A 57,671-nucleotide genomic window follows, 5' to 3' on the forward strand; every position below is an offset into this window, starting at 1 on the left:
GCCGGACTCCACCTCGCCGCCATCTTCATCTGGTCGGCGAGGTGATCCGAAGGAAACGGCCTAGGCCCGGGCGGAGATCACGGGCGGAGCCGCAGTCGGGGCCGCAGCCGCGGTCCAGTCGGAGTTGGCGGTACTGGGGGAGACACACCCGCGCGACCGTGACTGCTTCTACTACCGCCCCCGCCGACATCGGCGAGGGCCGGCAGGAGGAAATCCGGGGCGGCGCTTGAAAGGGCCGGGCGTGCGGCCAGCGGGCGGGCACCGATCCTGACTGCCGCGCAACCCACCGATTCCTCCGGCTGCCGGGCGGGTTGACGGACACCTGCACGCGATCGTCCACAGGGCCGTGGTCGGCCTGAGGTGACGTAGCGGCCCCCGTTGTCGCGTCAGAACCGTGCGCGCAGCGGCGGCCCTTGTGCGTCAGCGGTGGCGGTCGTCCACGGGTTCACCGCCGAGGAGCGCGGGAAGCCCCGTCGGGGCAGGGTGACCGCATGAGTCCCCTGCCCCTACGGGGCTCGGTCGGCCGGGCGGCGGGTTACCGGACGCCCGGCCGAGGTCGTGCCGTGTGCGGCGCTCCCCGGCTCAGCCGAAGTTCACGTCGCTGCACCACATGTAGGCCTGGTCGAGGTGCGAGGCCTGCCAGATCACGAACAGGATGTGATGTCCGCTGTAGCCGGAGGTCTGGACGGGGAACGTGATGTCCTGCGCCGGGGCGAAGCGGCCGGTCTGCGTGATGAAGTCGAGGTTGCCCCAGCCCAGGGTCTGGGTCTTGGGGTCGAAGCCCTGCTTGCTCACGTAGACCTTGAAGTAGTCGGCACCGTGGGACGCCTGGTCGTACAGGTGGACCGAGAAGTTGTTGCCGACGGTGGTGGTCTTCCACGGCCCGGGCTTGTTCAGGCTGGCGTTCCGCGCGATGTTGTTGCTGCAGAGCGTCCCGTCGGGGGTCCGCGCCTGGAACTGGCCACCGAGGCCGTCGCGGAGTGCGCTCATCCAGTTCCACATGGTGTCGGGGTTGGCCTGGAACGCCTGCCAGCACATGGGGTCCTGGGTCTGCATGGCCGGGTTCGTGTGGTTGCTGCCCCACGTCTTCCAGCACTGGTACGCGCGGGAGGCGGGGTCGACGATGGTGCCGTGAGCCTGGGCGGGGGCCGACCAGGTCAGTGCGCCGACAACCACGGCGAACAGCATGGCGAGCGCCTGGAGAGGCCGGCGCAGGGACGACCGCGAACGCCCGCTTAACGGACTCTGTTTGCGCATGTGGGGGGAACTCCTTCCAGTTGCAAGGCTGTTATGGGAGCGCTCCCAACGGTAGGACTCCTGAGTGAAATGTCAATGAAACGAACAGAGTTGATCACAGGATTGGGTGGTGAGCAGCGAATCTGCCGTGAGCCGGGAGGGGGAGCGACGCTGCGGTGGAGGGCGATCAGGGGGGCCGGGCCTGCCGCGACCCCGCAGGACGCCCCTGCCACGCGCCACGGCCGCCGCGGCCGCGACCAGCCCCGACCCTGGCCCCACCCCACTCCGACCCCACCCCCGCCCCCACCCTGATCCCGGCCCCAGCCCTGACCCCGACCCCGGCCAGCGGCCACCAGTCACCAGCCACCGTCCCCCCGCCTCGCGACTCGCCATGAGTGCCGTTCATGAATCCGGCGTGCCGCTTGTTGGACTCTCGCCTCTGGAGGGTCGCACCATCGCACCATTCGGCGAGAGGGAAACGCCCGACGTCTAGGTGAGGAGTGGACTTGGAGCAGAAAGCGGAAAAGGCCGCGGAACCGAAGGCCCCGGCCCCGGCCCGATGGATGCCGGGGTTCCTGGCCCTGTCGCTCATCTGGGGGGCCAGCTTCGCTTTGATCAAAGTGGCCGTCAACGCGGACGTCCCGCCCATCTGGGTGGCGCTGTGGCGGTGTCTGTTCGGGGCGCTGGCCCTGGCGGCCATCTTGGTTGCGCAGCGTGCCGCCCTGCCGCGCGACCGGGCGACCTGGGGCCACGCCCTGGTGGTGGCGCTCTTCCTGAACTCGCTGCCGTTCGCGTTGCTCGCCTACGGTGAAACCCATGTGAGCTCGCTGCTGGCCGGCGTGATCAACGCGACGACACCCCTTACCACCCTGTTCTTCGTGCTGCTGCTGGTCCCACAGGAACAGCTGACGTCGCGCCGGCTGGTCGGCCTGTTCACCGGCTTTTGCGGGGTGCTGGTGGTGCTGGGCATCTGGAACGGGCTGGGCGACGCGACACTGACGGGTGCCGCCGCCTGTCTGGGGTCGACGCTGTGTTACGGGGTCGGGTTCGCCTACACCCGGCGGTTCTTCTCGGGTCGTCAGGGCTCCGCGGCCGCGCTGTCGACCACCCAGCTGGTGTGTGCCACGGCGCAGCTGGTCGTGGCCGCTCCGGTGATGGCCGGCGCGCCCGAATGGCCCGGCTGGCGCGCCGCGGTCAGCCTGCTGGCCCTCGGTGCCCTGGGCACCGGGGTGGCCTACATCCTCAACTTCCGGGTCATCCGGGAGGCCGGGCCGACCATCGCCTCCACGGTCACCTACGTGGTCCCCGTGTGGTCCACCCTGTTCGGCACCCTGCTGCTGTCGGAGCTGCTGAACTGGAACACCGTGGCCGGTGCCGTCCTGGTGGTCGCGGGCGTCCTGCTGACCCGGGGGCCGGGCCGCCGCCGCACGCCGGCGGCCGGGGCACCTGCCGCTGCCGCCGCGGAGCCCGGGCGGAAACTCAGCCGGTGACCGGGACGCCGCGGTGGCCGTCGGCGTCGGCGGCGGCCACCGCCGGCGCACGGGCCTCGGCCAGCCGCCGGACGGCGAGTTCGGCGAGCAGGGCGGCCCCGTCGGAGAGCACCGACTCGTCGAACGCCGCCTGCGGGGAGTGGTTGTAGGGCGCGGTCACCGGATCGCGGTCCGGTGGGCAGGCGCCGAGCAGCAGGTAGGCACTGGGCACCCGTTCGGCGACGTAGGAGAAGTCCTCGGAGCTGGACACCGGCCGCGGCAGTTCGGCGAACCGGTCCGCGCCCAGCAGCCCGCGGGCCACCGAGGCGGCGAAGGCCGTCTCCGCCGGGTCGTTGCGGGTGGCGGGATACCCTTCCGCCCATTCGACCTCGGCCCCGAGACCGTGCGCCTCGGCCACGCTGCGGATGGTCCGTACGGCGGCCTCGCGCAGGCGCCGTCGTGCCGCCGGGGTGAAGGAGCGCGCCGTGGCCTCGAAAGTGACCGTCTCGGGGATGACGTTGCCGGTCCGGCCGGCGTGGATGCTGCCGACGGTCACTACGACCGGGTCGAAGATGTCGAACTGCCTGGTCACCATGGACTGCAGGGCGAGGACGGTCTCACAGGCGACCGGTACGGGATCCTGCGCGCCGTGCGGGACGGAACCGTGCCCGCCGCGCCCTCGCACCGTCGCCCTGATGGTGTCGGAGGACGCCATCAGGGTCCCGGGGCGGGTGGCGATCACGCCGGAGGACAGTGACGCCGCGGCCACGTGCAGCGCGTAGGCGGCCACCGGCTGCTCCCCCGTGGTGTCGAGCACCCCTTCTTCGATCATCAGCCGCGCCCCGGCGCCTTCCTCCTCGCCCGGCTGGAACATCAGGACTACCGAGCCGTGCACCCGGTCCCGTCGGCGGTGGAGTTCATGAGCGGCGCCGACCAGCATCGCGGTGTGCAGGTCGTGCCCGCAGGCGTGCATGTGCGCACCGGTGGCCGCGGCGGGTGCCCCGCCCGGCTCCGCGATGGGCAGGGCGTCCATGTCGGCGCGCAGCAGCACCGTGGGACCCGGGTGCGCGCCCTCCAGCACGGCGGTCACCGAGCTGAGCCGGCGGCCGGTGGTGACGGCCAGCCCGAGCCCGGAGAGTGCCTCGAGCACCAGTGCCTGGGTGCGCGGCAGATGGAGCCCCGTCTCCGGCACTTGGTGCAGCGCCCGCCGCAGCCGGACCAGCCGGTGCTGCGCGGCCTTTGACCCGCGGCGGGCAGCGGCCGGGTCCGGCTCCGCCTTCGGTACGGGGCCTGGCCGGCGGCCGCCCGTCGTCGTCGCCGTCGCCGCTGCCTTCCCGGGAAGCGGGGTACGGTCCGATTCCGTCATCGGTCCGCCCGGGGCGGGCCGGTCCTGCCGAGGAATCCGGCGATGGCCTGCCTGACCTCGCCCGGCTTCTCCTCCTGGGGGAAGTCCCCGCATCCCGGCAGGACCACCAGTGTCGCGTCGGCGAGCAGGGACGCGAAGCGCCGCCCCGTGGACACGGGTACGAGCCGGTCCTCCTGCCCGAAGATCAGCAGCGTCGGCACGCGCAGGCCGCCGATCGGCCCGGCCAGCGCGTCGAAGGACTCCCCGTAGCTCAGCCGCAGATCGAGTCCCACCCGCGCCATCCGAGCCCCCTGACGCCGCAGTTGCCGGAAGTAGCGGTCCACCACGCCGGGCGCGGGCCGGTATCCCGGACCGTGCGCCGCCAGCCACCGCTGCTCGAAGACGCGGCGGGGGAAGATACGGGCGACCGCCGCCCCCAGCCACCGGTGGGCCAGCAACCGGTAGAGCGTCAGGTTGGCCTCGGCCTCGCCCAGCGCACCGGCAGCCATGAGTACCAGACGGTCGACGCGTTCGCCGCGCAGGGCGGCGAACCAGGCGGCGAGCGAGCCTCCCATCTGGCTGCCGACCAGCACGGCCTTGTCGATGTGCAGTTCGTCGAACAGCTCGTCGACGAGCCGGACACAGCGCTCGGCGTTCCACCCGGTGACCCGCGGGGCCGGCGACGCGCCGCTGCCGGGCAGGTCGAGGAGGATCACCCGGTACTCGTCGGTGAACTCCCGGTAGATGTCACGCCAGGTGAAGGCCGAGGTCAGGAAGCCGTGCAGGAAGACGAGCGGCGGCCCGTCACGCCGACCGGCCTCGTAGACGCACACCTGGGCGTCCGTCAGGTCCAGGAGGCGGCCGGCCCCCAGCTCCTGCGCTGTCGCCGTCACCGGTCGGCTCCGAAGAACTCGGTGACGATCTTGTTGAACGGCAGCGGCGCCTCCACCGGGGGTACGTGGGCGGCCGGCAGGAACTCCAGCGACGAGCCCGGGATGGCCGCGGCGAGCGCCTCGGTCACCGCGGGCGGGAACAGCATGTCCTCCGCTCCGCCGATCACCAGCGTGGGCACGCGCACGGTGCCGAGCGCACTCTGCAGGTCGTGCTCGCGGGCCTGACCGTAGATGCTTCGCAGTGCGGCGGTGGTGTACTGGTCGAACATGGCGCTGCGCAGCGGCCCCTCCATGCGTGTCATCCGGTCCCAGCCGGAGGCGGAGAACAGGAAGCTCTTCAGCACTTCCCAGAAGTTCGGCAGGTCCTCGCGTTCCAGGAAGCCGTAGAGCATTTTCAGGAAGATGCCCGTGGAGTTCCCGGGCCGGCCGAAGGTGGCGGCCAGTCCCAGCCGGCTGACCCGCTGCGGGTGGCGCAGGACGAAATGCTGGGCCACGAGGCCACCGTGGGAGAGCCCGAGCACCGAGGCCTCGGGCAGGTCCAGGATGTCCAGCAGGCGGGCCAGGTCGTCGGCGTGCTCGGCGTTGGACGGGAAGCCGTCCTGCGCGGACGGCGAGTCGCCGAAGCCGCGCATGTCGTAGGTCAGCACGGTGAAGTGCTTCGACAGCTCGGAGGACTGGCGCATCCAGGTACCGGCCAGGGTCGACAGCAGGACGAGCGGCCGGCCCTCTCCCTGGAGTCGGTAGCTGATCCGGCCGTTTCGGAGATCCGCGGTCTGTCGTGCCATGGTCATCCCCTCACGCTGAGCCACTGGGCCCGGTTGCCGTACATCTCCTCGATCTTGTGGCGGCGGGGCTTGGCCGTCTCCGTCATGCAGCCGTCCTCGACGGACGGCATGCGGTCCACCACCGAGAAGGAATGGATGCGTTCCCATGGATGCAGGTGCTGGTTCACCGCGCTGAGCATGGTGCGGCACTCCTCCTCGATCCTGACGCCCTCGGCGGCGGCGGGATCGAAGAAGAGCAGGGCCCCCAGGTGTGAGGCGTCGGTCTTCATGACGGTGCACAGTCCGGCGCCGGTGGCGGCCGCCGCGGCTTCCTCCAGCGGCCGCACGAAGACCTTCTCCCCGTTGGCCAGGGCCACGAAGTCCCGCATGCGCCCGTACACGGTCAGGTAGCCGTCCGCGTCGAGGACTCCGGCGTCTCCGGTGGGCCACCAGGCGTCGCGGTCGCGGACCACGGGGATGATGCGGGAGCCCAGCAGCTCCCCGTAGCGGAACGGGGTGGGGGTGCGGACGAGGATCTCACCGGTCGCCGGGTCGGTCCGCACCTCACCCCACGGGATGGGGCGTCCGACCGTGCCGGTCCGGGTCGCACCGGGAACGTTGAGGCCGATCATGCCGAGCTCGGTGGTGCCGTAGACCTCGTAGACGGGCACTCCTGCGGACCGCAGATCCGTCAGCAGCGCCGGATCCGTCGGCGCGCTGCCCACGAAGACCGCTTTGAGCGCCGGGCCGAAGACCGAGGCGTAGGCCTTCGTCATACCGCCGTCGCTGTCCGCAACGCCCTGCCTGCGTGCGATCTCCCGGGCCCGTTTGTGCAGGTGCTGCAGCGACCGCGGGACGGCGACGTGGAGCGTGGGGGACAGCTCGCCGCTGTCCGCCGCGATGTGCGCCGGATCGGTGAGGACGAAGTCCATGCCCGCGCCGAGGCCCCAGTACAGCATCATGCGCTGCGGCAGGTGGGACAGCGGCAGATAGAGCAGCAGCCGGTCCCCGCCCCCGAAGTCGTAGAGCTCGGCGAAGCGGTCCATGGTGTACAGCAGAGGAGCGGAGTGGACCGCGAAGAGCTTCGGTTCGGACAGGGTGCCGCTGGTCGAGACGATGGTGAAGGGACCGTCGCCGCGGTCCGCGATCTCGAACGCCGCGCGGCCGCCGGAGGCCGCACCGAGCAGCTCCGCGACCGACGGCGCGCTGCCGTCGCCGTCGGCCAGATACACCACGTCCAGCCCTGCGGCGCGGAATTCCGCGGCGCAGTCCGCACGGTCGGTGAGCACCATCCGGCAGCCGGCTTCACGGGCCACGGACACCGCCCGGTCCTTGGGGGCGCTGGGATACAGCGCCACCGACACCGCCCCGGTGACCAGGACGGCGAGATCGGCCAGGACCCACTCGTACGACGTCGTCCCGTGGATCGCCACCCGGTCGCCGGGGGAGACGCCCCGCTGCCGCAGAGCGGAAGCGAGCAGCAGGGCGTCACGGTGACAGTCCGGGTAGGAGACCGGCGTCAGGGTCCCACCGCGCCGGCACAGCAGGGTACTGGACCGCTTCTGCGGCATGGCGGCGACGATCTCGGTGAGGGAGCAGTGTGTGTTGTCCGCCGGTCCCATGCTCAGCCGATCCGCGGGGCCGCCGCGGCCAGGTCGGAGGATCCCCGCTCCAGTGCGTCGGTGAACAGCTGGGCGTAGGCACGCAGGGTGTACTTCCAGGCGGCGACCATCACGGTGTAGGCCTCGGAGTCCTCGGCGCAGCGCAGGAACCCCTTGCGCACCGTCTCGATGTGCTCCTGGTCCTCCGTGGAGTGCACCTTGAGGAAGGACAGGGCGTCCTTGGCGAACTCGTACTGCCGCATCGCTGCGGCGACCTTGGGCGCGAGCGCGGCACCGAGCCCTTCCGTCGCGGCGGCGAACCCGATGATGCCGACCGGATTGCCGGCGCGGGCCAGGTAGTGGTTCTGGCCCACCATGGTCCAGGTGCCGAGCCCCGGGATGGTGCCGAGGTACGTGTCGGGGTCGTAACCCATCTTCTTCAGGTCGCGCACGCACAGGCGGTTGTGGTGGCGCTCGTCCCGGGCCAGGTCGAGGAACCAGTCCTGCAGCCATTCCTCGTCGCTGTGTGCCGCGGCGGCCGACAGGAAGTACGGCGTCTGGGTGACCAGGTGGTAGGTCTCGCGCAGATAGGCCGCGTAGACGGCGGGAGTCAGGGTCCCCTTCATGATGCTTTCGACGAACGGGTGCTGCTCGATGTAGTCCGCCTGAACCCGCGCGGCTTCAGCGACCGCCCGCTGGTACGGATCCGCCGCCATGTCACACCTCCAGAAGGCCGAGCTTGGACATCGTCTCGTTGAACCGTTCACGGGTGCGCGGGATGTAGTCGTCCTGGACGAATCCCTGGTCGATCGCCCACGAGATCGTCTGGGACAGCTCACCGCCGAGGTAGTTGTCGAGGTGCTCCTGGTACCACTTGCAGTACTCGATGCCGCGGCGCCTGGTCTCCTCGCTCTCGTCGAGCAGCCGCTTGGCCACGGACACACCGAAGCCCATGTGGCGCCGCTCCTCGCGCTCGATCCTGCTGAACTCCGGGAAGTACTCCGGCTTGTTCCGGCCGAGCTGGTGGAGCTCCTCCATGGCCAGCACGCCTTCGGCGTAGAGGTTCAGGCCGATGAGGACCTCGATCTCGTCCTCGCTCTCGTACAGCTTGCGGAAGCGCCGGTCGATGTCGTCGATGCGGTACTTGCCGTGGTCGAACCCGTCCCACGGCATGCCCAACCGCTCGACACCCTCCCTGAACAGCCGCGCGTGCACGATCTCGTCGGACGCGTGGTGCAGCAGGTACTGCTTCTCGCGCAGGTCGTCCCGCCGCGGTATCCAGCGGGCGCAGAGATCGATGATCTCCAGCTCCGAATAGTAGAAGTTCACGTAGACCGTCAGCACCAGGTCCCAGGCGTTCTTGCCGTGCTTCTCGATGATCTCGTCCCTCAAGGTGGGCGTGCTCATGGCGCTGTCTCCTTCACTCGGTGCGGGGCGGCACCTCGGCGAAGACGTCTTCCACGTCAATCGACAGGGCCTTGAGGAACCGGCTGGTGAGGTTGTACGTGCCGATGGCGAGCACGATGTTGACGATCTCGCTCTCGCTGAAGGTGCTCCGCAGGCGCTCCCGGAGCTCGTCGGTCGTGCCGTCGGGGTCCTTGGTCAGGGCGTCGGCCAGCTCAAGGATGAGTGACTCCCGGGGGTCGAACATCCGCTGCTGGGCGACCGAGTCACCGATGGCCCGGATCTCGTTCTCGTCCATCCCGGCCCGGCGTGCCGAAGCGCTCATGTGCGCGATGCAGTAGGTGCACTCCTGGGCCTTCGCGGTGCCGAGCGCCGCCAGGGCCCGCAGCCGGGAGCCGATCACGGGGGAACTGTAGACCTGGGCCCAGAAGGGCACGAAGGCCTGCAGAAGGTCGGGGCAGTGCGCCATCGCCCGCAGGATGTTGGGGACGAAACCGTACTCCTTCTCCACGGCGGCGAAGACGGAGCGTACCTCGGGGGAGGCGTCGCCGTCCTGCTGGAGGGCAACCAGTGCCATGTGTCGCTCCTTGTCGATCGACGGTGCGGTCAGTCGCCGGCGGACGTCTTCGGGGCGAGCACGCCGAAGGCGATGGCTTCGTGCACCAGTGCCCTGGCCCGGTCGGCCTGCTCAAGTTCCTTCTCCACCAGCAGGTTGACGAGTTCCTCGGCGGACCGGGTACCGTCCGCGAGGTTCATCAGGGCGGACACCGCGGGAGTGACGGGCATGCCGGAGCCGGCGGGCGGACGCAGCACGGGCGCGGGCCGCAGATGCGCTCCGTCCACCGCGAGGTCCTCCACGACGCCGGTCCCGTCGGCCAGGGTGACCGGCAGCTGCCAGTCGACGTTCACGCCGGCGGACTTGCCCTCGAAGATGCCCTCGATGGTGGTGCGCAGCTCGTCGGGCACGTCCAACTGCGCCAGATACCTCCGGTACCACGAACGGTGCTGGAAGGCCCCGGCGATCAGGGAGATGAAAGCTTTCTCCGGCTCGATGCCGGGTACGTCGAACTGGCTTCGCGCGTGCCAGAAGTAGGACTCCTTCGACCCTCCGTGCCCGGCGTAGAGGAAGTAGACCTGGGCGCGCAGCCGCTCGAATTCCTTGCGGTACGCCTCCTCGTAGAAGTCCAGCACCCTGTCCCGGCCGATCTCCGGCTTGTCCAGGATGGTGTTCACCGACACCGCGGCCAGGTAGCCGCTGAGCATCGACAGGTGCACACCGGTCGAGAAGAGCGGGTCGATGAAGCAGGCCGCGTCACCGACGGCGATATAGCCGTTCCCGCTGAACCGGTCGTAGATGTACGACCAGTCGCGCTGGGCGCGGACCTTCTCCCTCTGCTCGGCGTTCTTCAGCCTCCTGGCCAGCTCCGGCGTCCGCAACAGGCAGTCGTGGTAGAAGAGTTCGAGGCCGGAGTCCTTGTGCTTCAGGTAGGCCTGACGGTCGACGACGACTCCCACGCTCGTGATGTCGTCGCGCAGCGGGATGAACCACCACCAGCCCTCGTCGAAGGTGGGCAGGAAGGTGTTGCCGGCGTCCAGGCCCTCGGGACGCTCGGCGCCGCGCCAGTAGGTCCACAGTGCCATGTTCTTCAGGTAGGGATCCCACTCCTGCTGGTGCAGGCGCCTGGTCACCAGACCGCCCTGGCCCGAGGCGTCGACGATCCAGCGCGCGGTCACCGATCCCTTGCCGCCGCCTGCCTCGTCGGTGTAGTCGACTCGGGTGGTGCCGTCGTCACCGATGGCGAAGTCCGTGACCCGGTGCTGCTCACGGGCGTCGACGCCGTGCTCACGGGCGTTCTCCAGGAGGAGCTGGTCGAAGGCACCCCGTTCGACCTGGTACCCGTAGTCGTACGGCATCGCGAGGGCGTCCTTGAAGTAGACCGTCCAGGGCTCGCGCCGCTCGCCCCACACCCACTCGACGCCGTACTTCTTGATGTACCCGCCCGACTCCAGCTTCTCCAGAACACCGATCTTCTTGAGCAGGTCGGCGGTCCCCGACAGCAGTGACTCCCCGATGTGGTAACGCGGGAATTTTGCCGACTCGAACAGAATGACGCGCTTTCCGGACTGGGCGAGCAGGGTACTCGCCATGGAGCCTCCGGGCCCGCCACCGATGACCACGACGTCGTATTCGGCTGTGTCGTCCCTCATTTTTCCGCCCTTAATTGCTCAGTGGTGCACGTTGATGACTTCGTCGTACTCCATGAGATAGCGGTAGAACGGTGCCTCGGTTCGGAACGGCCGCGAGAAGAGTTCCGCAACGCGCAGCAGGAGAGCGATACTCCGCCCGGAACCCTCCAGTTCCGTGTCGATGAACTCCTTTCCGGTCTCCTCGAAACCGAGCGCGACGAGCGGCCCGATGGGGGTCGTGGTGGTCTCGGTGAACAGGTCGGCCACGATGTGGGTGACGTCGTGGACGACGCACCAGTGGATGCACCCCTTGACCAGGGCGGCGAGCACCCCGTACGGCATCTGCTCGTACCGCCGGTTGCGGAACTCCGGCAGGATCATCAGACGCTGGCACTCCATGAGCCGTCGTCGGGGGGCCCGCAGCTCGTCGATGGCGACGAACTGCTCGATGGGCAGGCCCCCGGTCCCGTCCTCGACGAGTCGCATGGTGCCGACCACGGTGCCTTCGACGCGGGCGAGGAGGTAGGTGGACCGGTCGTCGTAGCGGTCCTTGTGGCGGGGTCCGTCCGCCGGGGGGAGCCAGCCGCACTCGTCGCCGTACACCGCTTCCCACAGCGAATCCACGGCTTCGAAGTCCGCCTCGCTGGAGGCTGTATAGAGGAAGAACGGCTGATTCGGATCCTTGGGTTTTCGTGGAATTCCCAGCCCGATGGAACCTTGGCTGATCTGCCTTTATCCGCTGGTCGGTTCGAGCGCGCGGAACGTGCGGAAACGCCTGATTCCGAGTTGCTTTCCATGATCACCACACACGTGTCGTCCGGGGCACTTGAAATGACCTTGGTGACGCTGCGGCAGGATGAGCGATCTCGCGCTTGATTGGAATTCCAGGAGACTAACGGCCTGCTGCGCGGATCAGCAAGGGAAGGCGAGCGGGCATGGTGTGGCATTCGGCCAACCCCGTGCCGCGCCATGCAGCGGACACCTGGTGGAAGCGGCAGCCCAGGCTTGTGGCAGAAGAACAGGACAGCACAGGCGTGTGGCAGAAGAACAGGGCAGCACGGTTCGACCGATCAGGGTAGACGCGCTACCGGCCGTCACGCACGAGGGCCCGGCGGCACGGTGTCCGGCCAGGCCGGTGCCGCCCCCGGCCGCTGCCATCGGCGACACGGAGACCGGCCCGGCTGCCACCGGCACGGATCGACGCCATGTCCTTGACGCGGTGTCGCGGATACGAGCAGACTGCCAGAACCCTCCCGAACGGCATGCTCCCCCTCAACGCCCGACCGCCCGGGCCGCACTGCGCCGCCACACGCCGGGACCTTTCGGACGCGCTCGTCGAGGAGACGGGCGCTGCTGCACAACCGCCGACCACAGCCGACCACCCGGCCCATGTCTTCCGCCCGACGCGTCAACGTGTGCGACCACCGTGTCCGGCGGCGCGGCAGCAGACGGACCACGGCCACCGGCCAGGACGTGCTCGCCGCAAGGCATGACCGCTGCTCACCAAGCCGGTCACGATCGTTCGTATGCCGCGGTCGGGATCGCGTCCCGTCACACCGTCGGCGCCTGCGAGACCCCGGACACCACCAGCCGCTCCGTTCGCGCGCAGGCGGCGGACCGAGAGGCGACCGGCCGGGTCCGCACAGGCAGTGCCCCGCCCGCCGGGATCGCCGCGGAAATCGCGCCGGTGTCCTGGCCGGTCACCAGGTGCTGTCGGCACCAGCTCGCGAGGATCTCGGCCAGCGGGTGCCAGGGACGGTCCAGCGGACCGGTCAGGGTGAGGCTGCGGGTGACGGTCTGGGCCAGCGGCACCATGACCAGCTGGTGGTCCAGCATCGTCGCCGTCAGGCCGGGCACGACCGACACGCCGATTCCGCTGCGGACCATGCTGAGCAAGGTCCCCATGTCCCGTACCCGGTGGCCCTCGGGCAGGGGCCTGCGTGCCAGTCGGTACGCCTGCCGGACGTACTTCTCGCAGCCCCCGGTCGACACGATCAGGGGGTCGTCGTCGAGATCGGCGACATCGATCCGCGACTCGGCGGCGAGCGGGTGGTCCCGTCGCAACAGCGCCTGGAAGGTGTCGGTGGACAGCAGTACGCCCTGCTTGGACGGTCGGCCGACGAGGACCGACAGCTCGACGGCGCCGCACCGCAGCCACTCCTCGACCTCGCTGTCGTCGCCTTCCAGGAGCACCACGTTCAGCCGCGGGAACGCTTCCTGCCAGCGCGCCAGGAGGGTCGGCAGGATGCCCTGGCAGGCCGTTGGCGGGGCGGCCATCCGTACCGTCCCGGACGGTTGCCGGTTGCGCCGGGCCGTCAGTTCGCAGATGGCCGCGTGCGCGGCCACGGCCTGCCGGGCCGGAGCGAGGATCTGCTCACCGAACGCCGTGGGGCGGGGCCGACCGGTGCGGACCAGTACGGACGTGCCTAGGGAACGCTCCAGCGCGGCCACCGAGTGCGACACCGCCGACTGGCTGATACCGAGCTCGTCCGCCGCACCGCTGAAGCTGCCGCTGTCGAGGACGGCGAGAAAAGCGCGTAAGTGCGTGATGCCGACGTTCATGAAAGCCTCTCAGCTGGCCCGGCAGATCATTCAAAACCCTCATGATGCTGCAGGCCAGAACGGGTCGCAACCACGGCCGGGGAGGGCACGCCCGAGCCCGCGAACCTCCGGCCGCGCGCTGCCGGGGCCGCTCACCGCCGGCGCGGGCGGCGGCCCGAGTCGACAGAAGACACGAGTGAGGTGGCAGTGAATGACCAGCAGCCCGGTTCGGTCACTCCTCGTCGATCCGGCACCGCACTGCTCCACTGCTCCAGTTGCCGGCCCGTGGGCTGAGCCGCCTGGCTGCCTGGCCGCATGGGCCAGGCAGCCACGGGGCGTGGCGAGATCCTGGAGGAGGGCGGGCGTCCGATGGTCCGGGTGGACGCGTCGATGACTGGGCCGGCGTGCCGCCGACGGTGATCCGGTGGCCGGAGTGCCGCCGACGGTGAGCCGGTGACCGGCGTACCGCGCAGGTGTCAGTGGTCCGCCGGGTGGCGACGGTGCCCGGTGCGGCGCGGGCCGTGGCGGCAGGCCGCGCTTCGAGGTCAGCCGGCGGTCAGCGTGGTCCACTTCTGGTTGGTGCCGCCGGTGCAGTCCCACAGCTGGAGCTGCGTGCCGTTGGCGGTGGAGAAGCCCGGAACGTCGAGGCAGCGGCCGGAGGCGGCATTGCGGTAGCCGCCGTTGTAGGGCTGCCAGACCTGGTTGGCGCCGCCGTGGCAGGACCAGATCTGCACCTTGGTGCCGTTGGCCGTGCCCCCGCCGGCGGCGTCGAGGCACTTGCCCATGGAGCGGAGGGTGCCGTCGGTGTAGGCGGACCACACCTGGTTGGCGCCGTTGCCGCAGCTCCAGGTCTGGACGGCGGTCCCGTCGGCGCTGTTGGCGCCGTTGACGTCCAGGCACTTGCCGGCGATGCCGGACTGCACGCGCGTCGGGGCGGGGGCGGGGTTCTTCAGCCATCCGGCGTTGTCCGCCGACTGGATGCCGCGGTAGAAGGCGTCGGCCATCTTCTGGTAGCCGGCGTCGTTGGGATGCAGAGGGTCGGCGAGGTCGGCCGTGGTCAGGCTGCTCATGTCCACGTACGCGACGTGCTTGCCCGCGGCCCGCGCGTCATCGACGATGCGGGAGGCGGCCTGGTTGTACGCGCCCCGGAACCGCTCCTCCGAGGCACTGGTGGACACGACCAGGGAGGCGACGAGGACGGTCGCGTCGGGGACGTCGGCGGTGACCTGACCGACCAGCGACCTCAGCCGGGCGATGGCGGTGTCGGCTTCGGAGGCCCCCTGGAGGTCGTTGGTTCCGATGTGCAGCGTCACGACGTTGGGCCGGTAGCGGGTCAGCGAGGCGTCGGCGAGTGCGGCGATCTGGTCGATCCGGTATCCGGAGTGGCCTTCGTTGTCGGGGTCCGGCATCGAACCGTTCCGCAACGTGCCTACGAAGTCCAGCGGATGGCCGTCCGCCGCGAGCTTGTTCCACAACGGCCCCCGATAGCCGTTGCCCGTGCTGCCTCCCACGCCCCAGGTTATGGAGTCGCCCAACGGCATGAGACGCAGGGGTGTGTTCGAGGCGGCGGAGGCAGGTGGCGTACCGGCCGCCAGGACTCCGAGCGCGGCAGCGACAAGGGTGACCAGGGTGAGAATCCAGGTCTTTCTCATGCAGACGTCCTCTTCTGACTCTTCTGGGAGCGATGGCTGAGGCGACGGGGGCTGTACGCCGTTCATGCAGGCGGCTCGGCCGTAGCGCTGTCCCGTCGGCGTTGCACGGTGGCCCGGTCAGCCGGTCGGCGGGTCGGGGCTGCTCCGGGTTGGCATATCCGTGTGCCGTTCTCCTTGCGTGGGCCGTCGGTTGCTGTTGCTCGCTTCGTGTGTGCGGAATGACCGGGTCGGCTCATAAGTTCGTGATATCGAACACCGGTTGACCTATCGAGCAACCTGGATGATAGGCGGTCGAGGGAACTCGTCAATCCTTCCTGCATCATTCGTCTCTCGATTCGAAACATTCGCGGTGGGCTACGCCTCCACTTCTATGGGCGCAATGGGGTAAAGCCCGAGTTCGGCGCCCATATGCGACCCTGGTGGGCTGGGTGGTGAAGTCCGGAGGGTGGGCGGTGTTGACATGTTCGGAGGTCTCTCTAGCATCCATGAGGATCCAACTTTCCGAATGCCGTTCGAAATTGCGAACCTCGCTTCAGTTCGATGTCATGAGCCTGACATCCCAGCCACCACCCCCTGCACCACCACCGCCCCGCACCACTCCGCCCACCACCCCACGCGTCACCCGCCGCCGCTCACGGCGTGACGTTCCCACGGGAAAGGAGCCCCTGATGCCCAGACGATCAGGCGGACGACTGCTCCGCCTCCTCGCGACCGCCGTGCTGACGGTCACCGCGTCCCTCACGGCCGCCTCGCATTCCACCGCCTCGGCCGCGCCGGGCAGCCCGGCCCTCACCCCGCCGCTGGGGTGGAACAGCTGGAACAGCTTCGGGTGCGGGATCACCGAGGCCCAGGTCCGCCAGGCCGCCGACGCGATGGTGTCCTCCGGTATGCGGGACGCCGGCTACCGGTATGTGGTGGTCGACGACTGCTGGTTCGACCCGCAGCGTGACGCGCAGGGCAACCTGCGGGCGAATCCCACCAAGTTCCCCAGCGGGATGAAGGCGCTCGGGGACTACATCCACGGCAAGGGCCTGAAGTTCGGCATCTACCAGGTGCCGGGCGAGCGGACCTGCGCGCAGGCCACGGGCTCCTATCCGGGGTCGACCGGCAGCAAGGGCCACGAGGCCCAGGACGCCGCCACGTTCGCCTCGTGGGGCGTGGACTACCTCAAGTACGACTGGTGTTCCTCCAGCGGCACCCGTGAGGAGCAGGTCGCGCGGTTCACGCTCATGCGCGACGCCCTGCGCGCCACCGGCCGTCCGATCGTCTACAGCATCAACCCCAACAGCCTGCACGCCATCACCGGCGCCACCTACGACTGGGGCCAGGTCGCCGACCTGTGGCGGACGACCGAGGACCTGCTCGACATCTGGCAGAACGGCAACACCAACAGCTACCCGATGGGCGTCGGCAACGTCCTCGACGTCACCGCGCCGCTGGCGGCGCAGTCGGGCCCGGGGCACTTCAACGACCCGGACATGCTGGTCGTCGGCCGCCCCGGCCTGTCGCTGACCGAGTCCCGGTCCCACTTCGCCCTGTGGGCCCTGCTGGGAGCCCCGCTCATGGCCGGCAGCGACATCCGCACCATGTCCGCCGACGTGAGTGCCGTCCTGCGCAATCCGCGTCTGCTGGCGGTGAACCAGGACCCGCTGGGCGCGGGCGGGCGCAGGGTGCGCGACGACGGAGCCACCGAGGTGTTCGCCAAGCCCCTGTCGGACGGTTCGGTCGCGGTGGGACTGTTCAACCGGACAGCGGGCGCCGCGACCGTCACCGCTTCGGCCGCGCAAGTAGGCCTGACCGGCGGCCCGTTCACCCTCACCGACCTGTGGACCGGCGCTACGTCCAACACGTCCGGGCCCATCTCGGCGAACGTCCCCGCGCACGGCGTGGCCGTGTTCCGGGTGACCGGGGGCAGCCCGCTGGCGGCCACCACCTCGCGTCTGCGGGGCGGCGCGTCCGGCCGCTGCGCCGACGTGGACAACGCTTCCACGGCCGCCGGCGCCACGGTGCTGCTCTGGGACTGCCACACGGCCGCGAACCAGTTGTGGACCACGTGGGCGGGCGGCGAGATCCGGGTCTACGGCGACAAGTGCCTGGACGCCTACGACCAGGGAACGACCAACGGCACCCGGGTCATCACCTGGCCCTGCAACGGCCAGGCCAACCAGAAGTGGACCCTCGCCCCCGACGGCACGATCCGCAACGTCCACGCCGGCCTGTGCCTCGACACCACCGGCGCGGGCACCGCCAACGGCACCCCGCTGGCCCTGTGGGCCTGCGACGGCCGGACCTCCCAGAAGTGGTCCCGCCCATGAGCGACCCCGCCTACCGGCCGACAGCTCGGCCGTCCGTCAACGTCCCGAGGAGGCCACGATGACGATCCCGGTTCGGCTGTCGTCCGCCGCCGGCACGAGACTCAGCCGGGCAGTCGCCTGGACCATGGGTCTTCTGCTGGCGTTCGCCGTCGTCCCCGCCGCGCTGCGGCCCACGCCGGCCAGGGCCGACAACCCGATCGTGCAGCACGTCTACACCGCGGATCCGGCCCCGCTGGTCCATGACGGACGGGTCTACCTCTACACCGGGCACGACGAGGACGGCTCCACCTACTTCACCATGAAGGACTGGCGTGTGTGGTCCTCCGCCGACATGGTCAACTGGACCGACCACGGCTCACCGCTCAGCCTGGCCACCTTCAGCTGGGCGTCCGCCGACGCCTGGGCGGGCCAGGCCGTGCAGCGCAACGGCCGGTTCTACTGGTACGTGCCGGTGAAGAACCGGGCCACCGGCCGGATGGCCATCGGCGTGGCCGTGTCGAACAGCCCCACCGGCCCCTTCCGGGACGCCCTCGGCCATCCCCTGGTGGAGAACGGCGAGATCGACCCGACCGTCTTCATCGACGACGACGGCCAGGCCTACCTGTACTGGGGCAACCCGAACCTGTGGTACGTCAAGCTGAACGCCGACATGACCTCCTACTCGGGCGGCCCCACCAAGATCCCGCTCACCACCGCGGGGTTCGGCACCCGCACCGGCGACCCCAACCGCCCCACCCTGTACGAGGAGGGACCCTGGGTCTACAAGCGGAACGGCCTGTACTACCTGGTGTTCGCGGCCAAGTGCTGCTCGGAGTTCATCGCCTACTCCACGGCGCCCGGTCCGACCGGGCCCTGGACCTACCGCGGCACGGTCATGCCCACCCAGGGCGGCAGCTTCACCAACCACCCCGGGATCGTTGACTTCAAGGGCAATTCGTACTTCTTCTACCACAACGGTGCGCTGCCGGGCGGCGGCGGCTTCACCCGCTCGGTCGCGGTGGAGCGGTTCTCCTACAACGCCGACGGCACGATCCCGACCATCGGCATGACCAACGCCGGCGCGCCGCAGATCGGCACGCTCAACCCGTACGTACGCCAGGAGGCCGAGACGATCGCCTGGGGATCCGGGATCGAGACCGAACCGGCCGGCGAAGGCGGAATGGACGTCGGCTGGATCGACAACGGCGACTACATCAAGGTCAAGGGCGTGGCCTTCGGACCGGGCGCGTCCTCCTTCACGGCGCGCGTGGCCTCGGGCAGCGGCGGCGGCACCGTCGAACTGCGGCTGGGTTCCCCGGGCGGGACGCTCGTGGGCCGGTGCGGTGTGCCGCACACCGGTGGCTGGCAGACCTGGACGTCGGTGACCTGCCCGGTCGGCGGCGCCACCGGAACCCAGGACCTCTACCTGCGGTTCACCGGCGGCAGCGGCTACCTGCTCAACGTCGACTGGTGGCAGTTCACCCCCGCCACGTCCTGACCTGACACAGGGCGATGCCCCGACAGAAGGGAGCCGCACGATGACAAGGACGAGATCCCTCTCATGGACCGCCCTGCTCGTGGTGCTGACGGTCCTCGGCATGGCCGGCACGGCCCTGGGCGCAGCCGCTGCCGCACCCCTCGGCGCCGCTGCCGCGAGCCCCGGATGCGGCAAGGCCCCGACCCTGACGAGCGGTACGTACACGATCCAGAGCAGCGGCAAGAACCGGAGCTTCATCCTGAAGATGCCCGACGGCTACGACCCCGGCCGCGCCTACCGGCTGGTGTTCGGGTTCCACTGGCTGGGCGGCACCTCCACCGACGTCGCCACCGGCCGCACCGTGGACACGGGCACCTGGGCCTACTACGGGCTCCAGCGACTGGCGGACAACAGCGCCGTCTTCGTCGCCCCCCAGGGTCTCAACAACGGCTGGGCCAACACCGGAGGGGAGGACATCACCTTCGTCGACGACATGATCCGGCGGATCGAGGCGGACCTGTGCGTCGACCAGACACAGCGCTTCGCCCTGGGGTTCAGCTACGGCGCCGCCATGTCGTACTCGCTCGCGTGTTCCCGCGCGACGGTCTTCCGCGCGGTCGCGGTCCAGAGCGGCGGGGTGCTCAGCGGATGCGGCGACGGCACCCGGCCCATCGCCTACCTCGGAGTGCACGGCCTCAGGGACAGCGTCCTCGGCATCTCCGGCGGACGGGCGATGCGGGACCGGTTCGTCAGGAACAACGGCTGCACCCCGCAGAACCCGCCCGGGCCGGCCCAGGGCAGCCTGACCCACCGGGTCACCGCCTACTCGGGCTGCTCGGCCGGGCACCCGGTCGTCTGGGCCGCGTTCGACGAAGGGCACATCGCCGCTCCGCAGGACGGGGCCCCGGGCGACAGCGGCTCCAGGACCTGGCTGCCGCAAGAGATATGGACGTTCTTCACACAGTTCCAGACGTCCACCCCGCCCCCGGGTACGACGGCCTGCCAGGTCGCCGGCACCGTGAACGCGTGGAACACCGGCCTGACCGCGAGCCTCACCGTCACCAACACCGGCACGACCGCGATCGACGGCTGGTCTCTCGCCTTCACCCTGCCCGAGGGCCAGACCATCACCTCCGGCTGGAACGCGGACTACTCGCCCGCCTCCGGCCGGGTGACGGCCAGGAACGTCTCTCACAACGCCACCATCGCTCCCGGCGCGTCGGTCGCCATCGGCTTCCAGGCCACCCACAGCGGCAACACTGCCGCCCCGGGCTCCTACGCCCTCAACGGCGCGGCCTGCGCGACCACGGGGAGCACGCCGCAATGACCGGAGGCCACTGAGCGATAACCGGTGCACGCCCGCCGCGCACCGGTTCCTCCTGGGCCCTACCGCGCACTCCGACAGGAGGCCGCTTCGCCGGACTTGTCGCAGCGAACAAGCCATTCACCTGGCGAGTCGACACCGTATTTTGGGATCGCCGGCCGAGCACGGCCGACGAGCAGCTAGGATCACGGCATGGTTACGGCTCGGTCGTCCTGGCGCGTGGTCAGGGCCCGCTCTGCTGCGGGTCCGCTGCCGCACGTGGTGGCCCTGGCCGTGCTCCTGTTCGGCATCCTGATGGCACACGGGGTGCACGTGGACGGTGACAGGGACCACCTCCCCATCAGCACAACGGCCAACGCGGCCCTGCCGGCAGACGGCCCTCGCGCCGCGATCCTGGAGCCCGTGTCGTCCTTCGCGACGGAACACGAGTGCCGTCATGGCGGCCACGAGCCCTGGCATCCCGGTGAACAGTGCTTCCCGGGGCAGCCCCAGCAAGGTTCCGCCCTGGCATCGCCCTGTTGTGCGGCGCCGGTGCGCGCATCGACGAGTGCCGACCCCGCCTCGACGCTTCGAGGCCCGGCCGCAGGCAGGACCATAGACCAGGCGTACCCCCCGGCTCCAAGAGCAGCCTCCGTGGTGCGCCAGGTCTAGGAGTACGAAGTCCGCCAGCCGGTCTGCCGGTTGTCACCGGTCCGGGCCGACTGTTTCCGCGCGACGAGCGTCGTATCCCGTGCTCAGGACGGGCGTCCCGTTCGTCGAACCGTCCTGCCCCCACCCCATGTTCGCGCCTCGCTCCGTCCTTCCCCGCCGGAGACGTGGCAGCAACACGGAGGACCTGTGCCGACACATCTCTGCCCGCCCGCACCCGCCTCACCGGCCCGCGGCGGCTCGGTCCGGCGGCGCCGGCCCGACCCGGTGATCCGCGGCATCCTCGTGGTGGCGCTCATGCTGTGCGCCGTCATTCATCACCTGCCGCAGGAAACACCCCGGGCGGTGGCCGTACCCGCCGCCGCATCCTCGATGGCCGTCAACGGCGACCCTCATGGGCCGCACGTCCCCCACGAGGCGGAAGACTGCGCGGCTGCCGTGATCGTCCGTACGGTGGGCCAGCCGACGGTGGGATTGTCCCCCGCTGCCACGGTCCTGATCGTGCTCGTCGCCGTGCCCCCGGCGAGGGGAAGCCCCCTCCTACGGCATGTGTCTCGCAGACGTCGCCGCACGCGAACCGGCCGCCTGGCGCTGGTCCGTACGTCCCGGTGGCGGATCTAGACCACTCGCTCGCAGCCGGCCGACCACCCCGGCTGCCGCGCACCCATGACCCCGGCCGCGGACCCACGGCCCGCCCGTCGCCATGGGACGCGAGATGAACCGCATCGTGCATTCACCGAGCGAGAGTGACACCACAAACATGCATGCATTGACCAAGGCCGCGGCCACCTCGGGCCAGTCCGCACTGTCCGGCCTGGTGGGCGACACCCCGCTGCTGTGGGTGTCGGAGCCGCTGGCCCCGGCCGGGCGCGGCTTCTGGGCGAAACTCGAAGGTTTCAACCCCGGCGGCATCAAGGACCGGCCGGCCCTGCACATGGTCGAGCGGGCCCGGACCCGTGGCGACCTGCGGCCCGGCGGACGGATCATCGAATCCACCAGCGGGACCCTGGGCCTGGGGCTGGCACTGGCCGGGATGGCCTACGGCCACCCGGTCACCCTGGTCACCGACCCGGGACTGGAACTGCCCATGACCCGCCTGCTGACCGCCTACGGTGCCCAGGTCAACGTCGTCTCCGAGCCCCATCCCACGGGCGGCTGGCAGCAGGCCCGCCGCGAACGCGTGCAGCGGCTGCTCGAACAGCATCCCGGCTCCTGGTGCCCGGACCAGTACAACAACCCGGACAACGTCGCCGCCTACACCCCGCTGGCCCTCGAACTCGCCGTCGAGCTGGGCCACATCGACGTGCTGGTATGCAGTGTCGGCACCGGCGGCCACTCGGCGGGCATCTCCCGCGTCCTGCGGCAGCTCTGCCCGGAGCTGACCGTCGTCGGCGTCGACACCACCGGCTCGACGATCTTCGGGCAGCCCGCACGCCCCCGCCTGATGCGCGGGCTCGGATCCAGCATCTACCCCCGCAACGTCGCCTACGAGCAGTTCTCCGAAGTGCACTGGGTCACCCCGCACGAGGCCGTGTGGACCTGCCGCCAACTGGCCGCCTCGCACTACGCCACCGGCGGGTGGAGTGTCGGCGCGGTCGCGCTGGTGGCGGGCTGGCTGGCCCGGACGATGCAGGCGGGCGCGCGGATCGCCGCCGTCTTTCCCGACGGACCGCAGCGATACCTCGGGACGGTCTACGACGACGACTACTGCGCCGCCCACGGCCTGCTGGACTGCCCACCGGCGCCCGAACCGGAGGTGATCGGCCGCCCGGACGAGAAGGAGGCCACCAGCTGGACCCGGTGCACCACCGTGCTCGACCCCCTCACCGCGCGGGGCGCGGGGCGCGGGGCCGCCGGGGACCCTGCGGGCGCCGAGTCCGCCCCGTTGGAGGAGGGCCGGTGAAGGGACTGCTCACCCAGGTCCGGTCCTACGAACGCGGCGCCAGGCTGTTGATGGTGAACCAGTTCACCATCAACCTCGGGTTCTACATGCTGATGCCCTACCTGGCCGCCCACCTGTCCGGAACGCTGGGACTGGCCGGCTGGACCGTGGGACTCGTCCTCGGGGTGCGCAATTTCAGTCAGCAGGGCATGTTCCTGGTCGGCGGGACGCTCGCGGACCGGCTCGGCTACAAGCCGATGATCGTCGCCGGGTGTGTGCTGCGCACCCTCGGCTTCGCGACCCTCGGGCTGGTGGATTCGCTGCCCGCGCTGCTCGCCGCCTCCGCGGCCACCGGACTGGCCGGGGCGCTGTTCAATCCGGCGGTACGGGCCTATCTCGCGGCAGACGCGGGGGAGCGCAGGGTGGAGGCGTTCGCTCTGTTCAACGTCTTCTACCAGGCCGGGATCCTGCTCGGCCCGCTGGTGGGCATGGTGCTCACCGGGGCGGATTTCCGCGTCACCTGCCTGGTGGCGGCGGGGATCTTCGCCCTGCTCAGCGTCGTGCAACTGCGCGCCCTGCCTGCCCGGCGGGCTGACGACGCCAGGCACCAGCGGAGCGACGGCGCTCCGGGCGTACTCGCCCAGTGGCGGGGCATTCTCGCCAACCGGCCGTTCCTGCTCTTCTCCGTCGCCATGATCGGCTCCTACGTCCTGTCCTTCCAGGTGTATCTCGCGCTGCCGTTGGAGGTGCGCCGGCTCGGCGGCGACGGGGAGTTCGGCACGGCGGCGGTGGCGGCCCTCTTCGCCGTCTCCGGGCTGAGCACGATCCTCGGCCAGACACGGGTGACGGCGTGGTGCAAGGCGCGGTACGAACCCGGGCAGGCGCTCGTGCGCGGGCTGACGGCCATGGGCCTGGCCTTCGTCCCGCTGCTGTCGGCGACCGCCGTGCCCGTGCCGGAGTCCGGGATCGGACTGTGGCTGCTCGCGGCGGTGCCGCCGACGGTCGCCGCGCTGCTGCTGGCAGCAGGCACGATGATCGCCTATCCCTTCGAGATGGACACCATCGTCCGTCTCTGCGGTGACCGCCTCGTCGCCACCCACTACGGGCTGTACAACACGATCTGCGGCATCGGCATCACCCTGGGGAACCTGGGCACGGGCGCCGCCCTCGACGCCGCCCGCACGGCCGGGATGGCCGCACTGCCGTGGATCACCCTGTCCGCGCTCGGCCTGACCTGCGCAGCCGCCCTGTACGGTCTGCACCGTACCGGGCGACTGGCGGCGCGGCCCGCGTCCGGGCCGGTGCCCGCCACCGCCTGACCCACCGGCCCTCCGGCCCGGGGCGGGCATCCCAGGGTGCCCGCCCCCACTGCTCCCTCTCCGGGGGCCGCCCCGTCGCGACGCCGGCTCCGCAGGACGCGGCGAAGGCGGTAACCCCCGGGCCCCCGGCGAGCGGGCATCCGGGAGTGCGGAAGGTTCGTTCAGGCGGAGGGGCGGGGCTTGCGGCGGCGCAGTGCGAAGACGGTGCCGCCACCGGCGGCGATCAGCACGGCGGACGCGCCGACGACCGTCGCGGTGCCGTCGGTCGTGCCGGTCTCGGCGAGGTCGGAGCCCCTGGCCGCAACCGATGGCGCGCTGTTGGTCCGCATGGTCTTGTCGATCCAGCCCGCGTAAGCGGGCGCGCTGGTGTAGAGGCCGGGGCCCTGGGAGCACGGCACCTTCGGGGCGCCGGGCCCCGAGGTGACGCCGACCAGCTCCCAGCGACCGTCCCGTCCCTTGTGGACCTGCGGTCCGCCCGAGTCCCCGAAGCACGCCATCGCCTTGGGCACGGTGGTGACCGTGCACAGCCGGGTCCGGTCCGCGTAGCCGGGTGCGCACTCGGACTCGGCGCCCCTGCGGGTGCTCAGCTCCTGCAGCCGGTCGGGGAACTCGAACCCGGTGTCGACGGTGGTGCCGAAGCCCAGGATCCGGGTCGGTGTGCCGGGCGGCCCCACCTGCTCGGCGATCTCGATCGGTTGCCGGGCGACCGCGCGGTCCAGGCGTATGAGCGCGATGTCGTTCTTGTTGGCGGCCTTGTCGTCACCGTTCACATAGCCGGGGTGGACGAAGGTCCGGTCGATCTTCCGTACGGTGCCGCCGGACGTGCGGTGTTCGCTGCCGATCCGCACGATGCCGGCCAGTTCGAGACCTTCGCCCCGTACGCAGTGAGCCGCCGTCAGCACCCATTGCCGATCGATCAGCGATGCCCCACAGTTGCCGTCGTGCAGGCCCTGGTCCGGGGCGGACGCCGGGATGACCGCCATGAACGGATAACTCCCGGTGGAGTCGGTCCCGTTGACGATGGCTCCGGCGCTGCCGGACAGGACGGTGACACAGGCCGCGGCGGCGAGGGCGCCGACTGCGGCGGTGCGGGCGGTACGGTGGCGCGGCGGCGCGAAGCTGAACACAGAGGGTTCCCTTTGTTGCTCGGTGGGTCCGTAGGCGTCCAGCCTGGCCGGGCGAGGTCTGCCGCGCCATCCGGGCAACGGGCCTGGCGAGGGTGTGGCCAGCCCCCCTTCCGCACGGGGGGAGAACCCGGGGGGCCGGCGCGCGACCGGGCCGCGCGGACCGTACCCGGCCCGCCGGGGGAGCGGTGCTCAGGCCGGGGGAACCGGGTCACATGAGCTTCCGGCGGCCGGTCTCCTTCTTGAGGCCCCCCACGTTGATCGGCTGGAGGATGACGGTGATGGCGCCGACCGAGAAGTGCTGAACCGGGCCGCCGGTGTTCCGCCCGTGGAAGCTGTGCGGCAGCGCCTGTCCGTTGGTCGGGTCCGTGCCCGACGTATACATGTCGACGATGCCCTCGTACCCCTGACGGGCACGTGCGTCGTTGCCGTCCGCTGCCTGCTCCACGGTGATGCGGTCGTCGCCGTCCTGGGCGACCACGGCCGCCACATGGTACGGCCACCCGCTGGTGTTGGCGGGGGTCTCGAAGTCCCCGTGCCAGGCGGTCTCCACGATGGCGAACGCCTGACCGGGGGCCGGACGCTCCTCGCCGTTGGCGTGGGGACCGCCGGGCCTGGCATTCGCGTAGGCCACGGCGCCCTCGGCATTCTCCCGGTCGCCCAGGCCGAACTGGTTGCCCCCCAGGGCGAATTCGCTGGCGTCCTGTCCCAGCGCCAGCCGCTGCTGGTGCATGATCTCCTCGGCGGTGTGGGCACAGTCCGCGAGGAAGGACGTCTGCGGTTCGTACTCCGCGTACACGCGCCCCGCGATCTCCCCGCTCTGCCCGGTCGGCGTGCAGTACCGGGGTGCCGGGGCGCCCTCCGCGACCCAGATGACCGTGGTGTCCGCCCCGGGGGTGACGGTCATGAGGTAGAGGCCGTTCTGCGAGACCCGCACGGGCCCCAACTCCACGGTGGTGACCTCGGAAAAGCGTTGCAGGGTCGTCGCGTCGGTGCCGTGTGCCGCGGAACGGGTCAGGGTGTCGGCTTCCCGCTGTACGGGGGCGCCTTGCGGGCCGGGGCCGTGCTGGACATCGTGCTCGGGCGTCCGCCGCATCACCCGGACCGCGTTGGCCTCGGCCTCGCGCTCGAAGCGGTCACCGGGGTCGGAGACTCTCAGCCCCGACCCGTTGTCCGTACCGGCCACCGGACCCTGGCGCTGCTGGATGACGTGCGTCAGCTCGTGAGCGAGGGTGTGCTTGTCGCCGCCGCCGTCGCCGATGACGATGTGGCTGCCGGAGGTGTAGGCACGGGCACCCACCTCGGCGGCGGAGGCGCGAGCCGCCGAGCCGGTGTGCAGGCGGACGTCGGAGAAGTCGGCGCCGAGGCGGGCTTCCATTTCCCGGCGCAGCGGTTCGGCCAGCACGGCGCCCGGCGCGCGCAGCACCTCGTGCACGGCGGACCGCTGCACCGGGTGCTCCGTGGGCCGTTGGTGGCCGCAGTCCGGACCGTGCTGGTGCCGGTCCTGCTGGAGCATACGGACGACGGCGGCATTGCCGGCGGTGCGCTGCAACCCCACAAGCGCACCGGGCACCCGCCCTTCCGGCCGCGCGGCCACGCCCTGGGCGGGGCGCGGCGGCTGCTTTTCGCTCTTCCTTGGCTCTTGCGCGTGCATGGACTTCCCGTTCGTAGGGCCGGCAGGTGGCTGTGTCCTCCTGCATACCTGGTGCAGCCGGTCGCGGGTGAGGGCTGTACGGGCACGATGCGGTGTCCGTAGGGGCAGTGTTCCGGCGCGGACCTGTTACAGCCGGTTCCCCACGAAGAGTGAGCCCGGGGCCGTACGACGAGCGAGGACCGCGTGCGCGTACGGGAGAACCGGGTCAGGGGTCATCGGGCGGGAACGGGCGCGGTCTTCTTCCGGGCGCGGTAGGCGGCGGCCTTGATCTTGTTGCCGCAGGACTCCATGCCGCACCACTGCCGTCGCATGCCCCGGGAGCGGTCGATGTAGACCCGCGTGCACTCGGGATTGCCGCACTCCTTCATCAGCGGGACGTCCGGGCCGCTGAGCAGCTCGACGGCCTGACGGGCGACGGTCGCCAGGGCCTGCGCCGGGGTCGCCTCGTTGTGCCGGCCCGCCATGGTGAGCTGTGGCGTCACCGGAGTCTTGCGTGCCGCGCTGTTGACCACGGCGAGTGCCTGGCGGTCGAACTCCTCACCGAGGCGCCGGTTGGTCACGAGGCGGTAGACGGCCTCGCGCACGGTGATCGCCTCCCGGACGTCCTCCTCGTCGCCGGGCGTGATCGTGTCCACGAGTCCGGACTCCAGGTACCAGGCGTTGAGCCGGTCCGGCGTCACGAACATCTCGAACCGGGTCGAGCGCCGGGCACGCAAGGTGGCAGCGAAGTCGAGGGCCGGGTGTCCGCATACGAAAACATGGTCAAGGTTCACATCACCATCTTGACAGGTGACTGATGTGGAGGGCAAGAACCCGTCACCGCTCCGGGTGGTGCCACGCCAGGGGGCACCACCACCTGCGGCGCCTCCGGCTCAGGCCCCCGGCCGGCCGTGGCCGGGTTTCGCCCGCCGTCCGCCTCCTGCGGTCAGCCGGCCCCGCCTGGCTCCAGCCGGAGCTCCCGGCCCTGCCACCGCCGCCGCAGCCAGCGGTCGTGGCTGGCGACGACGATGGCGCCGGGACCGGGGCCCAGGGCCTCCTGCAGTTCGTCGCACAGCCGAGGGGAGAGATGGTTGGTCGGTTCGTCGAGGAGCAGCAGCTGGGGCGGACGGGCCACCAGCAGCGCCAGCGCGAGCCGCCGTCGCTGTCCGGCGGACAGCTGCCCCACGGGCTTGTCCAGGTCCGCCTCGTGCAGAAGTCCGAGCGAGGTCAGTGGCACCTGCTCGGCCCTGGCCGCGCCCAGCGACAGTTCATAGGTGTCGCGGACCGTGCGTCCGGGCCGGTCGAACACGGTGTCCTGGGTGAGCAGCCCCACCGTCAGCCGGCGCCGCCTGCGCACCTCGCCCTCGGCCGCCCGCCGCCCGGCGAGTACGGCGAGCAGCGTGGACTTGCCCGCCCCGTTGCCGCCGGTGACCAGCAGCCGGTCGGTCGCGGAGATCTCCAGCGCGTCCAGCGCGAGCCGGCCGGGCACCCGGACGTCCCGCAGGGCCACCAGCGGCTGCGGTCCCTCCTCGACCCGTGCGGCCGGCTCCCCGGCCGTGAACCGCAGCGGGCGCGGCGGCTCGGCGACCTGGGCGCGCTCCAGCTCCTCCAGCCGCCGGGTGGCGTCGCGCACCCGGCGGGAGATCTGGTTCTGCACCCGGCCGGCCCGGTGGCCGTAGCCCATCTTCTCGTTGTCGGTACGGCCCCGGTCCGGGGCGACCCGGTGCGCGGTCACGCCCGCCGCCTGCCGCAGCTCGGCCAGCTCCTGCTGCTCCTCGGCGTACCGCCGCTCCCAGCGTCCCCGCTCGGCGCGCTTCTCGCCGAGGTAGGCGGTGTAGTTGCCGCCGTAGCGGACCGGGCCGTCCACCGCCGGGTCGAGGTCGACGAGGTCCGTGCAGACGGCGTCGAGGAACGCCCGGTCGTGGCTGGCGACCACGACCGCTGCGGGCAGGTCGCGGATCCGCGCCTCCAGGAAGGTCGCGGCGTCGTCGTCGAGGTGGTTGGTCGGCTCGTCGAGCAGCAGCGCGGACGGGCGTCGTACGAGCAGCGCGGCCAGGGCGAGCCGCCCGCGCTGCCCGCCGGACAGCGAGCCCAGCGCGCGGTCGTGGCCGACCGCGCCGAGTCCCAGCCCGTCCAGTACGAGGGCCGCGCGGCGGTCGGCGTCCCAGGACTCCCGGTGCTGGGCCTGCTCCAGCCGCCTGCCGTAGGCGTCGAGGAGTTCCCGGTGGCGGGGGTCGTGCTGCGGGACGCGGGCGAGTTCCTCGCCGAGCCGTTCCAGTTCGGCGAGGTCCTCGCGGGCCTCGCGCAGCGCCTCGTCCAGCACCGCGGCGACGGTGGCGTCCGCGTCGTAGGGCATCTCCTGGTGGAGGAAACCCAAATCCGCGGGGCGTGAGACGCTTCCCGCGTCGGGTTCGTCGACGCCGGCGAGTACCCGCAGCAGGGTGGACTTGCCGACACCGTTCTCCCCGATCAGGCCGATGCGGTGGCCGGGGGAGGCGGTCAGGGAGATGGTGTCGAGAACGCGCCGGCCGCCCAGGGTGCGGACGAGGTCGCGGGCGAGCAGAGCGGGCTGGGGCATGGGGAACCGTCCAACGTGTCGGGTGGTCGGCCCGCCGGGCGCGGAGCCTCGGACGCGGGCCACGTCGCACGCCGGAGCTCACCCCACAGGGGCTCCCGTCTCCTTCAGCACGCCGTCGGCCAGCCGCAGCCAGCGGTTCACGCCGATCGCGGCCAGGAACCGTTCGTCGTGGCTGACCACCAGAAAGGCACCCTGGTAGGAGTCGAGCGCGCTCTCCAGCTGGCCCGCGCTGACCAGGTCGAGGTTGTTGGTCGGCTCGTCGAGGAGGAGCAGCTGGGGGGCCGGCTCGGCGCACAGGACGCAGGCCAGGGTGGCGCGCAGCCGTTCGCCGCCGGAGAGGACGCCGACGGGCAGGTGGGCGCGGGCCCCCCGGAAGAGGAAGCGGGCGAGCAGGTTCATCCGCTCCGCCTCGGGTCGCTCGGGGGCGAAGGCGGAGAAGTTCTCCGCCACGGTGCGGTCCAGGTCGAGCAGGTCCAGGCGCTGCGAAAGGTAGGCGATCCGGCCGTCGTTGCGCTTGATCTGCCCGCTGTCCGGGGCGAGGTCCCCGGTGATGAGCCGTAGCAGGGTGGTCTTGCCGGCGCCGTTGGGTCCGGTGAGCGCGATGCGCTCGGGGCCGCGGACGGTCAGGTCGACGCCGCCGTCGGCGAAGACGGCGCGGCCGGCGTGGTGGACCTGCATGCCCTCGCCGAGGAAGAGGTTGCGGCCGGCGGGCACGTTGGTGTCGGGCAGTTCCAGGGTGAGGCGCTGTTCGTCGCGCAGCGCGCGTCCGGCCTCGTCGAGGCGGGCCTTCGCCTCGCTGACGCGGGAAGCGTGCATCTGGCCGGACTTGCCGGCCGCTTCCTGCGCCCCGCGTTTCATGTTGCCGGCGAAGATCCTGGGCAGGCCGGCGTTCTTGAGGTTCCGGGAGGCGTTGCTCATACGGCGCTCGGCGCGTTCGCGGGCCTGCTGCATCTCCCGTTTCTCGCGCTTGAGTTCCTGCTCGGCGTTGCGGACGTTCTTCTCGGCGGCCTCCTGCTCGGCGCGGACGGCCTCCTCGTACGCGGTGAAGTTGCCTCCGTGGAGACGGAGTTCCCCGCTGCCGAGTTCGGCGATGCGTTCCATGCGGTCGAGCAGGGCGCGGTCGTGGCTGACCAGCAGCAGGCAGCCGGTGAAGTCCGAGAGGGCGTCGTAGAGCTTGTGGCGGGCCTCGGCGTCGAGGTTGTTGGTCGGCTCGTCGAGCAGAAGGACGTCGGGGCGCTTGAGCAATTGGGCGGCCAGGCCGAGGGAGACGACCTGGCCGCCGCTGAGGGTGCTCAGGGCGCGGTCCAGGGCGAGGCCGGCAAGGCCCAGCCGGTCCAGCTGGGCGCGGGTGCGCTCCTCGATGTCCCAGTCGTCGCCGATGGTGGTGAAGTGCTCCTCGCCGACGTCGCCGGACTCGACGGCGTCCAGGGCGCGGATCACCTCGGCGACGCCCAGCACCTCGGCGACGGTCAGGTCGCCGGTCAGGGGGAGGCTCTGCGGGAGGTAGCCCAGCGTGCCGCCGACCGACACCGAGCCGGTGGCCGGCTTGAGTTCACCGGCGATCAGCTTGAGCAGGGTGCTCTTGCCGGAGCCGTTGGGGGCGACCAGTCCGGTGCGGCCGGTGGGCACGGTGAAGGACAGGTCGTGGAAGACGGGGGTGTCGTCGGGCCAGGAGAAGGAGAGGCTGGAGCAGACGATGGCGGCGTCGGACATGAAGAGACCTCGAAGGCACGGAGGGCAGAACAGAGACCTCTGCCCTGGGCAGACATGGGGAAAGGGGTACGACGAGACGGGCCACGTCGGCGGCGGCGCTTCTGTCGCGCCGGCCGGTGGCCGTCAGATCCGGATCTCACCCGGAGATGTCGTCTTCACCCACCACGTCTACGACTCCTCGATCACTCGGTCAGGTCGTCGGCAGTGTAGCAGGAGTTGTCCCGTGCTCCGCCTGCCGGTGTGTGCCGTTCACACGTGTACGGGTGCGCGATGCGCTGTTCGCCCTCTTGTTGACACCCCGAGGGGCCCGTGCCACTATCGTCACCACTTGAACCGGTGACGACACCCCTCATGGGAGTTGTTCACACGTGTGGGCCGAAGGAGCACACTGACCATGGCAGGAAAGCCGAAGCGGAGGGCCGAGGGCGCACCGGTCGGGCGGCGGGCGATGCTTGGCACGCTCGGCGCGGGCGCCGCGGGGCTCGCCGCAGCGCCGTATCTCCAGCGTGGCTGGGAGGGATTCCTGGCCTCCGCCTCCCAGGTGGACGCCACGGGCCTGACCGGTCTGCTGCCCAACCCGGGCGGCTTCCGGTACTACAGCGTCGTCGGCTCGGTGCCGCACAAGGACGCGACCGACTACGAACTGCGGATCGACGGCCTGGTGGACCGGCCGAAGACCTATACCCTCGGCGATCTGCGCGCGATGCCGCAGACCCGGATCGTCCACGACGTGCTGTGCACGGACGGATGGCGGGTGGACCGGACGCCCTTCGAAGGGGTCGGGCTCGCGGACCTCCTCGACGCCGCGGGCGTCCGCTCCTCGGGCGCCGCGGTCCGTTTCACCTGCTTCGACGGCGCCTACACCGAGAGCCTCACCCTGGAGCAGGCCCGCCGCCCGGACGTCCTGGTCGCGCTGAACATGCAGGACAAGCCCCTCACCCACGCCCACGGCGGACCGGTCCGCCTCTACGTGGCACCCATGTACTTCTACAAGTCGGCCAAGTGGCTGTCCGGCATCTCGGTCACCGACAAGGTCGTTCCCGGCTACTGGGAGGAGCGCGGCTATGCCGTCGACGGCTGGCTCGACGGCGAGGACCGGCACGGCGACGCGGCCTGACGGCGCGGGCCGGGTCCGCCGCTTCACCACCGCCGAGCGCCTGGTCCACCGGAGCACCGGCTACCTGATGCTCCTGTGCCTGGTCTCCGCCGCCTGTCTGTACATCGGGCCGCTGGCCCTGCTCGTCGGCCGGCGCCCGCTGATGGTCACCGTCCACGAGTGGTCCGGCATCTCGCTGCCGCTGCCCCTCCTGTTCGGGCTGCTCTCCGCCGAGTTCCGCGCGGACCTGCGCCGGCTGAACCGCTTCGCGGTCTACGACCGCCAGTGGCTGCGGGCGGTCCGCAGACGCCGTACGGCGCCCGGGGCGCGTCCGGCCGGGAAGTTCAACGCGGGCCAGAAGCTCTACGCGGGCTGGATCGCCGGCGCCGTCCTGGTGATGATGTCCACCGGCCTGCTGATGTGGTTCACCGCACTGCTTCCCTTCATCTCCCGCACCAGCGCCATCTTCGTCCACGACCTCCTGGCCTGGGCGATCACCTTCGTCCTCATCGGCCATATGCGCCGGGCCCTCGGGGATCCCGAGGCGAGACTCGGCATGCGCACCGGCTACGTCAGCCGCTCCTGGGCGGAGTCCCGCCATCCCCGGTGGCTGAAGGAGGAAGGGCCGGGTGCCGTGACCGGTGAAGCGGATCAGGCATGACATGTTCCGGCTGCGCACCAAGCTGCCCCCCACGCTGCCCGCGTTGAGCCGCGGCGTCGCGGGACGTGTCCCGGCTCGGACCTGCTGCTCACGGGCCACACACATGTGTGTGCCGCCACCGCCAGGCACACACCTCTTTCCTGGATGGAGAACCAATGAGAAGACTTCTGACCGTCCTCGCGGCCGGTGTGCCGCTGGCCGCGGCGGTGTACCTGCCGACCGCGTCCGCCGAGTCCCGGAGTTCCGCGTCCGCCCCGCTCGGCTGCACGACGGCCTCGGTGAAGGCCCTGTCCGGCACCCGCGTCGAGTCCGTGACCGCGGTCCGCCAGGACGGCGGCACCATCCACGGCGGCGGCATCCTGGGCGGCACCGTCACCGGCGTACCGGCCTACTGCGAGGTGACGGTCACCCTCACCCACCCGGGCGACGGCGACCACGCCGGAATCCGGACCTGGCTGCCCGTCACCGGCTGGAACGGCCGCCTCCAGGCGCTCGGCGGCGCTGCCTTCGCGGCCGGGGACAACGGCGTCGGCCTGGCCACCGCCGTCAAGAACGGCTACGCCGCGACCACCACCGACGCGGGCGTCGGCGACGCCCTCGACGTCGGCTGGGCCCTGAACGGCCAGGGCCAGGTCAACTCCGCGCTGCTCAAGAACTTCGCCTCCCGCTCCCAGCACGAGGCGGCGGTCGTCGGCAAGGCGGTCGTCGACGCGGTCTACGGCAGGCCGGCCTCGTACTCCTACTTCACCGGCTGCTCCACCGGCGGACGCCAGGGCTACATGGAGGCCCAGCGCTACCCCGACGACTACGACGGCATCCTCGCCGACGCGCCCGCCGTCAACTGGGACCGTTACGAACTCGCCACCCTGTGGCCGCAGGTCGTCATGAACAACGAGAAGACCTACGTGACCGGCTGCGAGCTCGACGCCTTCACCGCGGCCTCCGTCAACGCCTGCGACACGCTCGACGGCGCCAGGGACGGCCTCGTCAACGACGCCTCCCGGTGCGACTTCGACCCGCGCCGGCTGATCGGCACCAAGGTTGTGTGCGAGGGCAGGGAACTGACCATCACCGCCGCCGACGCCGCCGTCGTCCGCAAGATCTGGGACGGCCCGCGCACCGCCTCCGGCAGGAAGCTGTGGTCCGGCGTCCCGGTCGGGGCCGACCTGAAGGGCCTTGCGGGCACCGCGCCCGACGCCGACGGCACCCTCAAGGGCGCACCGTTCCAGGTGCCCGCCCACTGGACGGCGAGCTGGGTGAAGAAGGACCCGTCCTTCGACGTCTCGACCCTCACCTACAGCCGGTTCACCGAGCTGTTCCATCAGGCCGTGGCCGAGTACGGCCACATCATGGACACCGACGACCCGGATCTCTCCGCCTTCCGCGAGTCCGGCGGCAAGCTCCTGACCTGGCATGGCCAGGCCGACCAGTACATCCCGCCGCAGGGCACCGTGGACTACCACCGGCGCGTCGTGCGGGAAACCGGCAGCGCCAAGAAGGTGGACGACTTCTACCGCCTCTTCCTCGCCCCGGGCACCGACCACTGCGGTCTCAACGGCCAGGACGGCTCGGCCGACGGCCTCGCCGCCCTGACCGCCTGGGTCGAGCACGGCAAGGCGCCCAGGACCCTTCCCGCCACGCTCGTCAACGCCGAGGGCAAGCAACTCGAACGCGACCTGTGCGCCTACCCGGAGGTGTCCCGCTACCAGGGCCACGGCGACCCGTCCCTGGCCACCAGCTTCCGCTGCGTCCTCCCCTCCCGACACTGACCGGGCCGGCGACCACCCTCCGCCGAACGCGGTGACCCCGCTCGCGCTGTCCTTCCTCGTCGGCATCACCTGCGACATCCAGGCGGCGGACGGCACCCCTCGCCCGGCGCGCTGCCCGTGTACGCCACGGGCAGCGGCGTGAGGTTCATCCTCCAGGCCCTGCTGCCGGGCTGGAAGTCCCGGCAGCAGCGCGCCGGCACCGTCTGACGGCCGTACTGTTTCGCACGTCCCGGCCCGCCCCCCGTGGCGCGGACCGGGACGTCGGCGTACGGCGGTGGCCGCCGGCCCCGCGGTACGCGGTACCGCACCGGAAGGGACCGAACCGCGAGCCGCGGACGAACCCGGAGCCGATCCACTGTGCCGAGCCCGGCGGGACGGCGGGGCACTCAGGGCGAGCGCGAGGTTGCCCAGCGGGTCGTCCTGGGAGGCGGCGTTCGTCCACGACCAGTTCGGCCGACAGCGCGTGCGACGCGGCCGGGGCAGACGCTGGTCGGGTGAAGCCGCCTGGAGCGCCTGTCCCGCCCAGCGGCGGAAGCCGTGGTGGTGGCGGTGCGGGATGCCGAGGAGTTCGGCGACGTCCGTGGCGGGCAGCGGGACGTGGAAGGCATCGACGAGGTCGGGTTCTCCGTCGTACGACGGGGGGCGCCTTGCAGGCCTGGTCGGTGGCCACCTGCCGTCCTGGTACGTGCACTGCTCCGCAACTCGTGGGCTCTCGCGTTCCGAAGGTCCGGCGTGTCAGGGCGTCGTGGGGAGAACGAGCCGGGCCCCGCGTGGGTCCCGTGCGGGCACGCGCACGGACACGCCGGAGGGGCACGCGCGTCGCAGCGCATGCCCCTCCGGCGTGGTGGGACTCAGCCGTCGCCGTTGAAGATCGTCAGCACTTGGAGCACTTCCAGGTAGAGCCACGCCAGGGTGGCAGTGAGCCCGAAGGCGGCCAGCCACGCTTCCTCGCGGGGGGCGCCGTAGGCGACGGCGTCCTCGACCTGCCGGAAGTCGAGGGCGAGAAAGGCAGCGCCGAGCAGGATGCCGAGCACACCGAAGACGATGCCGAGGCCGCCGCTGTGGAGGCCCAGGCCGTTGCCCGCGTCGAAGGCGGAGAACAGCAGGTCGGCGGCCAACAGCAGAAGGAAGCCGGTCGCGGCCGCGGCGGCGAATCCGGCGAACCGCCGCGTGACGCGGATCCAGCGCATCCGGTAGGCGATCAGGACGCCCGCGGACACCGCGAAGGTGCCGAGCACGCCCTGCACGACCACACCCGGCGCGATGTACGTCGAGGTCGCGCTGGAGAAGACGCCGAGGAAGACCCCCTCGAACGCCGCGTAGCCGAGGATCAGCGCCGGGGACGGAGTACGCCGGAAGCTCTGGACCACCGACAGGACGAAGGCGACGACCGCGGCGCCCACGGCGAGACCGTAGGAGCGGCCGATGTGTGCCTCGTCGACGGGCAGCAGGAGCCAGGACAGCACCGCGGCGAGCACCACGGTGCCGAGCGCCGTCGCGGTGCGGACGACGACATCGTCCATCGTGATCGCGGTCGGGGCCGCGGCCGTCCGCCCGTCCGCGACGACCGCGGGGGCGTAGGGATTGACCGAATGGTCGCCGGCCGGCGGGCCGCCGACGGTGGCGCCCACCGGATGACGCGGGTACGCGCCTGCCGGGGCGTCGGCACGGCCCGCGCCCCAGCGGGAGAAGACCGGGTTGCTGCTCTTCACGTCGTTCCTCCTCGTCCGCCGCGGGTGCGGCCTGGGCGCTGCGTTGCCCTCGGGTGCCCGGGCACACGTGTGCCGGTGACCGCCTATCGGGCCGACGACGACAACCGCGCTCGTCACCACTTTGACGGGTGACGAGAAGGTGGGCAAGTCATCCTCCGCCCGCATCCGGCCGCGTTCAGGCGCCCGGCGCCCCCGGGCCGCCCATCAGTCCCAGCAGGAAGCCGTCCCAGTCCAGACCGTCCATCTCCGTCTCGGCCGAGGTGATCCGATAGGTGGCGTCGAGCCACTCCCTCAGCTCCGCGGTGGGCACCTCGAACAGCGCCTCCACCTCCTGTGATTCCAGGAGCAGCCAGGACGAGGGCCGCTCACCGGGCAGTGTCGGCCACATGCGCACGTCGCCGGAGCCGCTCATCGCCGTCAGTCCGCCGTGCAGGAGTTCGCGGCCGATCCGCCAGATCAGGCTGGGTCCGCGTTCCGTCAGGAACTCGACGGTGATCACCGCGGGCATGTCCGGGTAGAACCGGAACTCCACCTGCACGGCCTGACGGGTGAACTCGTCGAGCATCTGGTCGACGTCCAGAAGCAGCGACGGCACGTGCCGGGGCGCCGACCGCGCCCGCAGCGGTGACTGATCACGGTGCATGACAGGATTTCCCCTCAGCGGTACGAAGTCTGCGCGTCCCACTGTCCGCCGCTCGCCCGGGCCGCACATCGGTCACTTGACGGTCAGGTGGCGGGACTCGGCGCGGCAGTCCACGAAACCGCCGCGGGCGGGTCCCGGTACCTGACGTAAGTCAACGCCCTCCCGGGCGGCTTCCGACGGGGTACCTGTCGTGCACACCTGTCAGGTCACGGGCGGCAGGTCGGGGCCCGTGCCACCGAGTTGCTCGGCCGCCACCACGGGCGGCACCGGCCAGGTCACGCCCTTCGGCGGCCAGCTCTGCCCGGTAGCCCTGAGGAACTCCTCCGGCGGCTCGTACAGCGGAGGCTGGCTCCCGTCGGGGATCATCGAGGCCCACCCGACGCCGGCGGTACGCTCGGTGAACTCGCGCTTCATCGCGTCCAGTTGTTCCGGCTGCTCGATCAGGTCGATCGCGCCGGCCGCGAGATAGCGGGCGGCGGACAGCAACCCCTGGTGGCCGATGTTGGTGGCCGCGGTCGCGGTGGCGCCCCAGTTGTGGTTCGGGATGCCGGGCGGGTAGGCCGCGGACAGCAGTACGGCGGTCGGCGCCTGCCAGCTGACGTCGGCGGTGTCGGTGGCCAGTCCGCCGGTGTAGGCGGCGGCCGGGGGAGCGAGCGGGGTCAGCGAGGTCGGCATGCCGGTCTCCGGCCGGCCCAGTGACTTCTGGATGCTCCTGGCCAGGGCGTGGTCGGCATCGGTGAACCGGGGCGCGCCGATCTGCCGCATGTTGTCGTTGAGCAGCTCCGCTCCGGCCTTGTTGGCCAGCAGGTTCCACGTCGCCGAGTGGAACTTGTGCACCAGCCGGGTCTGGCTGGCCTGCGCGGCGGCCTTGGCGCACTCCACGATCTTGTCGTACAGCACTCGGGCGCGTGCCGGGCTGCCCTCACGGACGAAGAACCAGATGGAGCACATGTCCGGGGTCACGTTCGGGGCGCCGCCGCCGTTGATGACGGCGTAGTGGAACCGTCCGGACGGGGCGACGTTCTTCTCCCGCAGGTACTCCGACATCGTCGCCATCAGCAGGGCACCGTCCAGACCGCTCTTGTTGCCGAGCGGGGTGCCGCCGTGGCCCGAGGCACCGAGGAAGGTGAACGTGGCCGAAACCAGTGCGCTGGTGGTGTTCCAGAACGGCACCGTGACGGTGAACGGGTGCCAGTCCAGGAAGGCGTCGAGACCGTGGTAGACCCCCTCCTTGACCGCGTAGGCCTTGCCGACGAGCTGTTCCTCGCCGGCGCTGCCGAACAGCTTGACCGTGGCCTTCAGCCCGTGGGCGCGGATCGCCCGCGCCACGGCGATGGCGGCCGCGGTGCCGCCCGCGCCGAGGCAGTTGTGGGCGTCGCCGTGGCCGGCGCCGTACGTGGGGCCGTAGGCGTCGTAGTGGTGGACCAGCGGATCGTGGGTGCCCACGCCCTTCTTCTGCGACAGGCCGGGCAGGGCGTCGTACTCGGCGTTGAAACCGAGGACGGGGCCCTCGCTGCCGTACGTGGCGACGAAGGCGGTCGGGAAGCCGGCCGAGCCCCAGGTGACGGTGAAGCCGTTGTCCTGGAGCAGCCTGGCGTGGGCGAGGGAGGACTTCCATTCGCGCAGCGACAGCTCCGCGTACTGCCATACGCGGTCGCTCAACCCGGTGATCGTGCTCTCGTTGGCGGTGATCCACTCCAGCGCGGTCCGCTTGGCCGCGGTGCTCTTCGCCAGCCCCGTGGGAGCCCGGTAGGTGGCGGGGTCGACCCCGGTCCTCTCGTCGTGGCCGAGGGTGGCGGCGAGCACCGGGTCGGCCTGGAGAATCGCGGCGGTGGTCGCGGTGGCGCTCAGTCCGAACATCTTCAACAGGCGTCGACGGCCGGGGTGGGAGTCGTTCATGTCGGTTTCGTCCTCGAAGTCGTGAGGGAGGGGCCGGGAGACCGGCTCCATGACATGTGTTCGTGGCATGTTCACCGTGGAGCATATGTGTCAGCAACGAAAGCCGACGCTAGGTGGCCGGAAACAGCCACCGGACCGGGTCTCGCTCTCCCGTCCAGAGGAAAGGGTCAGACTGAAACATGTGTTAGTCAGGTGGGGGGCTTCTTCCCGCCGTTGATCCTCGTACCGCGCACGATGTGTCAGATCTGCCGCGCTTCCCGCAGCAGCCGGCCGAACTCCGACTTGTCCATGCCCACCCCCGGTCCCGGGGCATCAAAGCGAGGCGGGGGAGCGGTGAGCCGACGCCGTCGCCGGTCGGACCGCGGTGCCCAGGGCGGTGGTGAAGAAATCGGTGAGCTTCTCGACGGCGGGGGCGATGTACTCCTTCTTGTCGTACAGGTCGACGTGGCCGGCACCCGGGATCCGGTACAACTCCTTGGGACCGGTGGCCCGCTGGTGGGCCTCGACGGCCATCCAGGCGGTGACGGCGCGCTCGCCGATGATCTGGAGCATCGGACGGGGGCCGATCAACGGGACCGCGAAGAAGGCGTCGTAGCACGCCAGCCTGTCGATGCTCTCCCAGGCCAGGAACTTGGCGGACCTCTCGTGCCCGCCGCGCGAAGTGCAGTAGTACTCGAAGCCCTCGGCGCCGTGTTCACCGCCGAGCGCGCGGGCCTGCTCCGCCGTCTCCGGGAACATCGTCATCACGCCGGGGTCCTCGCCGCGGGCGGCAGCGGTACGGGCCTGGGCGGCGGAGTCCAGCAGGGCCTGGAAGACGGCCGGGTCCTGGTCGCCCTCGGCCCCGAGGCGGAACTGGCGGGAGGGATCCGCGGTGCACACGGTCGCCACGGCTCCGACCCGGTGGTCGCCGCCGGTCGCGGCCAGCGAGTAGCCACCGGAGGCGCAGATGCCGAGCAGACCGATCCGCTGCGCGTCGACCTCCTCAAGGGTGGTCAGGTAGGACACCGCGGCCTTGAAGTCCTCGACGCGCTGTGCCGGGTCCTCGAGTCCGCGCGGCAGACCGCCGGACTCGCCCTGGTGGGCGGCGTCGAAGGCCAGGGTGACGAAGCCGCGTTCGGCCAACAGCCGCGCGTACGTGCCGGACGTCTGCTCCTTCACGCCCGTACCGGGGTGGCCGACGACCAGCGCCGGGTACGGCCCCGGCGCCGGGGTGTCGGGGGTGTAGAGGTGGGCGGCGATGCCGATGCCGGCGCTGTCGTAGGTGACGGTGGTCCTGGCCATGGGGCGCACTCCTGCGAAGAGGTCGACGGACGGTCGTGACAGTGCCGGGCGGCGGGCCCCTCGGGGGCCGTCGCCCGCCGGGCACACATCCACCGTCCGTCGGCCCCCCGCACGTGCGGAAGAGACAGGTTTCTGCCGGGGAAAGAACCTTCCCCCCTTCGCACGGCCACGTGCGTCGCCCGCTGTGACACGGCCCTACGACCCTGCCGGCATCAGCCCTCGGCGTGCTGGAGGAACCGGATGCACACCGCGCACCCGGGCTCGGCGCACTGCGCCGGCCCTTCCTCGGACAGCTCCAGAACCGAGTGCCGTCGCGCTACACGACGGCGCGGCACATGTCGCGTGCGCATGTCGGCGAACCGACTTCACACATGCTTCCCGGTATCCGGTGAACCTTCCTCCCCCGCGGTCTCGTTCCCCCAGTGAGACGTGCCCGCACCATGGAGGCGAAGGTGAAGAAGGAAGACCTGTTCTCCCCGCAGGGACATCCGGCCCGTCCCGAACACCCGGAGCACCCGCGACGCGGTACCGCACGGGACGCGGGCCCCCTGTCACGCTCCCCGCTCGGACCCTATGTGCTGAACCGGCTGCCGGCCGACCTGGCCGCCGTCACCCAGGGCCGCAGCACGTATGCGCGGCTCGCGGCGGAGCAGTGCCGCGTGCTGAGCGCAGCCGGCGCGGACGACGGACCGCTCGCCGCCGATCCGTCCTGCGCGCCCCTCGTCCAGCTCGACCTGCTGTTCATGCTCAACGGATACCTTCCGGCGGGCCCGGCGGCCTTCCCCCGCCCGCTGCTGGCGGCCCTGGCGGCACAGTGCGACCGGTATCCCTCGCTCGACCCGCACATGAGCTACGAACTGCTCATCGACGTCAACTGCGCCGAATGGGAGACCACCGGGCATATCAGGGTCTTCTCCGACGGAGAACTCGGGCGCCTGGAACGCGACTTCTACCTCGGGCACCATCTGGCGGAACCGGCCGTGCGCGGCGCCTTCGACCGCCTGAGCTCACTGGTGCTGGAGCCCGACGCCGTGGACCCGGCCGCCGCGCTGGAGGAGGCGCTCCGCGGCCTCGACGACTTCCGGCGGTACATGGCGCAGTACGGCAGGCTGCCCAGGGAAGCGTTCCAGGCGTTCCGCCACTATCACATGGGCCATCCCGGCGGCGCCCGCGGCGCGAGCGGCGCGTTCATGCCGAGCGTGCAACTGCTGGAGCTGGCGCTGCTGGCGCCGACCGCATCGTACGAGCTGTACCTCGACCAGTCCCTGCCGTACTTTCCGGCGTGGTCGCGGTCCCTCGTCTCCGAGTGGCGCGAGCGGTCCCGGGGCGGCGACAACGTCGTACAGGCGGTGCTCGACGGCCGTTTGAAGCTCGACCGCCGTGCCGCCGTCGCACTGCTCGGCGTGATCGACACGTTCGTGAACTTCCGTATGGTGCACCTGGGCGTCACCAGGAAGGCGATACCGGAGGCGTTCGAACCGTCCACGAGGCCCACCCGGCAGAGCATCCTCGCCCAGGGCGGCGAACGGGACTTCCTCGGCGGCGTCCGGCCGGGTGACGGCCGGGGCGACGAGCCGGGCACATCAGGCTTCAGCGTGCACAACGTTCTGACGAACGCCGTGCATCGGCTGCTGACGGCACGCCACCGCCTCGCCGAGACGCTCGGCCCCGTCACGGACTGACCGCGCAGCACCACGGTATGACCGCGCAGCACCGCGGATGGACCGCGAAGGACAACACACCGCCCCGCAGCGCCGTACACCGACCCGCGAAAGGAACACCCCATGCCGGACTTCCAGGTGGCCGTCGTGGACGCCTTCGGCACGTCGCACCGCTACGTGGACGCCTTCGCCGCGGCCGGTGGCGCGGTGATCCACGTCCGCAGCACCCCGGAGCTCCTGCCGGGAGTAGCTCCCGTGGACCCGGCGACGTTCAGCCACACGCTTTTCGCCGAGGGGAACCTCGATGACCTGACCGGGAGACTCGCGGCCTTGCGGCCACGCGCCGTACTGCCCGGCCGGGAATCGGGGGTGGAGCTCGCCGACGCCCTGTCGGAGCGGCTGGGACTGCCGTCCAACGGCACGGCGCTCAGCGCGGCCCGGCGCGACAAGTACCTCCAGATCGAGCGCATCCGGACGGAGGGCGTGCCCGCGATGCGGCACCTGCGCACCACCGACGAGGCGGAGCTGCGCGCCTGGCACGCCGGCCTGGGCCGGAACGCGGTGGTGAAGCCGCTGCGCGGAGCCTTGGGCCACGGCGTGCGGTTCTGCGACTCGCCCGACGAGTCGGCCGCCGCGCTCGCGGACCTCCGGAACGCGACGTCCGCGCTCGGCGAGCGGATCACCGAAGTGGTCGCCCAGGAGTACCTCACCGGTGGCGAGTACATCGTCAACACGGTGAGCTGCGAGGGTGTGCACACCGTCACCGACGTCTGGAGCACGGACCGTGTCACGGCCAACGGAGTCCGGGACCTGGTCGTCGCGCAGATCCTGCTCCGCAGCGACGACCCGTGCACCGACGAACTGGTGCCCTACGCCTTCCGGGTGCTGGACGCCCTCGGCATCCGCTACGGTCCCGCCCACCTGGAGATCAAGCTGACGCCGGACGGTCCCCGGCTGGTGGAGGCCGGTGCCCGGCCCTCCGGACTTCCCTACCACGTCGCGGACGCCATCGGCGAGGGACAGCTGGAGTGGGCCGTCGACGCCTACGTCAGGCCGCGCAGATTCCTCGCGCGCGCCGGCACCCCGTACCGGCGCAGGACCGCGGCCGCATGGGCGGCCCTCGTGTCGCCCGCGTCCGGCCGACTGGTGCGCTACCGGGCCCTCGACGAGGTGCGGAAGCTGGAGAGCGTGCGCGACCTGACGGTGCTGGTCCGGCCGGGCGAAAAGATCGCGGCCACCACGTGGGACCTCGCGTACCCCGTCGTGCTGAGTCTGCGGCACCCTGTGGAAGCGGTGCTGCGACGGGACCTGAACACCGTGCGGTACCTGGACGGTTCCGCCATGTACGAGATCGACACCTCCTAGCGGGTGCCGCACCAGGACCGACCGGACCGTCGTACGACCCGGGGACGGATGGCGTGGGCCGGCAGGGCGCACACCTCTTCCTCGTACATGCGGGTGTGCCGCCCTGATCCCTCCTGGATGAGGCAAACACACACATATTTCATGGCCTCTGCCATGTTCGTTCTACACGAGTGAGGACACATGATGTTCGACCGACGTTATCTGCTCCGTGCGAGCGGCGCCGCTGCGGCCGGAGCCCTGGGCGCCGCGGCCCTGCCGTCCCCCGCCGAGGCGGCCGGGTCCGCCCACTTCCCGACGGACTCCGATCCGACCGCGGGTGTCACCCGCACCCTGCTCCAGGAGCACCCCTCGCCCGCCGAGGGCTGGGAAGCCGTGCAGACGCTCGTGCAGATCCCCCGGCACAAGGAGTCGGGCCGGCACAGCCACCCGGGCATCGAGGTGGGGTACATCATCCGGGGAGACGTGCTGATGGAGTTCGACGACCGGCCGCCCCTGCGGCTGCGCACGGGCGATCCGTTCTTCATCCCCGACGGCGTGATCCACAACGCCCGCAACGTCGGCACGGTCACGACGATGATGCTCTCCACGTACGTCGTCGACGCGACCAAGCCCCTCGTGACCACCTACTAGAGAGGCCCGGAAGGACTCCGCCGAGGCGAAGGAGCCCCCACGGCGCTCACGTCCGCGCCGGCCGACGGACCGGCGCGGACGGGGCGGCATCGACGAACCGGGACCTGCGTGCCGAGGCGTAGTGGCAGAAGCCGTCAGCAGGCGCCGGGCCGCACCGAACTGATCTTGTCGTTCCAGTAGGGGTTCGGGACCCTCATGTCGACGATCGAGGTGTGCGCGTAGACGGTGAACCTGTCGCCCGAGTAGTTGTTGTCGACGTACAGGCAGAAGGCCGAGTCGGTGAGGTTCTGCACCGACGAGGTCTTGTCCTGCATGCTTCCGCTGGGAAGCGCCGAGACCTTGCCGAGGTCGCTCTCCGATTCCCAGTAACCGAAGCAGATGTGGGTGCCGTTGTAGTTGATGTTGTCCCAGAGCACGAGGGCGCCGTCGCAGCTCGCGGCCGGCGCCGCCGAGGCGGGGGAGACGCCGAGAGCCAAGGTCGCGACAGCGCCGCAGACCAGAGCCGTGAGGGAACGAACGAACATGGCTGTCCTTCCGGTCAGAGGTGTGACACGACGGCCCGTCGGTACGAGGAGGGCCTTCCGTGTCACCGGGCCAGTCTGTACACGGTTGTGGCGGGGCCCGGGGTTCACACGAATACGTCCCGCGGGTCAGACGGTAGGACTTCATGGCGGCGTCGCGGCTGTGGCGCGGCCCGACCGTCGCCGCCGGCACCAGGTGGCCCGGCACCAGGTGGCCCGGCACCCGGTGGCCGCCTCGACGCTCACGGCGCGGCGAGGCGCGCAGCGGCGTCTGCTCCAGCGCAAGGGCGCCGCTGGTGCGGACCGGCTCGCGCGGCCACGGGCCGGACCGGTCAGGCAGCCTCCGGCCGCACGACGGCACGCAGCTTGCGCAGGGCGTTGTACTGACGGCTCTTGACGGTGCCGACCGGAACTCCGAGGATGCCGGCGGTCTCCTGGAGGGTGCGGTCGCACAGGTAGATGTGCACCAGCACGGCGCGGTGTTCGGCGGACAGCTTGCACAGGAGCGGCCGGACCACGAGGCGGTCGTGCACCGCCTCGGTGCACCCGGTACCCGACACCGGGTCGTAGCAGGCGTCCCCGACGACCTCCCTCCGGGCGTGCGGCTTGCGCACCCAGTCGATGACCAGGTGCCGCGTCACGGTGAAGAGCCAGCCCCGCACGGATCCCTCCATTCCGAGCAGACGGTCGATGCTCCGCCAGGCGCGGATGATGGCCTCCTGCGCGATGTCCTCGGCGAGTGCGCGGTCACCCAGCATCTTCTCGGCGTACGAGACGAGACCGTCGCGGTGTTCCCTCATGATGACGCCGAGCAGGTCGGATGGGGACACAGCGGTGAGGGGGGTAGCCATAGCGTTCTGAACCATCCTGGTTCTGTGTCGTGAGGCGGGCCGGAGGCCGGGTGCAGCCTCGGCAACTGCGCTGTGGACAGGGCGAGTGTCAGACAACCGCCGCATTTGTGTCGCGGCCGTGCCGCGCCGGGCCGCTGACAGGCACGTGTGCATCGATGGTCCGTGCGGTCGAGAGGACATATGTCACGTGCTCATGTCCCTCATGTTCCGTGTGCGGGGCCGCCCAGGAACCTTGTCGGCCGTCCGGCCTGCCGTGTGCCGGGCCGGAGAGCTGATCCGACGAACCGTTTGGTGTCGACACTTGTCTGCGGCGGAAGCCTCGGCGTGGGTACCATGCGCAACGTCATCCATATCGAGGGAGTGAACGGTTGTGACGAGCCAGTCAGCCGCCACGCTCCGGTCGCGGTACGTGGTACAGGCCGCATCGGACCTGGAGGAGAACCGCCGCCTACAGCAGGAGCTGACAGAGCGGATCAAGGTGTTGCAACAGCAGGAGGCGCTCCTGGAGGACATCCTGAGCCTCGCCCAACGGTACGAAGGGTTTGCGGATCCCTCCCGTCTGCCCGAGCAGATGCAGGACGAGCCCGTCGTCGCCAAGACGAAGCCCGCTTCCCGGGCCGCCTCACGGCGTTCGTCATCGGCGAAGACCGCTCCGGCAGGCAGGACCGCGAAGGCCGGCGCGAAGGGGAAGCCGCGTCAGCCTCTGCTCGGTGATCTGCTCACCGAGCTGCTCGGCCAGTACAAGGAGCCGCGCCTGGCGAAGGAATTGCGGGACGAGCTCCTGCAGAAGTACCCCGACCGCAACCCGACGCCTCAGGTCGTGCGGAACACCCTTGAGTCCCTTGTCGCCAAGGGCCGCATCCGGCGTCACAAGCAGCAGCGTTCCGTCATGTACACCCTGGTACAGCCGGCGCCACGCGGGACGGGTGAGGCCCGCGCCGATGAGGGCCGTACCTCGTAGGGCCGACGCTCCCGGGTTCCAGTCGGCGGACATCCGATCGCGATACGCCAGGGCGACCTCGGCGCCCAGCGACTTCCTGACGGCGGGGGCGAGACCGGGAGCGGGACGTGCACGGCCGTCGTGCGGACAGCGCCGGGCGCGGCCGGGTCTTGCCAGGTTCGCAGACCCAGCAGAAGCACTCGCCGCCGACCTCCGGTACATGATCGTCGGCCCAGAAGCCCGCTGTCGGCGATCACGGTGCTCAGACCGGCGGCGGTGCGCTACGCGCCGCCCTCGCCGACCGGGCCCGCGCCTGTCACGACGACGTCGTTGGTCCGAGTGTTCTCGGTCGGACATCACAGGAAGTCCCGGGCCGCCGGACCGTATCCCGAGAGGGCCACGCTCGCCGACCAACTCCACACCTGCGCGGCGTCCGGCCAGGCAGGTGCCTGCGGGACTCTCGCAGCGCCGGCTCGCTGTTCGCCGGAGCCGGCAGCCGCCCGGTCGCGGGTGCCGTCTGCCCTGTCACGGACGACAGTTGCGCGGACAGGCGCAGCCGGTGCACGCTCGACGCCCTCAGTTACCCCTTCGGCCAGTGACGTCGAGGGTGTGGGGACGGAACGGCGGTGTCCGGTCTTCCGGGCGAACGGGTGCGTGATGGAGGCCATGTCCTGCCCTCGCTCTTCGGTAGGCGCCGCGGGTGCGGCGGGGGAGAGGGGAGCGGGTCCCGTGCCGGGGGAAGTGCACGGGACCCGCAGTCAGGGGATCAGGCGGCAGCCGTGGCGTTGAGGACGACAGGGATGTTGCCGCGCGTGGCCTTGGAGTAGGGGCAGATCCGGTGGGCGGTCTGCGCCAGTTCCTCGGCCGTGGCCTGGTCGACGCCGCCGAGGACCGGGCTGAGGACCGCGGAAAGCGAGAACTCGCCGTCGTCGCCGTGGGTGAGGGTGATCTCGGCGGTGATGCTGGTGCTGGTCAGCCGTATCTCGCGGGTCGTGGCGGCCCGGCGCAGTGCGCCGAGGAAGCAGGCGGCCCAGCCGGCTGCCAGGAGTTGCTCGGGGTTGGTCGCGGTGCCGCTGCCACCCAGCTCCTTGGGGAGGGCGAGGCCCGTCGCCAGAAGGCCGTCGGAGGAGCGAACGTGACCGCCGTTGCGGCCCTCTCCGTCGACGTCGACGACGGCGGTGTAGCTGACTGTCATGACTGGGGCTCCCCATCTGATCCGAACAGATCTTCGCCCGCCTCCCGTGCCGGTCACTTCACGAGTCACCGGTTGAGGCGGTGACGTCATCCTGGCAGCCTTCTCCGTCACCCGTCAAGCCGGTGACTCGTCTCCGTGTGCCCAGTCGCTGGGGCCTGGCCTCCACACGCTGCCGGGAGCGACCTCGCCGTCTTGGAGGCCGTGACGCCACGAGCAGGCTGCGGATCTCCCCGCCCGCGGTCAATCCGAGGGTGCCGCCGGACCGCGCAGCAGGTCTGCGGCGGTGGCGTCCCAGTCGACCCCGGTGAGCTCCTCGCCCGCGGGTACGAGTGAATAGGTGTGCTCCAGCCACGCCGCCAGTGGCGGAATGGGAAGTTCGAACAGCGCCGCCATGTCCCCGGAGACCAGCTGAAGCCGTGCGGTGGCCCCCTCTTCCACGCTCGACGGCCACATCTGGACGTCACCGAGGCCGCTCATCGCGTACAACCCCTGCCGCAGGAGGTCCCGCCCGATCCGCCACAGGACCCGCGGGCCGCCCTCGACGAGGAACTCCACGGAGACGGTCAGGGGCAGCTCCGGGTCGTACCGGAACTCGGCTCTGACCGCCTGCCGGGCCGAGACGTCCAGCACACGCTCGATGTCCAAGGTCAGCCGCCGACGACCGTGCGGTGCTGTTCGGGGGTCCTGTACACGTGGCTGGTTGCCGCTCATGACGGGTGGATCCTTCCCTGCTGCGGAGGCTGGCCCGACCCACTCTCGCCCGCGCTGGATCGCCGTACATAAGTAACTTGACCGTCGAACACCACTGCCATGTCGGTTCTCGCCCCCGACCGGCGTCCGCCGGGCGGACCGCCGTCCGCTCCGGCGAGGCCCCCTCGGCGGCCTTGAGGGCCGGCCCGGGCTCGTGCGCGGCGAGGGCCGCCGACATTACGTCATTCGACTGTCGTCGCCGGCCCCTGCCTGAACGATGCTGAAACAGCCGCCGGTGCGCCGGTGCCAATGGTCGTCGTGCTCGGAGGAGCCAGCCGTGAAACGTACCCCCGTCGTCTTCATCCATGGCGTGTGGCTGCACGCGCTCTCCTGGGAGTCGTGGACCGAGCGCTTCGCCGACAGGGGATTCCTCGCCCTCGCGCCCGGCTGGCCGGGGGAGGCCGAGACCGCCCGGGACATGCGCACGTCACCGGAGCCACTCGGTCGTATCGGTCTCGACGCGCTGACCGACCACTACGCCGCGATCGTGCGGTCATTCGATGTCGCGCCGGTGATCGTCGGACACTCGGTCGGCGGACTCATCGCACAGCACCTCATCGCCGCCGGTGTCGGCCGTGCCGCCGTCGCGATCGCCCCCGCCCCGATCAACGGCATCCCGCTGCCCGCGTCCCCCGGTCGACTGCCGCCGCCCGACCGGTGCGACCCCGCCGACGAGTTGGTGACCCTGTCGCCGGAACAGTTCCACCACGTCTTCGCCGGCACACTCGAAGCCGAGGAGTCCGACCGGCTCTACGACCGCTACGTCGTCCCGGCACCGCGCCGCCTGCTCGCCGACCTCGGGTGCGCGGGTGCGCCCCGCAGCCCGCGCACCGTGGCGGACGTCGGGAACCCGGCCCGCGGCCCGCTCCTGCTGATCTCCGGGCAGGAGGACAGACTCGTACCGGACGAGGCCACCCGTGCCGTGTTCAAGCAGTACGGCGACACGCCGGCCGTCACCGACCTGAAGCAGTTCGCGGACCGGGCCCACTCCCTGGTCGTCGACAGCGGATGGCCCGTCGTCGCCGACTACGTGCTCGGCTGGCTGGAAGAACACGGCATCCGGGCCCACCCCCCGCGGGGCTGACGCGCCGGAACCCGAAGGCGCCGCCGGGAACCGCCGCCGGCTGCCGCTGTCAGGTGTCCTGGCCGTCGGGCAACTTGCCCAGGGCGTCGCGCAGTGCGGCGCGGGAGGTGATGCCCAGCTTGGGGAACACCCGGTAGAGGTGTGAGCTGACCGTGCGCGGCGACAGGTGCATACGCGCACCGATCTCCTTGTTGGTCAGACCGCCGGCGGCGAGGTCCGCTATCCGGCGTTCCTGCCAGGTCAGGGTCGCCGGGTGCGCCGAGGAGGCGAGCGGGGGCGCTCCGGCGGCCCGTAGTTCGGCCCGGCTGCGTTCGGCCCAGGTGGGGGCGCCGAGACGTTCGAAGGTGTCAGTGGCGAGGGTGAGGGTGAGGCGGGCGGATTTGCGGCCCTGGGTGTGGCGTAGGTGGATGCCGTGGGCGAGGCGGATACGGGCGAGTTCGTAGGGGAGGGCGGCCGCGGCGGGGTGGGTTTCGGCTTGGTGGTAGTGGTGGCCGGCTTCGCCGGGGTCGGTGGCGGTCATGGCGAGGGCGCCGTGGGTGAGGACGGCGAGGCGGGGGGAGATGTGGGGGAGCCGGGCCTGTCGGGCGGCCAGGGCGTGGGCGCGGGCTTGTTCGTGGCGGCCGGTGTGGAGGGCCGCTTCGACGAGGTCGAGGAGGGTGCGGGGGGCTTGGTGGGCGTAGGGGGTGAAGGAGCCGGGGCGTGTGATGCCGATGGCGTGGAGATAGGCGGCTTCGTAATCGCCTTCCGAGAGGGCGGTGGTGGTGCCGATGGCGTCGGCGATCTGGGTGAGGAAGCCGACGCCGCGGGGCCGGGCCCAGGCGTCGACGGTTGCCTGGAATCGGCGGGCGCGGTCGCTCTGGCCGCGCATCGCGGCCAGCAGGCCCAGATACCCGCGGGCATGGTGCGCGAACAGCATGTGGTGACGGGCCGTCGCCAGGTCCAGGCATCGCTGCCCGGTCCGCTCGGCCTCGTCCCACTCGCCGACCGCCATCTGGTCCAGCATGATCTGGTGCAGCATCGTCATGCTGGTCGCCATGGCCCCCGTCTCGGACTCCCGGTCCAGGGCGCGCTGCAGCAGGGGCCGGTACTGGCTGAGGATGTCCACGTGATAGGCGGCGACGCCCAGCCGCGTGATGTCCCACGGCTCGGGTTCGCGCAGGGCGGCGAAGGCGCTCGCCACACGTTCGCGCACACCCGCGCCGCGCCGTACGACGTCCCCCCAGGCATCCTCGTAGATACGGGAATGGGCGGACACCCGATCGCCCAGGGTGTCGAGCAGCGCGTGCGTCCGCTTCCACGCCGCCTCGTCGCTCGCGTACTGGTTGATGGCCAGCAGCAGGTTGATGAGTCGTGTGAGCGCCTCGTGCGGGTCCTCGCCGCTGTCGTCCCGAAGGTTCTCGATCGCCGCGACGACGTGACGCTGCGAGAACCGTACGTCCCCGTGCTCGTACAGTGCCGCGTAGGCCGCCGCGATCACCGAGGCGGGGGAGTGGGCGCCGCCGGGCGCGGGGTCCGAGCCGACCAGTTGCCGGGCCTGGCCGAGCAGGCCGGCGTGACCGGCGACGAACGCCGCGTCGCCCAGCCGCCTGGACCGTTCCTCCGGCCGCTCGCTCAGCTCCGCCGCGCGGGTCAGCCAGGACACGGCGACCATCGCGCCGCCGCGCCGGGTCACCGACTCGGCCGCCGCCTCCAGCGCGGCCGCGACCTCCTCGTCCGGGTCGACCGTCGCGGCCGCCAGATGCGTGGCACGCCGTTCCACGTCGCCGCGGTGCACCCGTGCGAGGGCCGCGTGCGCCGCGCGGCGCTCGTTGGGGGTCGCCAGCTGGACGACGGTCGAACGCACCAAGGGGTGCCGGAAGACGAAGTCGCCGCTGAGCGGATCGATGTCCAGCAGGCCGCTCGCCGCGGCCTCCTCCGCGTCCAGCATGCGGTAGCGCGTGCCATGGTGGCGCCGGGCCGCCGCGCCCGCTCCGACGCCGTCCAGGGCGCCGCGCAGCAGCTCCGTGCGCACGGCGTCGCCCAGTGCTTTGATGCGGTCGCCGTACACCTGCTGCAGGCGCTGGGGCAGGGGGACGCCCGGGTAGCCGGCGAGGGCCTCCGGGTCGTCCGCCGGGCGGTTGTTGCGCAGCACATGGGGCGGCAGTTCCAGCAGAGCCAGCGCGTTGCCTTGGGCCTCGTCGAGCACCAGCCGCCGGATCACGGGGTCCAGCCCGGGGTGACGCAGGTCCAGGAGCTGCTCGGACGCCTTCTTCGACAATGTGGTGACCGGAAGCTGGGGCAGCGCGGCCGTGTCGAAGCCGGAGGACACGTCGGAGCGCAGGCCGACGACGAGCTTCACCGAGCTGCCGGTGAGCCGTCGCCCCGCGAATCCGCACACCTCGATGCTGGAGGTGTCGAGCCACTGGCCGTCGTCGAGCACCAGCAGGAGGGGTTGCTGAGAGGCGGCGAGCGAGAGCAGGTCGAGGACGGCGATGCCGAGGGTCATGACCGAGGGGGGTGGACCCTCGCTCCGGCCGAAGACGACGTCGAACACCTGCCGCCGGCTGTCGTCCAGCCGGTCGATGTGCGGGAGCAGCGGGTAGAGGATCTGGTGCAGTCCGGCGAACGGCAGCTCCGACTCGGCCTCCACACCGGCCGCCCGGATCACTCGGTGCCTCCCGCCCGCGGCGAGGGTGGCGACGTGCTCCAGCAGGGCGCTCTTGCCCACGCCCGTGTCCCCGCGCAGGACGAGGGCTCGGCCCTCGGCGGCCGTCACGAACTCGGACAGCACCGCCTGCTCGTGCTCACGGCCGACCATGGTCCCGGCGTCCCACTCCATCGTCCCCCCTTTCCGGCGGCCGCCCCCGCAGCAGCCATGTGCCGATCTGACGCAAAAGACTAGGTGTCGCCGGGGGATTTCGACACCGGGTATGGCGAGGATGTTTGATCCGGTCCTGCCGGAGGCAGCCGGCGGGCCGCCCCTGTCCCACGCGGCGAGATCGATACGTGTGAGTCAATCCGGGTGTGTTCCCTCGTATGCGGCCGGCCGTGCCCGGGCCATCACGCCGGATGCCATGTCGCGGGCCTGTTCACCATCGGGCCCGGCCGCTGCCGCCACTGGGGTCCCACGCGGTCTTCGGGGGCCGTACCCACGGTGCCGCGCGCGCCATGGGTACGGCATGCCGTACATCACGGGAGAGGCTTTTGCGGGGCCCGACTCCAGGGCCGAGCCGCCCAGGCCGCCGCGAGGAAGAACCGGCCCTGGGGACAACACCGTATGACGAGGGCGCCTGCGCCGCGCCCGGACCGCTGGGGCCCCGTCGTCCTGTCAGGACGCGCCGAGGCCGTGCAGCAGCGTGTCGACGACGATGTCCGCCGCCCGGCCGGGGCTCAGTTCGGGCCGCTGCCGGGACACCAGGTGCATGAGGTCCGGCAGGAGCGCGCTCGCCCATCCTTCCGGCAGGCCGGGCCGCAGAAGCCCCTCGTCGGTGGCCCGTTCGAGGAAGGCGTCCACCTCGCGGACGGCCGCGTCACGGCGTGCGCGCACGCTCTCGTCGGCGAGCATGCGGGCGAGGTCCACGGGCCAGGTGCGGTTGACGGCGATGATGTTCTCGACGTAACGGTGCAGGGCGACGGCCACGGGTGCCTCCCGCAGCCGGGCGTCCTCGATGGCCTTCTCGATGGCCGTCAGCCGGGCTTCGTAGATGGCGGCGAGAAGGTCCTCGCGGGAGGCGAAGCGGCGGTAGACGGTGCGCCGGTCCACACCGGCCTCGGCGGCGATGCTCGCGATGCTCGCGCCCGGGTCGGCGGCGAACATGCGCGCGCCGGTGGTCAGGACGGTCTCCAGGTTGCGTGCTGCGTCGGCTCTCACGGCGTCGAGTCTAGCCGTGGAATGTGGAACCTGAGACAGTTAATGCCTCGTTCCCGTGCTTCTCAACCAGTAATTGCCACATCTGGGCGGCGGATTCCTCGGGTGGTGACATTGCGAGCGTTTACCCCCCGGCGCGCTCTCGGAGAGCCGTTTGAGCTGCGCCATCCAGAGGGTGTTCAGGTGCTGCTCCCAGGCGGGGGACAGCGCGGCGAGGGACGTCGAGGCAGGACCGCGGACCACGTTCGCGCACACCGCGTGGGTGCCGGCCGCGACAGCGGTGAGCAGCCAGGCCTGGTACACCTGCACACCTGCGCCCACCCCCGACCAGCCGAGCCTGCGGGGCGCCACCTGCTCCCCCACGAAGACCTCGAACCGCTGCCCGTGGAACAGCACCTCGTACGTCCTGGCCAGTGCACCGGCCCACGCCTCGGTGATGCCCGGCACCCACTCCGGCCACCTCGGCACATCGGCCAGCAGGGCGAACGCCGTGGCGGGCGGCGCGTGCACCACGGCCTGGACCTGGCAGAAACCGTGGGCCTGCTCGGGCGAGAAACCCGACGGCCAGTGGATGTCCGGAGGGCTGTCCGAGGCGTCGGGCATCCGGCCTCCCTTTCGCGTCGCCGTCGGCGGCTCCAGGGACGGACACCGCAGGGGAAGGCTCCTGAGCCGCTCCGGCGTCCACTGTGCGCGGGGCCCACGGGCACGGCATACGTCACATGACTGAGCGAACGCCGGAGTCGACAGCGCTTCCCCCTCGTCACTCCTCCTGGGCGCGGTCCAGTCGGGAGAGTGCGTCCCGCAGCGCGGCACGGGAACTGATGCCCAGTTTGGGATAGATCTGGTAGAGGTGCGTGCCGATGGTCCGATGGGACAGGAACAACCGTTCCGCGATCTGCTTGTTGGTCAGCCCGGTCGCGGCGAGCGTGGCGATCTGGAGTTCCTGGGCGGTCAGGGTCACGGGCCCCGGCCGCACGGAAGCCGGCGCGGACAGGCCGCTCGCCCGCAGTTCGGCCGCCGCACGCGTGACCCAGGGCTTGGCGCCCAGCCGCTGGAAGGCCTCCAAGGCGTGGGTCAGCTGCTCCCTGGCCTCCGTGGTGGCGCGCAGCCGCCGCAGCCGTTCGCCGTGGAAGAGGCGGATCCGGGCGGCGTCGAAGGGCCAGCGTTCCGGCCCCGGCAGGGCCAGCGCCCGCTCGAACAGGGCGAGGGACTTCTCGCCGGGAGTCGTCAGCGCTTCGCAGCCCGCGACCAGCAGTTCGAGGCGGGGCGACAGCTCGGCCATCGCGGAGGCGCGCATCGCCGCCGCGTGGGCGGCCGCCTCCTGCTCCCGTCCGGTTCGCACAGCCGCCTCGACCAGGTCCATCGCGCCCCACATGGCGATCGGCAGGTAGGGGGCCACGGTCCCGGGCGGGCTGAGCGCGCAGGCGTGCCGGTAGGCGGTCTCGAAGTCACCGTTGCCGAGAACGGCCAGTGCCCTGGCATGGCAGGCGAAGAACCGTGCGCCGAGGACCCCGCGGGGCGTGGCCCACCGGACGATCTCCTCGGTCAGCGCGGCGGCGGTCTCCGCGTCGCCCTGCGCCGCGGCCACGACCGCCCGCACGTACTGGAAGTACCACGCGAAGAATCGGTAGTCGTGGTCCGCGCACAGCGCGAGCCCTTCGGCGGCCAGCCCGGCGGCGTCGTCCCAGCGACCCAGGTGGAAGTAGTCCAGGCCCAGGTGCATCAGCGCGCCCAGATGCCGGCGCACCGGCGCCGTGCCGGCACGGCCCTGTTCCACCAGCCGGCGGGTGGCGAACCGGAAATCCCCGAGCCGGTCGGCGAAGACCGAGGCGGTGCCGACGCGGATCACCCGCGTGGCGTCGTCCCCGACGGCGGCGATCAGCTCCTTCAGCCGGGGCAGGGCGGAGGGACCCGTACGCGCCGGGTCGGCGAAGGTACGCACCAGCACCCACAGCAGCTCCGGCGGTTCGGGGGTGAGCCGGTCCACGAACGTCAGCAACGGCTGCCACAGCGCGGGCTCACCGCCGTACCAGCACAGCAGCACCAACAGGTGCAAGGCCTCGACGAGGGCCTCGTCGGAGGCGTCGTAGCCGTGGTCACCGGACTCGATCGCCCCGGCCAGCAACCGGTAGGCGGTGTCGATGTCGCCGTCCCGGTTGATCAGCAGGAACGCGGACGCGGCCGCCGCGTGCAGCGACTGCCGCCCGGTACCGGGATGGACCAGCCGCGCCCCCGCCAGCAGACGTGAGGCGTCCTCCAGTTCACCGCTGGAGTCCACGCCCACGTACGCCGCCTCGGCCAGCCGGCGACTCTCGTCCGCCGCCGTGGGGCTGAGCCCGGCGGCCCGGGTCAGCGCCGTCACCGCGCCCAGCGCGTCCCCGCGGCGAAGCCTGTGCCGCGCCGCCTCCTCCAGCAGGGCCGCGACCATCGCGTCGGGGCCCCTGGCCGCCTCTCCCAGGTGCCAGGCGCGCCGCTCCAACTGGTCGCCGAGCACATCGGCGAGCGCCTGGTGAGCCCTTCTGCGCTCCGACGCGGTGGCCGGCTCGACCACCGCGGAGCCGATCAGCGGGTGCCGGAAGGACAGCCGCCGGTTGTCCGCCGAGACCGTCACCAGCCGGCTGCGTTCGGCGGGGGCCAGATCGTCGAGGGCGGCCCGGCCGGCCGCGGCGGCCTCGATCGTGGCCAGGTCACCGGTGCCGTCGAGGGCGGCGATCAGCAGCAGCTCCCGGCTGCGCTCGGGCAGCCGGGCCACGCGTGAGGCGAACATGGCCTGCAGGCGCTCGGTCAGGGGTAGCACGGCGGGTACCGCCGCGAGGGTCGCGCGCTGTTCGGCGGAGAGTGCCACCGGCAGCTCCACCAGTGCCAGCGGGTTGCCGCGTGCCTCGGCGGCGATACGGCGCCTGACCGCGGGGGAGACATCGGGGTGGGCCAGAGCGAGCAGCTCGGCCGACGCGGCGTCGTCGAGAGGTGCCAGCCGGCGCTCGGTCAGGCCGCTGGACTCGAAGAAGCTGTCGGAACCCGTACGGGAGGCCGCGAGGAAGCCGATACGACTGCCGACGAGCCGCCGCGCCACGAAACCGAGCACGGCGTTGGTCGCCCGGTCCAGCCACGGCAGGTCGTCCACGACGAGCAGCAGCGGCGTCTCGGCGGCTGTCAGCCGCAGCAGCAGCAGGACCGCGGTGGAGGTCAGCAGGCGGTCGGGAGCGGGCCCGCCGCCGATGCCGACGGCGACCCGCAGCGCGTCGCGGTGGGGGTTGTCCAGGACGTCGAACCCGTCGAAGAGCGGCACGAGGAGCTGGTTGAGACCCGCGTAGCTGATGTCCGCCTCGAACTGCACACCGGCCGCGCGCAGTACCCGGACGCCGTGGTGTACGGCGCCCGCCGCCACCGCGTCGAGGACCGCGCTCTTGCCCACCCCGGCCTCGCCCGACAGCAGCAGGGCCGCACCGTGGACCTCGGTGTTGCCGAGGAAGGAGTGGATGAAGGCCAGGTCCGCGTCGCGTCCGACCAGCCGTGGCGAGGTCGGGCGGACGGTCGGGTCCGGGTCAGTCATCGGGCTGCCTCCAACGGCCGACGTATGGAGGGCCGGTGCCCTGCGCCGGCCTGGCTGTACTGCCCCCAGGATCCGCGCACCCCCCATGCGATCACCGCAGTCTAGAGGACGCCGGGTGTATCGCTCCCGGCCGCTCGCCGGCCCCGGTCCTCGTACGGTGGCCCGGTTCCGTACGCAGCCGAGGGGCGGCCCGTCCGTGCCGTGGCGGGGACGCTGCGGCACGCCAACCGCCTTCTGCGGACGGATCACACGCTGGTGCGGACAGCTGAGCACACCCGGCCCGGGCAGGTGGCGACAGTGCTCGCCGCAGACGCGCCGCGGGTGTGGGTGAGCCGCGATCATGTGAGTGCGGAATATCCGGTATGACCAATGATTGCCTTCGGCCGGAGGACGGGGCGGCACCGCGGCCGCGGAAAAGACGGCGCCCGGGTTCACCGCCGGGGGAGAAGACCGGGCCGCTGCGGAGTCGTGCCCTGCGCCGTGTGCGGGGCCGGATGCCGCGCGGTCCAGGAGGCGAGGATGCGCAGGGCCTCGTGGGAGGGGCTGCCCGGCTCGGCGGTCAGGACCATCAGGCGCTGCCCCGAGCCGTCGGGGCTGGCCCAGGTGTCGCAGTCGAGGGTGAGGTCGCCGACGAGGGGATGGCGGTACTGCTTGGTGCCGTAGGCGGCCGTGACGACGCGGTGTTCCTCCCACCACGTGCCGAAGTCGGGGTCTTGGATGATCAGCTCGCCGACGAGCCGGGCCAGGCGGGGATCGTCCGGGTCGGCCGCGGCTTCCATGCGCAGGGCGGCGACGGCGTCGCGGGCGTCGTGTTCCCAGTCCCGGTGCATGCCGCGGACGTCCGGGTCGGAGAACAGCAGGTACACGTAGTTGCGCCGGTCGGGCGGGACGGCCGAGAAGTCGGTGTAGAGGGCGACCGCGGCCGGGTTCCAGGCCAGGATGTCCAGGCGCTTGCCGAGCACCAGGGCAGGGGTATGGGCGAGTTGGTCGAGCAGACGGCCCATGGCGGGGCGCAGACGCTGGGCGGGCCGTCGGCGGCGTGGGCGGTCGTCGCTCCGGCCGGCGAGCTCGTACAGGTAACTCTGCTGGTCCTCGTCGAGACGGAGGGCGCGGGTAAGGGTGGCCAGGA

44 protein-coding genes (1 of these 44 running past the window's edge) are annotated in these 57,671 nt (G+C 71.2%); 14 read left to right on the plus strand and 30 right to left on the minus strand.

Annotated features, from left to right (window positions below):
- Positions 1-582: 582 nt before the first annotated feature.
- On the minus strand, positions 583-1,257 hold the full coding sequence (locus ABD350_RS17280; RefSeq protein ID WP_465270412.1) for a lytic polysaccharide monooxygenase auxiliary activity family 9 protein: 675 nt from the start codon (positions 1,255-1,257) through the stop codon (positions 583-585).
- A gap of 485 nt (positions 1,258-1,742) precedes the next feature.
- Here ABD350_RS17280 and ABD350_RS17285 point away from each other — a divergent pair, with 485 nt between their 5' ends.
- Positions 1,743-2,726, plus strand: coding sequence for a DMT family transporter (locus ABD350_RS17285; protein WP_344349016.1), 984 nt, complete (start codon positions 1,743-1,745; stop codon positions 2,724-2,726).
- Here the strand turns inward: ABD350_RS17285 and ABD350_RS17290 are convergent.
- The 11 genes from ABD350_RS17290 to ABD350_RS17340 all read right to left on the minus strand — a co-directional run bounded on the left by ABD350_RS17290 (position 2,716) and on the right by ABD350_RS17340 (position 15,092).
- Complete coding sequence (locus ABD350_RS17290) at positions 2,716-4,071, minus strand: M20 metallopeptidase family protein (RefSeq protein WP_344349017.1); 1,356 nt, start codon at positions 4,069-4,071, stop codon at positions 2,716-2,718. The genes ABD350_RS17285 and ABD350_RS17290 overlap by 11 nt on opposite strands.
- The gene (locus tag ABD350_RS17295) at positions 4,068-4,943 is read right to left on the minus strand and encodes an alpha/beta fold hydrolase (RefSeq protein ID WP_344349018.1); all 876 of its coding nucleotides are present in this window, start codon (positions 4,941-4,943) and stop codon (positions 4,068-4,070) included. The genes ABD350_RS17290 and ABD350_RS17295 overlap by 4 nt, the downstream gene beginning before the upstream one ends.
- A complete protein-coding gene (locus tag ABD350_RS17300) occupies positions 4,940-5,728 on the minus strand; it encodes an alpha/beta fold hydrolase (RefSeq protein ID WP_344349019.1) in 789 nt (262 codons plus the stop codon). The genes ABD350_RS17295 and ABD350_RS17300 overlap by 4 nt, the downstream gene beginning before the upstream one ends.
- A 2-nt stretch (positions 5,729-5,730) precedes the next feature.
- Positions 5,731-7,329: an AMP-binding protein gene (locus tag ABD350_RS17305; RefSeq protein ID WP_344349020.1), complete on the minus strand. Its 1,599-nt coding sequence runs from the start codon at positions 7,327-7,329 to the stop codon at positions 5,731-5,733.
- A gap of 2 nt (positions 7,330-7,331) precedes the next feature.
- Positions 7,332-8,024 carry an iron-containing redox enzyme family protein gene (locus tag ABD350_RS17310; protein WP_344349021.1) on the minus strand — a complete coding sequence of 231 codons (693 nt, stop codon included), beginning with the start codon at positions 8,022-8,024 and terminating at the stop codon, positions 7,332-7,334.
- Between the two features lies 1 nt (position 8,025).
- Positions 8,026-8,715 (minus strand): ferritin family protein, encoded by a 690-nt coding sequence (locus ABD350_RS17315; protein ID WP_344349022.1) that lies wholly within the window; start codon positions 8,713-8,715, stop codon positions 8,026-8,028.
- A gap of 13 nt (positions 8,716-8,728) precedes the next feature.
- Positions 8,729-9,289 (minus strand): carboxymuconolactone decarboxylase family protein, encoded by a 561-nt coding sequence (locus ABD350_RS17320; protein WP_344349023.1) that lies wholly within the window; start codon positions 9,287-9,289, stop codon positions 8,729-8,731.
- Positions 9,290-9,318: 29 nt separating this feature from the next.
- Positions 9,319-10,920, minus strand: coding sequence for an NAD(P)/FAD-dependent oxidoreductase (locus tag ABD350_RS17325; protein ID WP_344349024.1), 1,602 nt, complete (start codon positions 10,918-10,920; stop codon positions 9,319-9,321).
- A gap of 18 nt (positions 10,921-10,938) precedes the next feature.
- Positions 10,939-11,625 carry an N-acyl amino acid synthase FeeM domain-containing protein gene (locus tag ABD350_RS17330; RefSeq protein ID WP_344349091.1) on the minus strand — a complete coding sequence of 229 codons (687 nt, stop codon included), beginning with the start codon at positions 11,623-11,625 and terminating at the stop codon, positions 10,939-10,941.
- Between the two features lie 825 nt (positions 11,626-12,450).
- Positions 12,451-13,461, minus strand: a complete 1,011-nt coding sequence (locus tag ABD350_RS17335) for a LysR family transcriptional regulator (RefSeq protein WP_344349025.1) — start codon at positions 13,459-13,461, stop codon at positions 12,451-12,453.
- Between the two features lie 524 nt (positions 13,462-13,985).
- On the minus strand, positions 13,986-15,092 hold the full coding sequence (locus tag ABD350_RS17340) for a ricin-type beta-trefoil lectin domain protein (RefSeq protein WP_344349026.1): 1,107 nt from the start codon (positions 15,090-15,092) through the stop codon (positions 13,986-13,988).
- Positions 15,093-15,760: 668 nt separating this feature from the next.
- On the opposite strand from ABD350_RS17340, the gene ABD350_RS17345 reads away from it, so the two are divergent.
- From ABD350_RS17345 to ABD350_RS17365, 5 genes are all read left to right on the plus strand, one after another.
- Positions 15,761-17,407, plus strand: a complete 1,647-nt coding sequence (locus ABD350_RS17345) for a glycoside hydrolase family 27 protein (RefSeq protein WP_344349027.1) — start codon at positions 15,761-15,763, stop codon at positions 17,405-17,407.
- A 124-nt stretch (positions 17,408-17,531) separates the two neighbouring features.
- Positions 17,532-18,884 carry a glycoside hydrolase family 43 protein gene (locus ABD350_RS17350; protein WP_344349092.1) on the plus strand — a complete coding sequence of 451 codons (1,353 nt, stop codon included), beginning with the start codon at positions 17,532-17,534 and terminating at the stop codon, positions 18,882-18,884.
- A gap of 40 nt (positions 18,885-18,924) precedes the next feature.
- Positions 18,925-20,190, plus strand: a complete 1,266-nt coding sequence (locus ABD350_RS17355; protein WP_344349028.1) for a CE1 family esterase — start codon at positions 18,925-18,927, stop codon at positions 20,188-20,190.
- Positions 20,191-21,595: 1,405 nt separating this feature from the next.
- A complete protein-coding gene (locus ABD350_RS17360; protein WP_344349029.1) occupies positions 21,596-22,738 on the plus strand; it encodes a PLP-dependent cysteine synthase family protein in 1,143 nt (380 codons plus the stop codon).
- Complete coding sequence (locus tag ABD350_RS17365) at positions 22,735-24,036, plus strand: MFS transporter (protein WP_344349030.1); 1,302 nt, start codon at positions 22,735-22,737, stop codon at positions 24,034-24,036. The genes ABD350_RS17360 and ABD350_RS17365 overlap by 4 nt, the downstream gene beginning before the upstream one ends.
- A 161-nt stretch (positions 24,037-24,197) precedes the next feature.
- Here the strand turns inward: ABD350_RS17365 and ABD350_RS17370 are convergent, their stop codons facing one another.
- From ABD350_RS17370 to abc-f, 5 genes are all read right to left on the minus strand, one after another.
- A complete protein-coding gene (locus ABD350_RS17370; protein WP_344349031.1) occupies positions 24,198-25,163 on the minus strand; it encodes a trypsin-like serine protease in 966 nt (321 codons plus the stop codon).
- A 208-nt stretch (positions 25,164-25,371) separates the two neighbouring features.
- Positions 25,372-26,814, minus strand: a complete 1,443-nt coding sequence (locus tag ABD350_RS17375; RefSeq protein ID WP_344349033.1) for an eCIS core domain-containing protein — start codon at positions 26,812-26,814, stop codon at positions 25,372-25,374.
- Positions 26,815-27,026: 212 nt separating this feature from the next.
- Positions 27,027-27,587 (minus strand): CGNR zinc finger domain-containing protein, encoded by a 561-nt coding sequence (locus ABD350_RS17380; protein ID WP_344349035.1) that lies wholly within the window; start codon positions 27,585-27,587, stop codon positions 27,027-27,029.
- A gap of 152 nt (positions 27,588-27,739) precedes the next feature.
- Positions 27,740-29,371: an ABC-F family ATP-binding cassette domain-containing protein gene (locus ABD350_RS17385; RefSeq protein ID WP_344349036.1), complete on the minus strand. Its 1,632-nt coding sequence runs from the start codon at positions 29,369-29,371 to the stop codon at positions 27,740-27,742.
- 78 nt (positions 29,372-29,449) lie between these two features.
- Positions 29,450-31,084 carry a ribosomal protection-like ABC-F family protein gene (abc-f, locus tag ABD350_RS17390; protein WP_344349038.1) on the minus strand — a complete coding sequence of 545 codons (1,635 nt, stop codon included), beginning with the start codon at positions 31,082-31,084 and terminating at the stop codon, positions 29,450-29,452.
- A gap of 394 nt (positions 31,085-31,478) precedes the next feature.
- On the opposite strand from abc-f, the gene ABD350_RS17395 reads away from it, so the two are divergent.
- From ABD350_RS17395 to ABD350_RS17405, 3 genes are all read left to right on the plus strand, one after another.
- Positions 31,479-32,201 (plus strand): molybdopterin-dependent oxidoreductase, encoded by a 723-nt coding sequence (locus tag ABD350_RS17395; RefSeq protein ID WP_344349039.1) that lies wholly within the window; start codon positions 31,479-31,481, stop codon positions 32,199-32,201.
- Positions 32,149-32,841 carry a cytochrome b/b6 domain-containing protein gene (locus tag ABD350_RS17400; RefSeq protein ID WP_344349040.1) on the plus strand — a complete coding sequence of 231 codons (693 nt, stop codon included), beginning with the start codon at positions 32,149-32,151 and terminating at the stop codon, positions 32,839-32,841. The genes ABD350_RS17395 and ABD350_RS17400 overlap by 53 nt, the downstream gene beginning before the upstream one ends.
- A gap of 155 nt (positions 32,842-32,996) precedes the next feature.
- On the plus strand, positions 32,997-34,610 hold the full coding sequence (locus ABD350_RS17405) for a tannase/feruloyl esterase family alpha/beta hydrolase (RefSeq protein WP_344349041.1): 1,614 nt from the start codon (positions 32,997-32,999) through the stop codon (positions 34,608-34,610).
- 851 nt (positions 34,611-35,461) lie between these two features.
- Here ABD350_RS17405 and ABD350_RS17410 read toward each other — a convergent pair.
- The 4 genes from ABD350_RS17410 to ABD350_RS17425 all read right to left on the minus strand — a co-directional run bounded on the left by ABD350_RS17410 (position 35,462) and on the right by ABD350_RS17425 (position 40,145).
- Entirely contained in the window at positions 35,462-36,322 is an 861-nt protein-coding gene (locus tag ABD350_RS17410) for a Bax inhibitor-1/YccA family protein (RefSeq protein ID WP_344349042.1), read from the minus strand.
- Between the two features lie 175 nt (positions 36,323-36,497).
- Entirely contained in the window at positions 36,498-36,965 is a 468-nt protein-coding gene (locus ABD350_RS17415; protein WP_344349043.1) for an SsgA family sporulation/cell division regulator, read from the minus strand.
- A 201-nt stretch (positions 36,966-37,166) separates the two neighbouring features.
- On the minus strand, positions 37,167-38,864 hold the full coding sequence (locus tag ABD350_RS17420) for a peptidase dimerization domain-containing protein (protein ID WP_344349044.1): 1,698 nt from the start codon (positions 38,862-38,864) through the stop codon (positions 37,167-37,169).
- Positions 38,865-39,176: 312 nt separating this feature from the next.
- On the minus strand, positions 39,177-40,145 hold the full coding sequence (locus tag ABD350_RS17425; RefSeq protein ID WP_344349045.1) for an alpha/beta hydrolase: 969 nt from the start codon (positions 40,143-40,145) through the stop codon (positions 39,177-39,179).
- A 422-nt stretch (positions 40,146-40,567) separates the two neighbouring features.
- Between ABD350_RS17425 and ABD350_RS17430 the strand changes: the two genes are divergently transcribed.
- The 3 genes from ABD350_RS17430 (at position 40,568) to ABD350_RS17440 (ending at position 43,801) form a co-directional block, all read left to right on the plus strand.
- Positions 40,568-41,827, plus strand: a complete 1,260-nt coding sequence (locus ABD350_RS17430) for a hypothetical protein (protein ID WP_344349047.1) — start codon at positions 40,568-40,570, stop codon at positions 41,825-41,827.
- A gap of 102 nt (positions 41,828-41,929) precedes the next feature.
- Positions 41,930-43,171: an ATP-grasp domain-containing protein gene (locus tag ABD350_RS17435; RefSeq protein WP_344349048.1), complete on the plus strand. Its 1,242-nt coding sequence runs from the start codon at positions 41,930-41,932 to the stop codon at positions 43,169-43,171.
- A gap of 183 nt (positions 43,172-43,354) precedes the next feature.
- The gene (locus tag ABD350_RS17440; RefSeq protein WP_344349049.1) at positions 43,355-43,801 is read left to right on the plus strand and encodes a cupin domain-containing protein; all 447 of its coding nucleotides are present in this window, start codon (positions 43,355-43,357) and stop codon (positions 43,799-43,801) included.
- Positions 43,802-43,935: 134 nt separating this feature from the next.
- Here ABD350_RS17440 and ABD350_RS17445 read toward each other — a convergent pair whose 3' ends face one another.
- Together ABD350_RS17445 and ABD350_RS17450 are read right to left on the minus strand one after the other, a co-directional pair.
- Positions 43,936-44,325: a peptidase inhibitor family I36 protein gene (locus tag ABD350_RS17445; RefSeq protein WP_344349051.1), complete on the minus strand. Its 390-nt coding sequence runs from the start codon at positions 44,323-44,325 to the stop codon at positions 43,936-43,938.
- 329 nt (positions 44,326-44,654) lie between these two features.
- Complete coding sequence (locus tag ABD350_RS17450) at positions 44,655-45,173, minus strand: RNA polymerase sigma factor (protein ID WP_344349052.1); 519 nt, start codon at positions 45,171-45,173, stop codon at positions 44,655-44,657.
- Positions 45,174-45,543: 370 nt separating this feature from the next.
- On the opposite strand from ABD350_RS17450, the gene ABD350_RS17455 reads away from it, so the two are divergent.
- Positions 45,544-46,134 (plus strand): hypothetical protein, encoded by a 591-nt coding sequence (locus ABD350_RS17455; protein WP_344349053.1) that lies wholly within the window; start codon positions 45,544-45,546, stop codon positions 46,132-46,134.
- Between the two features lie 745 nt (positions 46,135-46,879).
- On the opposite strand, the gene ABD350_RS17460 is transcribed toward ABD350_RS17455, so the two are convergent.
- Both ABD350_RS17460 and ABD350_RS17465 read right to left on the minus strand, forming a co-directional pair.
- Entirely contained in the window at positions 46,880-47,308 is a 429-nt protein-coding gene (locus tag ABD350_RS17460) for an Ohr family peroxiredoxin (protein ID WP_344349054.1), read from the minus strand.
- Between the two features lie 240 nt (positions 47,309-47,548).
- On the minus strand, positions 47,549-48,019 hold the full coding sequence (locus tag ABD350_RS17465) for an SsgA family sporulation/cell division regulator (protein WP_344349055.1): 471 nt from the start codon (positions 48,017-48,019) through the stop codon (positions 47,549-47,551).
- 316 nt (positions 48,020-48,335) lie between these two features.
- Here ABD350_RS17465 and ABD350_RS17470 point away from each other — a divergent pair, with 316 nt between their 5' ends.
- Complete coding sequence (locus ABD350_RS17470) at positions 48,336-49,142, plus strand: alpha/beta hydrolase (RefSeq protein WP_344349056.1); 807 nt, start codon at positions 48,336-48,338, stop codon at positions 49,140-49,142.
- 49 nt (positions 49,143-49,191) lie between these two features.
- On the opposite strand, the gene ABD350_RS17475 is transcribed toward ABD350_RS17470, so the two are convergent.
- From ABD350_RS17475 to ABD350_RS17495, 5 genes are all read right to left on the minus strand, one after another.
- Positions 49,192-51,960 (minus strand): helix-turn-helix transcriptional regulator, encoded by a 2,769-nt coding sequence (locus ABD350_RS17475; RefSeq protein ID WP_344349057.1) that lies wholly within the window; start codon positions 51,958-51,960, stop codon positions 49,192-49,194.
- Positions 51,961-52,449: 489 nt separating this feature from the next.
- Positions 52,450-52,938: a TetR/AcrR family transcriptional regulator gene (locus ABD350_RS17480; RefSeq protein ID WP_344349093.1), complete on the minus strand. Its 489-nt coding sequence runs from the start codon at positions 52,936-52,938 to the stop codon at positions 52,450-52,452.
- Between the two features lie 93 nt (positions 52,939-53,031).
- Positions 53,032-53,592, minus strand: a complete 561-nt coding sequence (locus ABD350_RS17485) for an SRPBCC family protein (RefSeq protein ID WP_344349058.1) — start codon at positions 53,590-53,592, stop codon at positions 53,032-53,034.
- A 157-nt stretch (positions 53,593-53,749) separates the two neighbouring features.
- Positions 53,750-56,542, minus strand: coding sequence for an AAA family ATPase (locus ABD350_RS17490; RefSeq protein ID WP_344349059.1), 2,793 nt, complete (start codon positions 56,540-56,542; stop codon positions 53,750-53,752).
- 431 nt (positions 56,543-56,973) lie between these two features.
- Positions 56,974-57,671: the 3' portion of a helix-turn-helix domain-containing protein gene (locus tag ABD350_RS17495; RefSeq protein ID WP_344349060.1), read on the minus strand. 199 nt of this gene lie beyond the right edge of the window; the window shows 698 of its 897 coding nt (coding positions 200-897); the start codon falls outside the window, past its right edge — the gene reads right to left on this strand; the stop codon is at positions 56,974-56,976.

It is taken from the genome of Streptomyces nogalater (genome assembly GCF_039532885.1).
Taxonomy (GTDB): Bacteria; Actinomycetota; Actinomycetes; order Streptomycetales; family Streptomycetaceae; genus Streptomyces; species Streptomyces nogalater.

What these genes read in the sequence shown, in the direction of transcription:
- ABD350_RS17280 (WP_465270412.1), bottom strand. Translation starts at nt 1,257, where the DNA reads ATGCGCAAACAGAGTCCGTTAAGCGGGCGTTCGCGGTCGTCCCTGCGC.
- ABD350_RS17290 (WP_344349017.1), bottom strand. Translation starts at nt 4,071, where the DNA reads ATGACGGAATCGGACCGTACCCCGCTTCCCGGGAAGGCAGCGGCGACG.
- ABD350_RS17300 (WP_344349019.1), bottom strand. Translation starts at nt 5,728, where the DNA reads ATGGCACGACAGACCGCGGATCTCCGAAACGGCCGGATCAGCTACCGA.
- ABD350_RS17305 (WP_344349020.1), bottom strand. Translation starts at nt 7,329, where the DNA reads ATGGGACCGGCGGACAACACACACTGCTCCCTCACCGAGATCGTCGCC.
- ABD350_RS17310 (WP_344349021.1), bottom strand. Translation starts at nt 8,024, where the DNA reads ATGGCGGCGGATCCGTACCAGCGGGCGGTCGCTGAAGCCGCGCGGGTT.
- ABD350_RS17315 (WP_344349022.1), bottom strand. Translation starts at nt 8,715, where the DNA reads ATGAGCACGCCCACCTTGAGGGACGAGATCATCGAGAAGCACGGCAAG.
- ABD350_RS17320 (WP_344349023.1), bottom strand. Translation starts at nt 9,289, where the DNA reads ATGGCACTGGTTGCCCTCCAGCAGGACGGCGACGCCTCCCCCGAGGTA.
- ABD350_RS17325 (WP_344349024.1), bottom strand. Translation starts at nt 10,920, where the DNA reads ATGAGGGACGACACAGCCGAATACGACGTCGTGGTCATCGGTGGCGGG.
- ABD350_RS17335 (WP_344349025.1), bottom strand. Translation starts at nt 13,461, where the DNA reads ATGAACGTCGGCATCACGCACTTACGCGCTTTTCTCGCCGTCCTCGAC.
- ABD350_RS17340 (WP_344349026.1), bottom strand. Translation starts at nt 15,092, where the DNA reads ATGAGAAAGACCTGGATTCTCACCCTGGTCACCCTTGTCGCTGCCGCG.
- ABD350_RS17345 (WP_344349027.1), top strand. Translation starts at nt 15,761, where the DNA reads ATGCCCAGACGATCAGGCGGACGACTGCTCCGCCTCCTCGCGACCGCC.
- ABD350_RS17350 (WP_344349092.1), top strand. Translation starts at nt 17,532, where the DNA reads ATGGGTCTTCTGCTGGCGTTCGCCGTCGTCCCCGCCGCGCTGCGGCCC.
- ABD350_RS17355 (WP_344349028.1), top strand. Translation starts at nt 18,925, where the DNA reads ATGACAAGGACGAGATCCCTCTCATGGACCGCCCTGCTCGTGGTGCTG.
- ABD350_RS17360 (WP_344349029.1), top strand. Translation starts at nt 21,596, where the DNA reads ATGCATGCATTGACCAAGGCCGCGGCCACCTCGGGCCAGTCCGCACTG.
- ABD350_RS17375 (WP_344349033.1), bottom strand. Translation starts at nt 26,814, where the DNA reads ATGCACGCGCAAGAGCCAAGGAAGAGCGAAAAGCAGCCGCCGCGCCCC.
- ABD350_RS17385 (WP_344349036.1), bottom strand. Translation starts at nt 29,371, where the DNA reads ATGCCCCAGCCCGCTCTGCTCGCCCGCGACCTCGTCCGCACCCTGGGC.
- abc-f (WP_344349038.1), bottom strand. Translation starts at nt 31,084, where the DNA reads ATGTCCGACGCCGCCATCGTCTGCTCCAGCCTCTCCTTCTCCTGGCCC.
- ABD350_RS17395 (WP_344349039.1), top strand. Translation starts at nt 31,479, where the DNA reads ATGGCAGGAAAGCCGAAGCGGAGGGCCGAGGGCGCACCGGTCGGGCGG.
- ABD350_RS17400 (WP_344349040.1), top strand. Translation starts at nt 32,149, where the DNA reads ATGCCGTCGACGGCTGGCTCGACGGCGAGGACCGGCACGGCGACGCGG.
- ABD350_RS17405 (WP_344349041.1), top strand. Translation starts at nt 32,997, where the DNA reads ATGAGAAGACTTCTGACCGTCCTCGCGGCCGGTGTGCCGCTGGCCGCG.
- ABD350_RS17415 (WP_344349043.1), bottom strand. Translation starts at nt 36,965, where the DNA reads ATGCACCGTGATCAGTCACCGCTGCGGGCGCGGTCGGCGCCCCGGCAC.
- ABD350_RS17420 (WP_344349044.1), bottom strand. Translation starts at nt 38,864, where the DNA reads ATGAACGACTCCCACCCCGGCCGTCGACGCCTGTTGAAGATGTTCGGA.
- ABD350_RS17425 (WP_344349045.1), bottom strand. Translation starts at nt 40,145, where the DNA reads ATGGCCAGGACCACCGTCACCTACGACAGCGCCGGCATCGGCATCGCC.
- ABD350_RS17435 (WP_344349048.1), top strand. Translation starts at nt 41,930, where the DNA reads ATGCCGGACTTCCAGGTGGCCGTCGTGGACGCCTTCGGCACGTCGCAC.
- ABD350_RS17440 (WP_344349049.1), top strand. Translation starts at nt 43,355, where the DNA reads ATGTTCGACCGACGTTATCTGCTCCGTGCGAGCGGCGCCGCTGCGGCC.
- ABD350_RS17445 (WP_344349051.1), bottom strand. Translation starts at nt 44,325, where the DNA reads ATGTTCGTTCGTTCCCTCACGGCTCTGGTCTGCGGCGCTGTCGCGACC.
- ABD350_RS17450 (WP_344349052.1), bottom strand. Translation starts at nt 45,173, where the DNA reads ATGGCTACCCCCCTCACCGCTGTGTCCCCATCCGACCTGCTCGGCGTC.
- ABD350_RS17460 (WP_344349054.1), bottom strand. Translation starts at nt 47,308, where the DNA reads ATGACAGTCAGCTACACCGCCGTCGTCGACGTCGACGGAGAGGGCCGC.
- ABD350_RS17465 (WP_344349055.1), bottom strand. Translation starts at nt 48,019, where the DNA reads ATGAGCGGCAACCAGCCACGTGTACAGGACCCCCGAACAGCACCGCAC.
- ABD350_RS17475 (WP_344349057.1), bottom strand. Translation starts at nt 51,960, where the DNA reads ATGGAGTGGGACGCCGGGACCATGGTCGGCCGTGAGCACGAGCAGGCG.
- ABD350_RS17480 (WP_344349093.1), bottom strand. Translation starts at nt 52,938, where the DNA reads ATGTTCGCCGCCGACCCGGGCGCGAGCATCGCGAGCATCGCCGCCGAG.
- ABD350_RS17485 (WP_344349058.1), bottom strand. Translation starts at nt 53,592, where the DNA reads ATGCCCGACGCCTCGGACAGCCCTCCGGACATCCACTGGCCGTCGGGT.
- ABD350_RS17490 (WP_344349059.1), bottom strand. Translation starts at nt 56,542, where the DNA reads ATGACTGACCCGGACCCGACCGTCCGCCCGACCTCGCCACGGCTGGTC.